Raw genomic sequence first — 48,245 nt, 5'->3', positions numbered from 1 at the left:
ACATCGAGATGTTCTACAACCCGAAGCGCAAGCACGCGAACAACGGCATGCTGTCGCCCGTTGATTTCGAGATCAGACAGCAGAAACCGAATCAGGCACGTGTCAAGGAAACCAGGGGCACCTCAGACAAAGGGATACGCCTCGGCATCCCCAGTCGAAAACAACGCAAGACGGCAGAAAAACACGACAAGCGCAGATAGCCGAATCGCCAAAACGACCTCTAGGGTGAGCATCCAGACCATCTGAATCTTCCGGACAGCGAATGTTGAAGTTCAAGACTACCCTCGCTCCACCGCGCATACCAATCGTATTAAGTGCGTCTGGGAATGCCGAATATCGCCAGCGTCTGCTTCACTGATGTATCGGCTGACGCGAGACAAAAGGGGCTACTCAATCAAACCGGCTTCAAACGCGAGGTAGGGAAAAGTTCATTGCGCTATGAGATCGCCAATGATGAAAACGGGCCAGGACCAAAAATCGACGAGACCTGAGCGACTTCAAAGCGAAGAGCACCGGACAGACCGTCACCGTTTCGCAAGGATGAAAGGTAAGTCCAAGAGCTGGTTTCAACGAATTCTTCGCGAAGCACACGATCTCCTTGAGCAACCCGAACAAGATATTGCTCTTTGTCTTCCCCAATTGGCACATCGACTAGATCCCAACTGTCACCATTGATACGCGTCCTTCGAATCCACTCGAAAACCAAGTCTCCGCTACCAGCCTCTTTGCACTCGATATGACATGGCGAGTAAGGCCGCAGGCCAACTCCATCGAAGGTTTCAACCAAGTGTTGGAACGAAGGATCGTCATAGCGACTCTGAGCCGGGCCAATTCTGTAGTGCCTTGCCCGACGACGTTGCACACTGTTCAAACCGATCTGTTGAGGTGCATCATCCAACAACACGAACCACGAGCCTTTGGGCCAGACATCTTTCATTGCAGCGTCAGTACCGAGCTGCCCTCTCAAGAGACTCCTCAAGAGATACGTGTCCTTCTCAATCAATTCTGCGGTCCTGAACTGGACCAGTTCCCAATTTTGCGAACTGCCGTCGCCGATGGCTGCAAGGTTGGCTCCGCTAAGAACAGAATCGGCTGATCGTGACTCCAACCCACCACTCAGAAGCTTGACCTGTACCCCAACGGACTCGTCCCAGAGTCCTGGCGTAGCTCTCGCAAGGATGGACTCTGTTTGCCCAACGACAGATCTCCGCGGAACGATTTCGCTCATACGATAGTTTTCATCCGCCTCCGATGCATAGACCGCGACAGCCCCAGGCCACGGTTGAGCCGTAATCGCCAAGTGAGGCGCGTGCGGCTTTTCATCCCCCGTCATCAGCGGCAAATCGAGAAAGAGTGGAAAAACAGGAGTGGGAGGTACAAAGGCTTTCACACTTGGCACGTCTGTTGCCATTTCAGAAGGCAGGTAAACCTCGCTCTCGATACGTACAGCTTCAGCGATCTGCAATTCCCCGAGTTCGATACGATCGACCCTGAAGAGTGCTTCGGGTTGGTTTTCACTATTCGAAAACCGCACGATATCACCCGCTCCAATCCCGATCTTCGATGGCGGCAGCGCAAAGCTTGCTGAATCGCGGGAGACACGCGATTCAGCAAGCCATCGTTCTGCGACCTGGCGGCCCTCGGCACGTGTCATCGACAAAGCGAGATCATTCGTCGTGACAGAATGAGTTGAAGTGTCCGGCAGAACCGCTTCCTCCGAGACAATATCGTGGTCACCTTCGGATTGCAGAAATCGAACTCTGACCCGTCCCGCCACCTCGGCGTTGGCATCTCGTTTGAACTGCACCAAGCCCTCGATGTCAGCGCATTCTGCCAATTCGTTGCTATCGATTGTCTGTACGTTCGTTCCGTCCCGAGAAACGAATTTAAGAACTCCATCCCGTTCGATCGCGTCGAAAGCAAACCTCAGCATCAAAGGCTGCAAAGCACTTCGTGCATCTGTGACCTGATCGACAGTGTATCCTCTCACCACACCGAATAGCCGTGAGGTGTCGATTTGCTTAAGATCTGACTTGAGGCAGATCTCCTCTACCACCGAAGCGAGACTGCGCGAACCGACTCGTCCATTGAGCCAATGACCACGCGCATAGTTTTTCCCATCTTCCCACAAACCAAGATTGTTTGGAAACCTTGGAAATGGACGCGTATCCCACGCCCATACATAGGCGTTCTGCATGTCGATCATTCGACCTTCATACAGATCAGAGGCTGGATTGTTGGCGTCGTCGCTCCAATAGCCGAGCATGGCCTGCAGGTAATGACGCTGGATCAGGTCATCCCGCAGTCCGTTGGAGAATTTGGGCAAGCTCGATTCAGACGATTTGGGATCAAGAAACTTGTTGGGTTGATTCGTTGCCTTGTCCAAGGCGGCACAGCCAAGTTCTGTGAACCAAATTGGTTTCGAATGCGGAACCCAACCAGTTGCAGTAGCCTGTCGGACTCCAGAAATCCGTTCATGGTGCTCGTTGCTCCACCAGTTACGGAGATCCTTGTATCGCCAGATCCACGGCTCATTGTGTTCCAGATCTTCAATAGGGACTCTGACCTGAGCCGAAGCCGCCTCCAGTGACTCGTAGAACCAGTCAAAACCTTCACCACCCTCAATGTTGGCGCGAAGATAGTCTGGCGAATAAACAGATTTCCATTCCGCATCCGCGTGCTTGTCCTCGTCGCGCCAATCCGAGAGCGGCATGTAGTTGTCAATACCGATGAAATCGATGTTCGCATCCGACCAAAGCGGATCAAGATGGAAGTATCGGTCGCCGGAACCATCCTGTGGCTGGTAGCCGAAGTACTCCGACCAGTCAGCCGCATACCCGATCTTGGTCTTCGGTCCGAGCAAGGCGCGAGCTTCGGCTGCAAGCTCCTTGAGTGCGTCCACAGCTGGAAAACCGGTCGCTCCCCGGATCTGCGTCAAACCTCTCATTTCGGACCCGATGCAGAACGAAGATACGCCGCCAGCCGCAGCACATAGAGCCGCGTAGTGCAGGATGAACCTCCGCATGCCCCACTCGGCTGGACCATCGTAGCGTACGGACCCATCAAGGATCTGAAAGTCCGATGCCTTGGCTTCACCAAAGAAACTCCGGACTTGATCGTCGGCCATTTCCGAACCATCTGCAGAATCCGCGCGCGGCGGGGCCGAGGAAAGGGTGATCCTGCCCCTCCAAGGCAACGCTGGCTGACTATCAGAACCGGTCCAGGGATCTTGTAAACGGTTGTCAGCAAGCTGATCCATCAGGATGAACGGATAGAACATGACTCGTTGACCAGATGCCCTCATGTGCCGGATGGCTTCAACGACGGCTGCATCGGCCGTGGTACCACCATATACAGGTTGGCCATTCTTTCGGGGGACGGTCTGCGCCGCGGATCGCGAAACGCCAGCGACGCTCCAAGGCATATTGCCCCCATCGAACTCGCTGCGCTCGACCTTCGGCTTGATCGTACAACGATCACATCTCAGGTCGCTTCCGAACCAGGAAACGACCAAGGATGCAGCAGAACAGTTCGGCAGTTCTTCCCGGAGCTGTGCCAAGGACGCCAGAAAATCTGTTCGGCCCATCGGGCTGTTCGTGTTGGCCGCCCAATTGCTTCCCGGTCCCTTCGAGTAGTGAACGGGAGTGGTGGCCAGTGCATACTCACCGGTACCAGGAACCAGGGCGACGCCCTTGATCAACTGCGGAAGGTCTTCCGAAAAAGTCGAGGAGTCGCGCTGCTCTGTCCTCACCACCTCGAACGAAAACTGCGGAACCCGGTTCCCGAAACGCTCCAGAGCCAGGTCTTCAAGGACGACATAGGCCGTTCCGCGATACGCCGGCACCTGACCACGCCCTTCGATCGCCTCGATGGTAGGATCGGGAAGCTGCTCTTGCGAACCAGTGTAGATTTGCATGTTCAAATCACGACGGGCAATTTCCTCGCCGTCAGCCCAGACTCTGCCGACCGTGGATATTTCGCCTTCACATATCGCAACAGCCAACGAAACACTGTAGCTATAGGTCGTGGTTGTGGGCGAACTGCTTCCACCTTTGCCACCGCCGCTGGTAGTGGATTCTTCACGAAAGTCCGAAGCCCAAATCACTTGACCACCCACTCGGGAGCGCCCGAAGACTTGGGCGATCGGATTGCCTTCGCCCGTTTGGGTCAGACGGAACCGATCGACTTTCCCGGTTTCAACAGCTTCAGCGCCTTGGCCCAACAGACGCTGATCGATCACCTGCCCAAATGTCGCTCCAACAGCGCGCCCAATCACCGCTGTAGATAGACCGGCCACTGTGCCACCGATCGAACCACCAAGTGCTGCACCTGCAGCAGAAAGAACAACAGTAGCCATCAGACCACCTCCAGTGGAAACTTGAATCGGGCAACAATTTTCTTCATCCACGAAGCGCTCAAAGCGCTTTCGACAACGCCGTGCTTCGAATACGCATGAATGAAGGCGGGCTTGTCGTCAGTTGCGGAGACGATTGCCAAGTGCTTGGCTACAGATTGATCACGCATGCGAAACAGGATCACGTCGCCCCGCTGAAGCGCGGCTTCGTGCATTGGAACTTCAACCAGGTGCCGGCGGGCCGACAACCACAGTTGTTCGTCGCCGGAAGGTTCGGACCAATCCATCGAATAGGCCGGAACCTCTTCGGGTTCGCATCCGAACAACTGCCTCCAAACACCACGCACCAGGCCTAGGCAGTCCGTCCCTGCGCCACGACAAGCTGCCTGATGACGATAAGGCGTTCCGATCCAGGTCTTTGCGATGCGAACGACTTCCTCACGATCCCCCATTTACCTAAGGCTCCCACCGGAATTCGTTCCATTTTGCCTAGGGACAGACATCACCCAATCCTCCGAAGGAATATCCGGAAAGCCTTGAAAATTGATCAGGTTATTGAATTTGAACCGACAGGTTTCAAATCTTTTATCGCATCCGGGTTCCAAGCGCACTCGATCACCCGGGCGAACCGTTTGACGAATGGCTTCCCAAACCTCGATCTTTCTCGTCGGCGCCTCGTAGGTGTCCCGCTTGATGGACGCCCACAAACCCTTCGCTTCTCCGGACAAGACAAGCAACCTTCCCCGAGCGAACCATCCTGGTTCGAACGTGTCAAAATCAGTCCAATGAAAGCGCCTAGACTCGTCGACAGTTTCGACTTCGAGTTCTTGTGAAAATCCCTGCTCACCTAGGTCCATACCACAAGCTCGATCGCCCAAGACTGCCGTGCAAGGCTTTTGAAAAATCCGGCCCAAAGGCCTGTTCAACGCCTCCGTCAGACCGCGCAGCTCAGCATGGAATGCACCGCTGCCCCTTCGGATTTCTCCGATCGAACCGCGAAACTGCAACCATCGAACAGAAACATCAGCCCAATTCACCATCCAAGCCTGAACTTCCGCACCGTCGAAACGACCGGCCTGGATATCATCTTCCCGGATCGATGCATCGCTCACCGCGCCGATCGCCTCCGTATTGTCCACCGACAATCCGGTACTCTGCTGCAATGCCAGCGCCGACAACCCAGTATCAGCTTTGAAAACCAACCCATCAAAAGCAAGATTTTCGTCGTGGTCGGTGAAACCGAAACGAGTTCCATCTGAGCGAGAGATCGACCAACACCGGCACAGAGTTGTCACACCGGTTTCGACATGTGCTGTAAATTCTGCATCAATACCCGCCATCAGATTCGCACCTCCACAACCGGCACATTCGGAACATCACCGGCCTGAAAACTGGCCACGCTCGTCTGAATTCGATCCGTGTCAAATCGAACCGGCACATCAAACTCGAAACCTGCCGTGATCCGCATGGTCTCGGCCGGAGGCGAGGAGAACCGCACGACTCCGGTGCTTATATCGAGATCAAAATCTACAGTTTCTCGCATCTCGTCCTGTTCGATACCGATCCGAACCGTTCCAGCTACGGGCTTGGCAATCGGACGCGCATAGGAAAAATCGCCGGATCGATAGGTCTTGATCAGAGGGAAATCGGTCACTTGACCGTCTCCGACACCAATGACCTGGTCGTCAAAAGAGATGTTCGCGGAAGCCCGCGAAGACTTGAAATCGGACCAATCTTTCCAGCGAAACCCGAACATCTGGCCGCGTCGCGCTTCGAAGAAGGAAATCAGGGTTTCGACGTCATCGAGAGACCGCATACCCAGACCAGCATCGTAGCGTCGGCGTGAGTGCGCCCAAGGGGTGTTGCGCTCTTCGAAACCGTTCGCAAGCGTCACCACGTCGGTTCGACGTTCCGGACCTCCAATCGATCCGAAGCTGAGCGATGCAGGAAACCGCACTTCATGAAAATTCATAGTCTTCTCCCCTTCGCGTCCGATTCAGCGGTTTCGATTTCCGCGCCCCAAGGCACGGCTCATCTGGGCGGCGATCTGACCTTGGCTCCGATTGAAACCCTGAACGTCTGGAGTGCTGATGTTCATAACGACGTTCACGGCTCGCCCGCCCGCACTCCGCACGCCCAGCTTCCCGTCTGCGCCTCGTGCAAGTGGCATGATGGCTTCCGGTCCGGCCTCTCCCATCAGCCCGATTCCACCCCGCATGGGAAACGTCACCGGACCAGAAACGACACCTCCATTGGCAAAAGGCGTAACCCGTCCCTGTGAAAAACTGGCGCCATCGGCAAAAGGCAGAATACCCTCCACCAGACCGTTGACACCCTTGGCCAACAACCCGCCGAAATGGTTCGCGACTGGTTTGATGGCCGCCGAGTATGTCGTCTGGATCATCGATTGCGCAACTGTCTCCAGCGCGTCGGACAACTTCATACCGTCGAACGCCACGCCGTCGAACGCCCGTCGAAGCCCTTTCGACAAGCCTCGCTCCAAGCTCGCTGCATCTTTGCCGGTCGTGGCAAAGGATTCGCGCATGCGCTTTAACTCCGAGTCAAAGCTCGCAGCCATCGTTGCGGCGGCACCGAGGCTGTCTTCCAACGCTTCAGCGCGTTCTTCAAGATCCGAGATTCCGTCATTCTCACTCATCATCGTCTCCTCGTTCTTTGTCTGGATACGCCGCGATCAGCGCATCGAGTCCGCTTCGAGACAGCGCGCCTTGCACTGCGCCGTGACCGAGCATCAAACGAAGTTCTGCTGGGGTCAGGCTCCAGAATTCGCTCGGTTTCAAACGCAACCCCTGCAGCCCCGCTTGCATGAGGGCCGGCCAGTCAAATCCGCTCATTTTTCCCCGGGTACCATGAACGCACGGGCCAATAGTTCGGCCGCTGCTCTTGCTGCAGCCATCGGCCCGCCATCGATTTCAGCCCGACCAACTTCGATCGCCGACATTTCATAGCCTCCGCCCATCAGACCCGCCGACACCAGAGCGAGAACATCGCGCGTCGAAAAAACTCCGCTTTCGAATCGTTCCACCAGCGCGACGAGAGACGGTGTTTCCAGCACCTGCTCCAATTCCGCCAACGCACCCAGTGTCAGCTTCAGCGTCCGGCGCTCGCCATCGAGCACCAGCACCACCTCTCCTGTCCATGGATTGGCCATCATTCAAAGAGCCATGAACGACAATGCGCCGGCGCTTGCCATCGACAGTTCATAGGTCGCTTCTCCGTTGTGGCTCCCAGCGTACTCGATCGAAGTCACCTGGAAGGGACCCTCCACGATCCCGAAGTCGGGAATGATCACTTGGAAATCAGGCGTTTCACCATCAAAGAATAGTTGCCGCGCCCGTTCATCCGTCCCGGCGTCTTTGAATACACCCGATCCGGAGATACCCGCCGACTTTACGCCCGCGCCAGATAACAGTTCGCGCCAGCCGCCCTGGCTTTCAAGGCTGGTCACATCCACGCTTTCGGCATTGAAGCTGATGCGCGTAGCCCGCAGGCCAGCGATCGTTTCGAATAGACCGCTTCCGGTCATGTCCACCTTGACCAACAGGTCCTTGCCATTCTGAGCACTCATGTCGCGTCTCCAAGTTTTCTTGATCAGTTGTCTTCAGTCTGTGCTCGAAAGCGCAGATCGATGCGGCGCAGACGGCCTGCCTGCCCGGCCCGTCGCGCATTGGCACGATCGAACCACAGCCCGACGAGACGTCCTCGCGAAAGCGCGATGTCAGCATCTTCAAGGGCTTCGCAGACAGCGCCCGCGACGCGCTTTGCCTTCCCGAACCCAGCTTCGTCGGTAACGACGGAAACTAGGAACCTGTGCTCCGCGCCTGCACCGCTCGAGTCGGATTTGTCCCGAACGGTTTCCGGTCCAAGAACAACGTAGATGTCAGGAACCTTGCCCTTGGGCAGTGCATCGTAGATTGCATCGCCGACGACTTCGGTGACGCTGGAGGCATTGGTAAGCTGCTGATATACGGCGGACTGGAGAGCTTCCGCAAAGACATAACTCATGCGGCGACCTCCTCGTCCACGAAGCAGGTCAGGTAGCGCCCGTTCGGATCAAGCTCGGCAACCGCGTTGATCACATAGACCCGTGCCCCGTCGCGAAACCGCTGTTGAGGCAAGGGCCTCGCAGCTGAGCCAATCGGCGATCCGCGAACGATTATGCGATAGCTGACCGTCGAAACCGGAAAATCGCCGCCATTACGCTCGCGGCCTGTTCGTGATCGAACGTCCGCCCAGAGTTCGCCGAGTTCCACCCAAGATTCCAAGAACCCGCCGGCACCGTCCGCGATTCGATCGGGTGCTTCCAGAATCAGACGGCGATTCAGACGATGATCATTCATAGCGACGCTCCAATACCGATCCGCATGGTGCGATACCGCTGCAGGAGGCTGGTCACGCCGAAGGGCATACAACCGTCGCTCAGCGCAGTTTCGTTGCGGTACTCGTAGTAATGAGCAGCAAGCAACAGTACCGCCTGGCCCAGATCGGCCGGCAAGCCGCCCCAATCAGCCGCAAAACCTGCCCGGAACAATATCCGCACCGACCCTCCGGTCGAGATCGTTGGCAAAAGGCTACCTGACGGACGCAGACGCGGGCGCTGGCTGTCGCGTTCGAGCCTGAACCGGTCATTCGGAAGATCCGTTTCGTCGTCCAGTGTATTGATCAACTTAACACCGATAATTTCACTCACGGGAGCCACCGGAAGGGTCTGCCCAGTCCTGTCTCGCCAACTGGTCAGCGACCAACTGAATTCGCGCGTGATCAGGACCTTGCCCGTGCGTGCCTCGATAGCTGCAATGGCCGCCCGCAAGAAACTCTTCAGGACACTGTCTTGCAGGTTGTCCTCGCCAAACCCGGTTCCCAGACGCAAATGCGCCTTGAATTCATCCACCGGCAGCGCCGCATCCGGGACGGTGGTTTCTTCGATCAACATCATCAACTCTCTCCGAAGGCTCGGACCCATCCGGGCCGGTTCATTTCGATGTGGTGGACACGCCCTGCCCCAGGTTGCTCGGACGGAGGGGAGCAGCTAGACAACATGAGGGATCTCGCCAGACACGTGCCCACCGCAGGGACGGTTGCCCGCCCCTGCACCCGGCTCCGCCTTAGGCGACGCCGAATTTCAGCAGCTTGATGGCAGCGAAATCGGAAACGTCCCCGCCAACGCGCTTGGTCGCATAGAACAGGACATGCGGCTTCGCGCTGAACGGATCGCGCAGAACGCGAAGATCGGGACGCTCGGCGATGGTGTATCCGGCCCGGAAATCACCAAACGCGATCGAGAAGGAGTCGCTTGCTGCATCGGGCATGTCTTCTGCGATCAGGACGGGATACCCCATCAGGCGAGCGGGCTCGCCGGCGGCCAGACCATCCGACCAAAGGAACCGGCCGTCTGCGTCCTTCAACTTGCGCACCAGACCCGCAGTCTTCGAGTTCATCACGAAAGTGGCATTTGCGCGATACTGGGCACCGAGGGCATAGACCAGGTCGACGATCGCGTCACCCGCACCGATATCACCGTCTGTTCCGGTCGGAATGTACCCAATATTGCCCCAGGTCCAGACGTCGTTGTCAATCTTGTTGTGGTTCAGAATACCACGGGGCTTGTCCAACCCGTCACCTTTCAGGAACGCGGCCGCTTCAGCGCGAGCGAACTTGTCTGCGATCCGACCGGCCAACCAACCCTCGATGTCGAATGCACTGTCATCCAGCAGCCGCTGGCTCGCCTTCGGCAGCGCGCTCAGCTCGTGCAGCGGAATGGTGATCCGATCGATCTGCGGCGTATCGGTCTCGGCCGGCCCACCGCTTTCGGTTGCCCATCCGGCACCGACGTCGGTATGATCGACCAAGACGTCAAAACTGGTAGCCTCGACGTTGACCACCGAAGAAATCGAACGGATCGATGCGGTCGAACGCAGGACCGACTGAACAGAGTCCGCGGTTTGCGGATCGACCAGATAGCCGCCGTCGCTGTTCACCGCGGTCGACATCGATTTGCCCGACAGATCGAGCCCTCGCAGGCCGTCGTCATCGCCCGACCGCAGGTAGTCGTTGAAGGCTTTCTGGTGCGGTGCGCCCTCGTCGGTTGCCGCGGACAGATGCGGACGTGCCGCGGTTTGAGATTTTCGATCCAGCATGGTCAGTCGCTCTTCTGCTTGTTTGAGTTTGGTTTGAATTTCTTCCTGGAAGCCCTTGAATTCGTTTACGAAGCCGGTCATCGCCTGCTTCACCTCCTGAACCAGGGGCACACCTTCGCCGGCCAGCGCCAGCCCGTCGGTCTTGCTCATCAGAACATCCTGTCTGTGGGTGATTGAAAGGCGCGGTTAACGGCGCGCCAGCTCCAGCCGCGCACAATGAAGTGTCGCCGCCAATTCACGCAGGGTCGCTTCGGTTGCCAGGCTGTCACCCTTCGCCGCAACCCGCGCACTGGGCAGCATTGGGAAGGTCACCAGCGACACCTCCCAAAGCTCCAGTTCCGTCAAGAGCCTTTGGCCCTTTTCCGTCTTGCTTGCCTTGAGGGTCCGGTATCCGATCGACAACCCGTCCAACGCCCCTGCTGCAATCAACGCCGCGGCCTCGCGTCCTTTCTGGGTGCTGTCCAGCAGCCGTCCTTTGACCCAGAGACCTTGATCGTCTTCGCGAACTTCGTCCCAGACGCCGATGGGCTGCGCAGGGTCATGCTGCCAAAGCATCTTGACCCGTTGGCCAACCTTTTGAAGCGCGACAAGCGAAGCTTCATAGGCGCCTTTTCGAACGACATCACCGCCTTGGTCGGTTTGCCCGAACAGACTGGCATAGCCCTCGATCATGGTGCCGTCACTGACACTCAACCCGTCTCCGAAGCGGGCGAACTTGTGTTCCAGTCCGTTGTCCGTTTCCACGGTTTTCTCCTTTTCAAACGTTTTTGCGGATGCGGTCACGGCGTTGCCACGATGAATGACTGCACGGCCTGCGAGAGGATCACGCCGACCACTCCGTAGACGGTCAGCCACAGCTTGCGTTCCAGCCGCTCCATCATCTCGTCCAGTCGGTCCAACCTCCGCACCAGGTTCTCGTGATGGATCTGACTGACCCGTTCGTGGGCCGCGAGCCGCAGCCCGGGCGCGCATTCGAAGGACTCCAACCTGAAGTTCCGGTCATCCATCATCTTCTCCGTAGGGCAACGCAGGCAGCCCCAACAGCGCACGCTTTTCCGCGTCGGTCAGAAAATCGGCCGACGCCACACGCGCCCATTGCGCGTCGCGCTCTGCGGATAGCGCAGGCACCTGATCCAAATCGGGTTTCAACTCCAAGGCCTCGCCACTGAATTGCGATATCCAGTCGCTCAGCACCGACGCGACGCGCGTGGCCAGCGGCAGAACCGTCAGTCTGTAGAAGGCGCGATTGGCTTCCTGATAGTTCGCATAGGTCGCATCCCCCTGGATGCCGATCAGCATCGGCGGCACACCAAAGGCCAAGGCGATCTCGCGCGCAGCCGATTCCTTGGTCTTCTGGAACTCCATGTCGCTGGGCGAAAACCCCATCGGTTTCCAGTCGAGACCACCCTCCAGAACCATCGGCCGCCCTGCATTGCGCGCACCCTGATAGTTTGCTTCGATTTCCTCGCTCAGGCGGCGGTACTGGTCGTCGCCCATGGCACCATGACCATCCGTGCCGCTGTAGACCAGCGCACCGCTCGGGCGCGCCGCATTGTCGAGCAGCGCCTTGGACCAGCGCGAAGCACTGTTGTGGACATCTACCGCCATCGCCGCCGCCTGCATCGGGGAAAACCCGTAATGGTCGTCTTGGGGATGAAAAGACTTGATGTGGCAGATGGGCGATTGCGTTCCGGTGGTGTCGAAGCGGTGCTTGCGCGCGCCGACCGTGTATTCATATCCGATGGGCCAGCCGTCATTGCCCGGAACGACCTTCATCCGGTCGGAGCGCAGCACATGCAGCTCCAGCGGAACGGCCGCCTCGCCGGCAACCGCTTCCACGTAAGCGTCGCCAGACAGCAACAACTGCCCGTAGAGCGCCTCCATCAGCTCGGCCCGACCTTGTGCCATGTTCGGACGCTGCACGAGGCTCAGGACAGGGTGAACGTCGTATCTCTGAATGCGGTCCTGCAGCACGAGCGGCAGCGCCGCCGCCGCTTCCGCGATCAGCTTGACCGATCGAAATCCAACCGGGTTTCCCGAGAATCCCGTGCGCGTGAGAGAAACCGTGTCCCGAGGGCTCCAGGCGACCCGTCCTGCTCCGTGATAGGCCACAACCGGTCCAGTTGCGCTTGCCTTGGACTCGGGAACGGTAGCTCCCGCATTCCGACGCAAGAAATCAAATACCATCGTTGACGCTCCTGTCTGTTCATCATCACCGCACGCGTCTTCCGTGCCGCCCGGTCCTGTGCGAACCGTTCTGAACTATCTTTGGAAATTTTCGTGAAACCGACCGTACGGTGGTCTCGCAACACCCATGTCGCGGGCTCTGGTCAGAGCACTCGCAGGCGGGGTTGACGATAGACCGCCGCCGGAGCGATCATCAGTTCGTGCAAGCCCCAGACCAGTGCATCCAGCCGGTCGGGCGACCCCTGACCCTCGTAGCCACGCGGCGTCATCAGGCACATCTGTTCTTCAAGGTCGACCAGCCCCCGCACGTGGCGCACCCGACCCTGCTCATAGAGCGCGGCTACGGGCTCGGCGCGCGCGGACTTGCCGCGCGCCGCATGCACGGCCTTGTATGGGACCAGCGGATCGACCTGCCTGATGACCTCCTCGACCAACTGCCCGCCTTGGTTGACCTCGGCCACCAGCCGCTCGGCGCCATGACGATCCATTGCCGCGATGGCCGCGCGTGCCCAACCTGTCGGTCCGACGCCTCTGACCGTGCAATCCTCCAGCACGAACGCCCGCCAATCCTGAGGCGGACCCTTTGTCTGAGCACCGACCACGACGATCCCGCATTCATCCGATCCGGCACCGGAACTCACCGCAGGGTCGAGCGCAACGATCACCCGGTCGAGCGACGGCACATGCGCGACTCGTGCAGCCTGCAGCATCTCCGTCGTCCACAAGGCCCCGTCGGCATCCGCCAGAAGAATTCCGTCCAGTTCCTGACGCCCCAACCGGGTGCCGGCATAGCGCGCTTTCACCTCCTCGAGAAAACTCGCCGCGAGGTTCGCCCGGTTGGCTTCGGTCGGCGCATGGCTCACGACAGTCGACGGCAGCTGAAGCAGTTCTTTCAGTAGCCCCACGTTGCGCGGGGTCGTCGTCGCGCAGACCTGGGGCAAGTCTCCAAGCCGTAACGCGAATTGCAGCATGTCCCATGTGTCCCGCGCCCGGTTCCACTTCGCAAGCTCATCCACCCAGGCCGCATCGAATTGTGGTCCTCGCAGCCCTTCCGGGTCTTGCGCCGAATAGGCTTTCGCTTCGGCTCCGTTTTCCCAGACAAGCTTGCGTTCGCTCGCCTTCCAGGTGGGGCGCCGATCCGGGGGCGAACAGGCAAGGATGCCGCTGTCGCCATGGACCATCACGTCTCTGACCTGATCATAGGTCTCGCCGATCAGGGCAACTCTGCTCTTGGGACCGGGATCCAGCGGTCGGGATCCTTCGACCTGCGCACGCACCCATTCTGCACCGGCCCGGGTCTTGCCCGCACCGCGCCCACCCATGATGACCCATGTCCGCCAGTCGCCTTCGGGCGGCAACTGATGGTCCATGGCCCAGAACTCGAAAAGAAAAGGGAGGGCGCAAAGCCCTCCCTCTCCGATGTCATCTAGAAATGTTTCCCTAGTCTCCGCATCTGCGGAGGCGAGCCAGACGGCACCCGACCTCATGTCGGGCGGCGTCGAGGTCGAGGGCGTATCCGCCCCTGACGATGCCAAGTTTTCTGTTTTGCTGCTCCGCAAGGATAATCTCCGCTCTCTGGCAGGACATGACCAGCCTGTCGACCGTCAAGACCCGCTTACTACCGTCCGCTAAATCCGCATCCTCCCCGGCTTCCAGTTGCTTCCGCAGGTCTTCCGCCTGCTCCCGCAATCTTGAAAGTGACTCGAGAAGCGACTTGTAAACATCAGCCGATCTCGAAACGCACTCGTCCGGGGTAATCAAAGTCATATTTGCTCATTGCCTCATGCGTGATCACTCTCCGCACGAAAGACATGAAAAAACGGCCTATGGGATACGATCCCACGGCCGTTCATTCACTTCTCCTAGCATGGCACAACCTATAGACGAGTGCGATCGCATTGTCAAGCGAATTCGCAACGGCCAGATCCGCTAACCGTACGGTATCATTAATGAAAAGTTAAGTCCTACGAACCTGAGCGCCGCACCGGAAGACTAGTTGTTCGCGCGCTCCGCCTCGATCTCGCGCCACTTTGCAACGTTTTGGTTGTGCTCTTCCAGCGTCCGCGCGAAAGCGTGGCCTCCAGAACCATCCGCCACGAAAAAGACGAAATCCGTGTTTTCGGGCGCAACCGCAGCCTGCAGGCTCGCGACTCCCGGGTTGGCGATTGGGGTCGGCGGCAGGCCATCGATGACATAGGTGTTCCAGGCTGTGCGCCCGCGCAGTTCGCTCTGCCGCAATCCGCGCCCCAGAACGCCCTGCCCCCGTGTGATTCCATAGATCACCGTCGGGTCGGTCTGCAAGCGCATGCCCTGGCGCAAGCGATTCACGAATACGCTCGCGACCTGACCCCGCTCCTCGGGCACGCCGGTCTCCTTCTCGATGATCGATGCCAGGATCAGCATTTCTTCAGGGCTGTCCAGCGGCAGCCCGTCCTGACGGCTCTCCCACGCGGCATTGATGCGCAGCTGCTGAACTTCTTGCATCCGGGCCAATACCGTTTCGCGCGCCACGCCCGGCACAACCTCATAGCTGTCGGGTGCCAGCATCCCCTCCGGAGGAACTTCCGCCACCTCGCCGGTCAGCATGTCCATCGCCTTCAACGCCTCGACCACCTGCCAGCTGGTCACACCTTCCGCCAAGGCGATGCGATAGCGCGTGTCCGGTTGCGCGCGTTTCTCGGCGAACACGTCAGGCGCGTCCTCAGCCGTGGGGTCAAAGGCGACCAACTCGACGAACTCGTTCGTTGACGGGTTCAGTTCACGGACCCGCGCCTCGGTCTGGGTGACCCCGACGCGATACACGATCTCCGTGCCACAGGTGCTTGCCCCCCCCCGTGTCACCTGGTCCACGATTTCTTCCATCGACGCGCCCGGCTGGATCAGAAAGCTGCCCGCCTTCAACTGCTGTGACTTTTCGGTGTAATCCGCGCCCAGACGAAAGATCAGACCGTCCCGAACTGCACCTTGCGCCTCGAGCTCGCGACTGACCGCCCCCATGTTCGACCCACGTTCGACCCGCAGACAGATCGCATCCTCAAGCGGTCCCTGCGCGGTGTATTGCGACTGCCCCCAAATGACGACGCCGACCAGAAGGAACAGCCCCACCACCAGAAAGGTCAGCATGTTCGAGGCGAGGCTGCGCCACATCACCCAAGTTTCCCGAACACGACGCTGGCATTGGTCCCGCCGAAGCCGAAGGAATTGGACAGGGCGACGTTGATCTCACGCTCGCGCTTGGCGTTCGGCGCCAGGTCGACGGACGTGTCCACAGCCGGGTTGTCGAGGTTGATCGTCGGCGGCGCGACCTGATCGCGGATCGCGAGGATCGAAAAGATCGCCTCGATCGCACCGGCCGCCCCCAGAAGGTGCCCGGTGGCAGATTTCGTCGAAGACATCGTGACCTTGCCGGCGGCCTCGCCCATCATCCGCTCGACCGCGCCCAACTCGATCGTATCCGCCATGGTGCTGGTGCCATGCGCATTGATGTAATCCACGTCCTTGGGCTCGAGCCCCGCATGTCCGAGTGCGGCGCGCATCGACCGCTCACCGCCCTCGCCATCCTCGGACGGCGCCGTGATGTGATAGGCATCTCCCGACAAACCATATCCAAGTACTTCGGCATAGATCCGCGCGCCACGCGCCTTGGCATGCTCGTATTCCTCAAGGACGACCACACCGGCTCCCTCGCCCATCACGAAACCATCACGGTCCCTGTCATAGGGGCGGCTCGCCGCCTGCGGATTGTCTCCAAATTTCGTGCTCAGCGCCTTGCAAGCGTTGAAACCGGCAATCCCGATCTCGCATATGGCCGCCTCGGCACCACCGGCGATCATCACATCCGCATCTCCGAACTTGATCAGGCGCGAGGCATCCCCGATCGCATGAGCTCCGGTCGAGCAGGCCGTGACGACCGAATGGTTCGGCCCCTTGAATCCGAAGCGGATACTGACCTGACCCGAAATCAGGTTGATCAATGCACCGGGGATGAAGAAGGGAGACACGCGGCGCGGACCGCGCTCCTTGATCATCACGGCCGTGTCCGCGATCGAATTCAAACCGCCGATGCCCGACCCGATCATCACGCCAGTGCGCAGTCGATCCGCCTCGTCGTCCGGCGTCCATCCCGCATCCCTGACGGCCATTTCGGCCGCCGCGATCCCATACAGGATGAAATCGTCAATCTTGCGTTGTTCCTTGGGCTCCAGCCAGTCGTTGGCGTTGAAGGTGCCATCGCTGCCGTCACCCTTGGGCACTTCGCAGGCATAGGTCGTGGTGACGCCGCTCGCCGCCGCATCAAACAGCGTGATCGGTCCGGCACCCGACTGACCATCCAGAATGCGGCTCCAGCTTTCTTCGACACCGCTTGCCAGGGGAGTGACCAGCCCCAGCCCTGTAACGACCACTCTGCGCATGACCTGCCCTCTTGCCCGTGTCCTGTTGGACCACGCTCTTACCCTGCACCGGGGGATGGGGGCAAGGGCGCAGCTTGTCCCCAACCGGCGCGTTTTTGCCCGCTAAAGGTTCTTATCCCAGCGCCGGCGCGTGCTTGTTCCCTACTGAAATTCGGCCACTTCCTCACGCCCCGGCCGCGCGACCGAAAGGGCCTCCGACAGCGCAAAGGTCTTTTCGAACAGCGGTCTGCCGACCAACGCGCCCCAGATGTTCTGGACATAGGTCAAACGGGCGATGTCATCGACACAGTGCACGACTCCGTTGGCGATCACCGGGATGCGCGCCTGCGCCGCCAGTCCCGAGATCAGGCCAAGTTGCGCATCCAAATCTTCGATCTCGCTGTCTATGTCGGTGATGATCAGCCCCGCAAACGGCGTGTCACCAAAGGCCGCGATAAAACCATCAGGTGTGAAAGCGCTGGGAGTCCGCCAGCCTTCTGTCATGACCTGTCCCCGCCAGACATCCACCGCCAGCACGATCTGATCCGGGTAGTACTTGGCCAACTCACGGACCAGGTCCGGATCGCGGGCGGCCAGGGTGCCGATCACGATGCGTCCCGCGCCGCGTTCGATCCAGCGTTCGACCGACTCGCGACTGCGGAATCCGCCACCCAACTGCACCGGGATACCGGCCGCGCGAATGATCTCGCCGATCAACTCGCTGTTGTCATCGCGGCCCTCGACCGCGTCGAAATCGGTTACATGCATCCATTCCGCTCCCGCAGTGGCGAAGCCGCGTGCGGTTTCGACGGGATCGACATGCCAGATCGTCGCCTGGTCCAGCCGCCCCTTCTCTAGCGAGACGCACCGTCCGCGCTGTAATTCGATCGTCGGAAAGACCAACATGGCCGCACTCCCTGCTGCCGGTTTCGGAACGCGGACAGGATAGCACAGTGGAGACATGCCAAATCGCGTAATCCGGCGCAGACTGACCCGTTTGCGGCGTCAGAGCGCGGCGGGAGGGCCGGTCCGCCGCAGCAGAACGACCGAATCGTCGCCATGCGTGATTTCCTGCATTTCCTCATAGCCCAACTTTGCTGCCAGCCGCAGCGAGCCGATGTCCTCAGCATGCACGGACGTCACAAGCTTGCCGGGCATGATCCGGTCGAACCAGTCATGCGCGGCAGAGGTCGCCTCGACGCCATACCCCTTGCTCTGCGCCTCGGGCGCAAGTACCCAGCCCGCCGCGGGGAACGGATCGAAGTCCGCCCCATAGCCCTGCGCGGAAAAGCAGAACCCGGTGTGCCCGACCATCCGCCGCGTTCGCTGCTCAGCGATGGCCCATTGGCCGAATCCCGTCATCTGCCAATGCCCCGCGTTGCGCAGGAACGCATTCCACGCCTCGCCACGCGACAACGGACGACCACCGGAAAAGCGGACGACTTCGGGCTGTGCCCAGATCTCTGCATAGCGGTCGAAATCCTCTGGCCGCATCGCGCGCAGGGTCAGACGGGCTGTGTTGATGTTGGGTGTCGCGCGGTTCATGTCTCTACCGCAGGGATTGCCTGTCTCATTGGCCCAATGACTGGCAGCAGCGCCCGCCTGGATGCAAGTCACAAGTCGTTCGGACAAAAAAAATCGGCGTTCCCCCGCCGGGGACCGCCGATCAAATTCTCCGGTCCGTTGCGTCAGGACGCTTCGGAGATGAATTTCACTGCATCGCCGAACGTCTGGATGGTCTCGGCCGCATCATCGGGAATTTCGATCCCGAACTCTTCTTCGAACGCCATCACCAGTTCGACGGTGTCCAGGCTGTCGGCGCCCAGATCGTCGATGAAAGAGGCACCTTCGACCACTTTGTCTTCTTCAACACCAAGGTGCTCCACAACGATTTTCTTAACGCGGTCTGCGACGTCGCTCATGATTAGTCCTCATTCCATAACGGGCATTTTGCCCAAGTCTGCCCTTGCCCGCTTCGGGGTAGGTTGGTTTTGCCCTTGTCAGGCGGCTAGATCCCGGTTGCCCGGGTAAGTCAGGCGCGGCCGACGGCCCCCTGCTGAAATATGCGCCGCCTATAGCATAGAGTTACGCCTAGGCAAACGGTTTACGATTACGGGCCGGAGGTCCAAACCCGAGCGGCAGATAGGGGCTTTCGCGAAACGAAACAAGCCTCAGATCATGCTGCATCTGCAAAGCAGGTCCGTGTATTGCACGACGCGCAACTTCGGCGCCGCCTTAAAGCATCGCCATCCCTCCGTTCACATGCAGGGTCGCACCTGTGACATACCCGGCTTCCGGGCTGGCGAGATAGAGCACTGCCGCAGCGATCTCATCCGCCTCGCCCATCCGACCTGCCGGCACCTGGTTCAAGATTCCTGACTTCTGGTCATCCGTCAGCTTGTCGGTCATGGCGGTTGCGATGAACCCGGGTGCCACCGCATTCACCGTGATGCCGCGGCTGGCGACTTCATAGGCGAGGCTTTTGGACATGCCGATCATGCCGGCCTTGGACGCGGCGTAGTTCGCCTGCCCCGGATTGCCGGTGGCGCCGACGACCGAGCTGATATTCACGATCCGTCCCCAGCGGGCCTTCATCATCCCGCGCATGACTCCCTTGCACAGCTTGAAGGTCGAGGTGAGGTTCACCTGCAGCACGCTGTTCCACTCATCATCCGACATCCGCATGAACAGGTTGTCGCGCGTGATGCCCGCGTTGTTCACCAATATGTCGACACCGCCCATCGCCTCGGCGGCCTGTTTCGGCAGCGCATCCACCGAGTCGAGGTCGCTGAGGTTGCAGGGCAATACATGCGCACGCTCGCCCAGATCGGCGGCCAGGGCCTCAAGCGGCTCGACTCGCGTGCCTGACAACCCGACCGTGGCACCGGCACAGTGCAGCGCGCGCGCGATCGCCGCGCCGATACCGCCCGAGGCACCGGTGACGAGCGCGGTTTTTCCCGTAAGATCAAACATATCCTGTTCCTTTCCTGCACCGTTGCGCGGTGCCGATAATCATGTGATCGCAGTCAGGCCGCCGAGTCCGCAGCGGCTTTCACCTCCTCGGGCGTGCCGACTGCACGGCAAACGATCGACCGGTCGATCCGCCGCACCATGCCCGACAATGCCTTCCCGGCGCCGATCTCCCAGATCTCGGTCACACCTGCCTGTGCCATCGCCATAACGCTCTCGCGCCACCGCACGGCGCCTGTGACCTGCTGCACCAGCAGGTCGCGGATACGGTCCGGGTCACTGACCGGCTCGGCCGTCACATTGGCGACCAGCGGCACGCTGGGCGCGGCGATCGTTACATCTGCAAGCGCCTTGGCCATCACATCGGCCGCTGGCGCCATCAGGGCGCAATGGAACGGCGCGCTGACCGGCAGCATGACAGCGCGTTTTGCGCCGCGCTCCTTCGCCATTTCGACCGCGCGCTCCACCGCCGCCTTGTTGCCCGACACCACAACCTGCGCCGGGTCGTTGTCGTTGGCGGCTTCGCAGACCTGCCCCTGCGCCGCCTCGGAGGCTACCTCGCGTACCGCAGCGAGTTCCAACCCCAACAGGGCCGCCATCGCGCCAACCCCGACCGGAACCGCTTCCTGCATGGCCAGACCCCGCGTGCGCAGCAGTTTCGCGGTGTCACTCACGCTCAGCGCGCCAGCTGCCGCCAACGCCGAATATTCGCCGAGCGAATGCCCTGCGACGAACTGCGCCTGCGACAGGGTGATGCCTTCCTCCTCGAGCGCCCGCAGCGCCGCAAGCGATGTCGCCATGAGGGCCGGCTGCGCGTTTTGCGTCATGGTCAGGGTCTCGATGTCGCCCGACCAGATCAAGTCGCTCAGTTTTTCGCCCAGCGCATCGTCGACCTCGTCAAAAACGGCCCGCGCAGCGGCATAGTTTTCGGCCAATGCCTGGCCCATGCCGATGGTCTGCGCGCCTTGTCCGGGAAAAACAAATGCTTTGCTCATATCCTGCCTCCGCTGTCCGACCTTGGCATAGCCCGCAGGCGGTAAAGAGGCAACGCCGCTTGCAAACAGCTTGCTCCTTCGGTCGACGCGCGCGTTGTCCAAAGCCGATTTTACCCTATTCTGAATTCATATCACGGAGCACCGAATGCGCCTTGCCAACACCGCCGCCGGATATGGCGTCATTACCAAGTCATTTCACTGGTTGACCGCGCTGCTGATCCTGACGGTGATTCCGCTCGGAATAATTGCCAAGGACATGGCCGAAGCACTCATTTTGCCCGAGGGCGGCGCCGATCCGGATACGATTGCGCGCGCGGCACTCCTGTTCTCGCTGCACAAGACGGTTGGGGTCGCGATCTTCTGCACGGCCCTCGCCCGCATCGCCTGGGCGCTGAGCCAACCCAAGCCCGGCCCCGTTTCGGCCGAGCAGCGCGTCCAGGTGTTTCTAGCCCGGACGGTGCACTGGTTGCTCTACGGCTCTCTGCTGCTGGTTCCCTTGACCGGCTGGGCCGCCCACTCGGCAGCTCCAGGGTTCGCCCCAATCCTCTGGCCCTTTGGTCAGGCCCTGCCGTTCATTCCCGCGTCTCCTCGCCTTGCCGATCTATTCTCGGGATTGCACGTCACGTTCGAGCGGGTTCTGGTGATCTCCATCCTCCTGCACGTGGCCGGCGCACTGAAACATCACCTGATCGATCGCGACACGACCTTGCAGCGCATGTGGTTCGGCCGGCACAACGGCACGCAGGTAACGCCTGCCCCCAAGGCCATCGCCCCCATTCTGGCCGCACTCGCGGTCTGGAGCGTCGCGCTCGGCATCGGTTTTGCAACCGGCCTCTACGATGACCAGCGCGGCGGCAGCCTCACCGATTCACCGCGTGCGACTTCCGGGTCGGACTGGCAGGTAACGGACGGCACACTCGGGCTCACGATCACCCAACTGGGAAGCACGGTCACCGGCAGTTTCAGCACCTGGTCGGCGGATATCACCTTCGATGAAACGGTCGAGAGCGGACGCGCGGGGATCGTCTCGGTGACCATCGCTGTCGACTCTCTCACTCTCGGGCTGGTCACAGAACAGGCGATGGGTCCGGAATACCTTGATACGGAGCGGCATCCGACCGCGCGCTTCGAGGGCGACATCCTGGTGACTGAAACAGGGCTGATCGCCGAAGGACCCCTGACGCTGAAAGGCGCCTCGGTGCCGGTTCGCCTGCCTTTCACGCTCGACCTCGCCAACGGCAGGGCCGACATCTCGGGCACAACACAACTCAATCGCCTCGACTACGATATCGGCTCAACCGTGACGGACGAGGGCATGCTGGGCTTTGACGTCGAAGTGTCCGTCACCCTGACCGCGACACGAGCGACGCCGGAGCAGTAACCGCCGTCGTACCTAGTCCTGCGCTCTCAACTCGGAATTGATCTCGATCCGGATCTCATCCGATCCGATCGGGACAAAGGCGCCCATGCCCCAATCCGACCGCTTGATCTCGGTGACCGCCGTCACACCCAGCCACTTGCCTTGAAACGGCTCGAAAAAGCGTCCCACGGGATGGTCGCCCACGTTGCGCACAGTGACATCGAACACCACCTCCCTTGTGACATCCTTGATGGTCAGATCGCCGGTGACCTTCACCGCACGCTGGCCAACTTGTTGAAATCCGGTCGATTGGAAGGTGATGTTGGGATAGCGCTCGACGTCAAAGAAAGTCGGCCCGCGCAGATCCCGGTCCAGTTGCGCGACTCCCGTCACCATGCTTTCCACCGGAATCGCGAAGAAGGCGTTGGATTGCGGAACATCATCCAGCGAGAATTGCAGCGATCCGTCAAACCGCGTGAATTCCAGCGATTGTTCCGAGAACCCCGCATGGTCCCAGTAGGCGCGCACCTCGGTGTGATCCGGGTTCGCCAGCCAGGTTTCTGCCTGAGCGGCCAGCGCGAACAGCAGAAAGGGCACCACGAACCTCAGGTGTCTCATGATCGGTTTCCTCGTTCTCGGGCCTTCAACCTGCTAAATCACGGTGGATCAGGCAAGCCCAAGAATCACGCGGCGCGCTCACTCGACGGCGAAGGCTTCGACGGAAATGCGCAACTCGACCTCGTCGCTGATAAAGGGGGCGAACTGGCCCATGTCGAAATCGGACCGGTTCAGTGTCGTGGTGGCGTCGAACCCGGCCCAGTCGCGAGCCTCCATGGGATGCGGAGCGGCCTGGTTCAGGCGCGCATCGAGAACGACCGTCCGCGTAACCCCGTTCAGGGTCAGATCGCCGGAGATCAGCGCGGTGGTCTCGCCAGTCACCTCGATCGCTGTCGAGGTGAAAGTGATCATGTCATGGGCTGCCGCATCGAGGAAATCGGGAGACGTGAAGGCATCGAACCGCGCCTGCCACCCAGTGAACATCGATACCGTCGGGATTGAGACGGACACGCTTGATCCCGCGGGATTGTTCCGGTCGAACAGGATGTCGCCGTCGAAGCCCGAGAACATGCCCCAGGTGGTCGAATAGCCAAGATGGTTGTAGCTGAACAGGACTTGGCTGTGACTGGGGTCCAGCCTGTAGGTTCGCGGTTCGGCAGACGCCATGCCGGCCCAAACGACAAGTCCCGCTGCCATCCATCCTGATCTCATCATTGCCCTCTCGCGCCCGCGAAATCTCTTGGTATTCTATCTGTCCTGCTCGGGGCGCATGGCAAGCGCGATCAAGCTTGCTCCCGAACACAAAGCGTGTATACGGAGCGCTCCTTTCGCAACCACTTGAACCGCGCAGTCTCTCGTGGCGGGGCCGCGGAAGGATCAGGCCCCACCTTTGAAATGCGCCTTGAAACAAAACAGGAGTCCACATGCCCCTCTATGAGCATGTCATGATTGCGCGTCAGGATCTGTCCAACACGCAAGCAGAAGGCCTTATCGAACACTTCGGCACCGTTCTGACCGACAATGGCGGCAGCCTCGTCGATCACGAATACTGGGGTGTCAAGACGATGGCCTACAAGATCAACAAGAACCGCAAGGGCCACTATGCCTTCCTGCGCACCGACGCCCCTGCGCCGGCCGTTCAGGAAATGGAGCGCCTGATGCGCCTGCACGACGACGTGATGCGCGTTCTGACCATCAAGGTCGACGAGCACAAGGAACTGCCCTCGGTGCAGATGCAGAAGCGTGACGACCGCGACAACCGTCGCGAGCGCCGTTGATCAAACGCTTGAGAAAAGGATTGTAAACCATGGCAGCCAAACCGTTTTTCCGCCGTCGTAAAGTGTGCCCCTTCTCGGGCGACAACGCACCGGCCATCGACTACAAGGACACCCGTCTTCTGCAGCGCTACATCAGCGAGCGCGGCAAGATCGTCCCCAGCCGCATCACCGCCGTCTCGGCCAAGAAGCAGCGTGAACTGGCCCGCGCGATCAAGCGCGCCCGCTTCCTCGCCCTGCTCCCCTACGCCGTGAAATAAAGGAGAATTTGACATGCAAGTGATCCTTCTGGAACGCGTGGCCAAGCTTGGCCAGATGGGCGACGTGGTCGACGTCAAGTCGGGCTATGCCCGCAACTATCTCCTGCCTCAGGGCAAGGCGCTGTCGGCCTCCGACGCCAACATCGCGAATTTCGAAGCGCAGAAAGCACAGCTCGAAGCGCGCAACCTGGAAACCCGCAAGGAAGCCGAAGCCCTCGCTGCCAAGCTCGACGGTCAGCAGTTCGTCGTGATTCGCTCCGCATCCGACGCGGGCTCGCTCTACGGGTCGGTGACCACGCGTGACGCGGCCGACGTCGCCACCGAGGAAGGCTTCTCGATCGACCGCAAGCAGGTCGTGATCGAACGCCCGATCAAGGAACTCGGCCTGCACAAGGTGTTGGTGACGCTTCACCCCGAGGTGACCGCGACGATCGAACTGAACGTCGCCCGCTCCCCGGACGAGGCTGAACTGCAAGCCTCCGGCAAATCGATCCAGGAACTGGCCGCCGAAGAAGAAGCGGCCGCCGAATTCGAGATCGCCGAACTCTTCGACGACATCGGCAGCGCGGCCTCCGACGATGATGACCTCGCCGAAGCCGCAGGCGTCGAGACGCCCGAGGACTCTGCCGAGACGGAAGACGACACCAAGGTCTGATCGTCGCCGCACCATCGCATTTCGAAACGCCCGGGACACATCGTCTCGGGCGTTCTTCTTTGGAGCGTGCAGAAGGTGATCAGGCTGACCGCGCCGCCTGCCCGCCCGACCGGCGCAGCACGCGGATCGCGTGAGCGGCCACAAGGGCGATGCCGCCGAACTCAAGCGCCACGTTGATCCCATACTTGTAGAGCAAATCGTTCAGATCGAAACTGAAGGCGTGGATCTCGGCTGCGCGCAGCAGCACGAAGCCTGCAAGGCAGGCCACCCCCAGAAACCCCGGCCAGACCCGCGCCATGCGCGGCATGAGGGCGAAAAATGCAAGGAACACTGCCGCAAGCAGTCCCGTCCCGAAAATCGCGACGAACCACAACTTGACCACGCCGCGCATCTCGTACCAGCCCTGCGCATGCGCCAGGCAACGCGCAACCTCCGTCAGACCGGTTTGCAGGTCCAGTTGCTTGTTGATCATCAAGGGGAACAGGACCAGCGCCAGCAACGCGCAAAAGACGCGCTGTTCCCGCTCGCCGGACCGCAGTGCCGCAAGGATGCACAGCAGGATGGTGACGCCATAGACAGCGACCGTAAGCCATCCAAGTACGCCGGGGTCGCCGATCCGGGGCGACCAGGCGCTCGTGATGCACGGCAGTGGCAGCCAGCCTCCAAACATACGCGTCGCTCAGTCGCCCCCGAAACCCGCCCCGAGAGAGAGCGGTTCCATGCGGATCAGCCGCGAATCCTGTACCGCCGCCTGCCTGTGCGCCATGGCAACGCGATAGTCGGGATCCTTCAGCATGGCGAGAAACGCACCCGGTTCCGGGTACTCGGCGATGAAACACAGATCCCATGTCTGGTCTCGGGGCCCGATGACCATTTGTTCCATCCGTCCACGCCAGACGATCCGCCCGCCGACCCGTTCCAGAACCGGCGCGCTGAGCCGGCCATAGGCCGCATAGGCCGCCTGCCCCGTCGATCTTGTGCCATCTTCATAGTTCGCCGTCTCTCGCAGCCGAACCAGGTTCAGCATGTGGACCGGCCCCGGCCGGTCATTCGCCTTGAACGCTTCGTACTCGTCTTTGCCAAACCCGGTATAGTCCATGATCGCCCTTCTTTCGCGTATTTGCGGCCAGACTGCGCGCTGTATCCGGCGGCGACAAGCCCCGGGCATTGGCAATCCTCCGCCCATGCGCGAACGGCCCTCTTGTCGAAGTCGGCTCAGCCGGTAGGAGTTCATAGGTGAGCAACTGCCAACCGGACCCCTCATGCCCGCATACACACGCCGCCGTGCCCTCGCCCTGCTGATGATCGGGGCCGCCACCTCCGCCTGCGCCACCCGCGACATTGCCGACGCGCCGCTCGAACCGCCGCTCTATCCCAACGAAACTCCCGAATTGCGGCGCCTCATCAACAACTACGCCGATCTCTACGAGATCCCCCGGCCCCTGGTGCACCGTCTCGCCATCCGTGAAAGCACCCATCGGCCCCATGCGGTCAACCGCCCCTACTACGGTCTTCTGCAGATTCTTCCCGCCACGGCCCGCTCGATGGGCTTCCGGGGCAAGCCCAACGATCTTCTCGATCCCGAAACCAACCTGAAATATGCCGGCCGGTATCTGCGTGGCGCGTGGCTGCTGGCGGACGGTAGTCACGATACCGCCGTGAAGCACTACTCCCGCGGCTACTATTACGAGGCCAAACGGCGCGGCATGCTAGTCGAGACCGGCCTCGTGAAACAGACCGTCATCGAGTGAAATGGCGCCGACAGGCGCTTTTTCCCTTCAAGTCCGATCCGATCTCCGTCTCTTGCCGATGTTTTCGCAAGCTGGTCGCGGGCGCAGCCTCGCGACCCACGACGGTTGGAATGGTACTGCCGGGCCAGATGAGGCTGCGACGCGATTGGCTGACGGTCATGGATGAATTGACGCGGGCAGAACGGCATTTGACACGCTATCCCCTTGCGCCGCGTCTCGGCGGCAAATAGAAGGCCACAAATTTGCACGCTGCGCGCCATGCGCGGGCCAGAACCTATGGGGAATCACGATGCAGGTCACCGAGACGCTGAACGAAGGTCTGAAACGCGGCTACGCGATCAAGGTCACAGCGACCGAACTGGAAGAAAAGGTCAACGAGAAGCTGGCCGAAGCACAGCCCGAGATCGAGATGAAAGGCTTTCGCAAGGGCAAGGTTCCGATGCCGCTCTTGAAGAAGCAGTTCGGTCAGCGCCTGATGGGCGAAGCCATGCAAGAGACCATCGACGGCGCGATGTCCAAGCATTTCGAGGACAGCGGTGACCGGCCCGCGATGCAGCCCGAGGTCAAGATGACCAACGAGGACTGGAAGGAAGGCGACGATGTCGAGGTCGCGCTCTCCTACGAAGCGCTGCCCGAAATTCCTGACGTCGACCTGAAGTCCGTCACCCTCGAGAAGCTGGTGGTCAAGGCATCCGAGAGCGATATCGAAGAGGCACTCGGCAACCTGGCGGAAACCGCGCAGGAATTCGAGCCGCGCAAGAAGGGCAGCAAGGCCAAGGACGGCGATCAGGTCGTGATGGACTTCGTCGGCAAGGTCGATGGCGAGGCGTTCGAGGGGGGGGCCGCCGAGGATTACCCGCTGGTCCTGGGCTCCGACAGCTTCATTCCCGGCTTCGAGGAACAGCTGGTCGGTGTGAAGGCCGGCGAGGAAAAGGCCGTGACCGTCAACTTCCCCGAGAACTACCAGGCCTCGCACCTGGCGGGCAAGGAAGCTGTCTTCGACTGCACGATCAAGGAGGTCAAGCAGCCCGTCGCCGCCAAGATCGACGACGAACTCGCCAAGAAGTTCGGTGCCGATGATCTCGCTGCGCTGAAGAGTCAGATCGGCGAGCGCCTCGAAGCGGAATACGCCGGCGCGTCGCGTGCGATCATGAAGCGCGCCCTGCTGGATGCGTTGGACGACATGGTGAGCTTCGACCTGCCGCCTAGCCTGATCGAGGCGGAAGCCGGCCAGATCGCCCACCAGCTTTGGCATGACGAGAATCCCGACGTGCAGGGGCATGACCACCCCGAGATCGAGCCGACCGAAGAACATGTGAAGCTGGCCGAGCGCCGTGTGCGCCTTGGTCTGCTGCTGGCCGAACTGGGCCAGAAGGCCGAAGTCGAGGTCAGCGATGCCGAAATGACCCAGGCGATCATGAACCAGGCGCGCCAGTACCCCGGACAGGAGCGCCAGTTCTTCGAGTTCGTTCAGCAGAACCCGCAGATGCAGCAGCAACTGCGCGCGCCGCTGTTCGAAGACAAGGTCGTCGACTACGCGTTCGAACTGGCGACGATCAGCGACAAGGAGGTTTCCAAGGAAGACCTCCAGAAAGCTGTCGAAGCGATGGAAAACGAATAAGTCCGAATAAGTTTCGGATGAAAAGGCCGCCCCGATCGGGCGGCCTTTCTTATTGGAGATCCGGGAACCCGTTTGACGTAACCCGGCATGCCGCCAATCCATGAAATTCACGTGGCTACACCTGGGTCTTTATCGATCCCAACAGCGCTGGCCACACCTCCGGACCGCAGCTAGTTTGCGCGTTCTTCGATCTGGCAGTCGAATAGAATGTCGGAGCCCAATGAGAATGCCTGCATGCTCGGACGAGGGGCATCCGCCAATCGCGAAGCCGGATTGGTCAGCGTCAAACCCTGCGGACCGCCTCCGATCAGCAGCGGCGAGATCGCGACATGGAGGCGATCCAGCAAACCCGCTTCGAGGAATTTGGAGATCGTGATGCTGCCGCCCTCGACGAGCAGGTTGGACAGTCCTTCCGCCCGCAACGCGCTGCTTATCTCGCTCGGGTCCAGCATTCCGTTTTCCGGGACAAGGCGGATCACGGTTATGCCTTGACTGCGCGGCCGGTCGACCGCTTGAATAACGATCCGCCGAACACCATCGTCTTGCAGCAGCGGCGCGCTGTCCGGCAGGCGACCGCCCGGATCGACCACGATACGGGCTGGATTCTGGCCGGGGCACAGCCGCACCGTCAGGCGGGGCGTATCATGCAGGGCGGTACGCACACCGATCACGACACCATCGACCAGGGCACGCATGCGGTGCAGATGCGCCAGCCCATCCGGCCCCGATACATCGCGTGCATCGCCCGTCACGGTGGCAATGCGCCCGTCCAGAGATTGCCCGATCTGCGCTACGGTCGCGGGTCCATTGCCCCTGTGCGCAAGTGGACCATAAAGGCTGAGTGCCAGATCTTCGCCAACGCTCCACAGATCTCCGCAGGCGCATGGCGTGGCATTTTTCAGGTGCAGGATATGCTCCCAGACGCGCGGAGTGACATCAACCTGTTGCATGGGCGGTTTCTGATCGTCTGTTCATAGGGATTGCCAAGACGTCACGGTGACCGACAATGCAGGTGGAACGCGCGGCATCGGCACGGCGGGCGTCTCCCCAAGCCTTTGCCTCGGTTGCACCGGCTTCTTCGGCGGCCCGGGCAATACCGTCCGTGAGCTGCCTTTGCAGCATGCTCATCTCGGGTGCCAGATGCCAGGGGCTCGCAACAGATGTCACATCGAACCCGGCCTGCTCAAAAATCTCCTGCGCCCGCGACGCGGCATTTGGGCCCAACGCCGGGCCAAAGCCCTTGTCGGTCAGCTGATGGGCATTGAAGGCTGCGGTCATGGCCGCGTCGTTAGGATGTTCCGGCTCCCATTTCATTTCGCCATCATAGATCAGCGTCGCATAGATCGGCGCGTTCAAACGTTCGGCCAGGTCGAGCAGCCAGGTTTCGGAAACTAGATCGAGCAGCGCCGATGCGGTGACAAGCGTCACGCCCTCCATCGGCAGGCTATCCAGGCAGGTCAGATCCGCCTGAACCGTTTCAACATTGCCACCGGCAGAGACCGCGCGTTGCAGGAGCTCTTCGTCGTTGTCCACGAGACGCCACTGAGCGCGTTCGTCCAGAGAGGGTGCGAAGGCGCGCATCGTGGCCCCGGTGCCGCAGCCCAGATCGAGGATGACAGGATCAGGACCGGCCGAGGCGACCGCGCTGCGCAACAGCGGCACATTCCGCGCCGCCAGGTCGGCCGGTTCGCGCAAGGCAAGCCAGGATGCGGAAAATCCCAAGGTCAGATGTCCCCTTCGAACCACGCACGGGCGACATGGCTTTCCTGCAGCGTAATGCGCAGGCGGCGGACGCGCCCATTATCGGACAGCGCCCCATTGCGGACCCGACCCGCCATCTGATCGAAGATGTGCTTGCACAGAAATTCGGTGGTCGTGAACTTGCCGGAAAACGCCGGGACCTCGTCGAGGTTCTTGTACCGCAACGGCGCCAGCGTGTCCGCCAAAGCCTCGGTGGCCAGACCGATATCGACCACAAGCCCATGCGCATCGATGTCTTCGGTGAAAAAACACGCATCGACGGTGAATGTCGCCCCGTGCATGCCTTGTGCCGGGCCGAAAACCTCGGCGGGCAGACTGTGGGCGATCATGATGTGGTCACGGACTTCTATGGCAAACATCTCGGCTCTTCTTTCTGATGGACATTTTGCGGGGCTCAATCGTAGCGGATGCGATGGCAGAGCGTCGCCGGGTCGGACAGAATGGCACCGTATCGCGCCGGCAGGTCCGAAAAGCTGGTCTCGCCGCTGATCAGATCATCGAGGCGGTCGTCCGACAAAAGCTCGAGTGCCTTGCCCAGCCGCCTGGCATGCGACCAGCGCGAACGGCGCGCTGCGGGCAATTGCCCGACCTGGGAGCTGACGAGGCGCAGGCGCCGACTGTGAAACGCGCCTCCAAAGGCGACCGGCGTCTCGCCCGCGCCGTACCAGCTGGCCTCCACGACGGTGGCCTCGCATGCGGCGCAGTCGATGGCAGTGGCAAGCCCTTCGGACGTCGCCGAAAAGTGCAAGACCACGTCCTGATCCGTTGCTGCCATATCTGGCAGGGCAAAGGCGCAGCCCATCTGGCGGGCGAGTTCGGCCCGATCAGGGTTGGTGTCGATCAGCGTGACCTCGGCCCCCGGCAACCGGGCGGCCAGATATCCGGTCAGCAGGCCGACCACGCCTGCCCCCACGACAGTGATCCGGTCACCCGCACCCGCGCCGCTGTCCCACAGAACATTCAGGGCGGTTTCCATGTTCGCCGCCAGCACCGCGCGCCCTGCCGGGACAGAGGCCGGCACGGGAGCCAACATGGTGTCCGGCACGCGAAACCGCGCCTGATGCGGGTGGAGCGCGAAAACGACCTTGCCGGCCTGCGCCCCGTCGGCGATGCGGCCGACGGCGCAATAGCCGTACTTCACGGGAAACGGGAAATCACCTTCCTGATTTGGCCCGCGCATCCGAGTATGCTCGGAGTCGGGTACCCTGCCCTCAAAGACAAGCCGTTCTGTGCCTCGGCTGATGCCCGAGAACAGCATGTCGATCAAGACGCCCTGCCCCTGTGCACCCGGGCGCAATTCCGCCTCGCACGGCCCGACACTCCAGAGTGCCAGTGACGTCATGCCAATCCCCGATCCGGGGCCTTCGGCATCGCGAGGATGCGCTGTATTGATGAAACGCGGGGAAATCGCATTCTGGCCGAACTGTTTGTTACATGTCTTTATGGTAGCGCGCCAATGTCGATTGCAAGCGCCTGTTAGGGGTGGCGGCGCAGCCTCTCGTCACGAGGCCGAACTGCAGGAAGGACATGCTCAATGGGGCCCTGGCTCGGCTTGCTCAGATCACTTGTGATCTATCACAACCCCGCAACGCTGCGTGCGTGGCGCAGGTTCTATCGTGGCATCCTGCAACCCGGAGACATCTGCATCGATGTGGGCGCACATGTGGGCACGCGGGCGCGCGCGATGCGGGCTGTCGGAGGTCAAGTCGTGGCGGTCGAGCCGCAAGCGCTCTTCGCCAGCTACCTCAGGCTGACCTTGCCGCGTGATATCGTTCTGGTCGAAGCGGCGCTGGGCGCGGACCAGGCGATGGCGGATATGGCAGTGTCCTCGCTCCACCCCACCGTGTCGTCGTTGCAGACGGCGTTCGTGGACCAGGCCGGGGACGCACCGGGTTTTGCACATGTCCGCTGGGATCGTCAACAGCGGGTGAGTGTGACCACACTCGATCAGCTGATTTCCACACACGGAACACCCCGCTACATCAAGATCGACGTGGAGGGCTATGAGCTCGAGGTGCTCTCGGGCCTGTCCCGGCCGGTCGAAATGATCTCGGTCGAGTACCTGCCCGAATTCCGCGGCCTGAGCCACGCCGTCATTGATCGGCTCGAGGCATTGGGACCCTACCAGTTCAACCCGGTCGCAGGCGAACGCGCGGGGTTCACATGGCCCGACTGGCGCAATGGCGCAAGCGCGCGGGAGTGGTTGGACGGATTGCCCGCAGACGCCCCGTCGGGAGATCTATTCGCGCGGCTCGCGTCTTCCTGACGCGCCGTCGTCGGCGCGCAGACAGGCGGCGAAGGCGGGAAACAGACCAGGCGTTGCCGTAACGACCGTGCCGCTGTCCTCCGGCCGTTCTGACGCGGTCCAGCCTTCGACCTGCGCGCCCGCTTCGCGCGCAAGGACCAGCCCCGCCGCGATATCCCAGGGCTGCAAGACACGCTCCCAGAAGCCATCCAGCCGCCCGGCGGCGACATAGGCCAGATCCAGCGCAGCGGACCCCATGCGGCGCAATCCGGCACAGTTGGGCATCAGACGCGCGATATCGCCTGCGTGCTCGTCGATGTGGTTCATGCCCCCGAACGGAACGCCAGTGCCGAACAGGGCCGACGACATCATAGATGTCGGCGCGACCGAGATCTTCTGCCCGTTCAAGGTGGCCCCTTTGCCTTGCATTGCGGCAAAGGTTTCCCGGCGCAGCGGGTCATACACCACGCCGAGCCGCAATTGTCCCGCGTCCTCGAGAGCGATGGACACACACCAATGGCCGATCCCGCGCAGGAAATTCGTCGTCCCGTCCAGCGGATCGACGATCCAGCGGCGCGCGTCCCCGGATGCTGGTCCGGTTTCTTCGCCCAACCATCCATCGCCGGGGCGCAATCGGGCCAAGGCCTGGCGCACGTGATCCTCGGCGGCCCGATCTGCCTGAGACACGAAATCGCCGGCGCGCTTTGTGGATACGATCAGGCATTCTCGCTGTTTCCAGTGGGACAGAAGGATGTCACCGGCTTGTGTCGACAGCTGTATCGCGAGGGCGAGATCTTCGTCGGACATACGGTTACTCCCGCGTCAGCGTGCCGGATGCCACACGGCTCAGCACATCGTCCACAGTTCGCGCCGTTGCTTGCCAGCTCGGCAAGCGGCTGCCGGCCCGAGCCGAGGCCACCGCCATGTGGGCGCGCGCCTCGTGATCGTCCAGCACGGCTGCCAGCGCATCGGCGAATGCCTGTGGATCGTCGGGCGGTACAAGTCGACCAGCGTCACGGGCAACCGTGCCCGACACGGCGCCCGCATCGCAGGAGATGATCGGCAGGCCGTGAATCATCGCCTCATCGAATACCAGCCCGTGCCCCTCGTGCCGGGTGGCAAGGGCAAAGACGAAGGCCTGGTTGTATATTTCCTGAAGGGTCTGATCCGGGATGCGACCGGTCAGGCGAACCCGATCCTCCAGCTTCAAATCCTGAACAAGTGCAGACAGATCCGCCGCACAGGCTGCGTCCTGCGCCGTGCCGACGATCACCGCTTGCCATTCCCGGTCTGTCAGCCGGGCCAGTGCACGCAGCAGGATGTCGTGCCCCTTGCGCGGCACCTGTATTCCCACCGACAAGATCAGCGGAGGATCGACTGGCACTGCATGCCCCATGCGCGGATCGACCCCGGGTCGCGCGACCGTGATCCGATCTGGTCTCATCCCGTACTCCGCGCAGAGCACCGACGCGGTGTGTGGGCTGGGCACGATGACATGGGTGGCAAGTGCAAGGTTGGCACGCTCCAACCTGGACAAGTGATCCCGCCGTGCGGGCGACAGCCCGGTTTCAAGCGCAAGCGGATGGTGAACCAATGCGACGACAGGAGCCCTCACCCGCCCGAGCGCGCCGTGATCCATCGCGCCAAAAGCCAGCCCGTCAAAAAGGATCGGTTGATCCGCGGGAACAGCAGCCAGTTTCTGCGCGGCATCCTCGGTATCGGCGGGACTCGGGTTAGGAAATCCCGCACTCAGCGGCATGTGGTGCATGTAGCGTCCCAGAAGGCGCAATTCCTCCATCAAGCGGCGGTCGTAAATATAGCCGCCCGTCATGCTGGCCAGATCGCCGGGAATGGCGAAAACCGCGCTTCGAGCAGTCATTTGCCGGATCCTCTTTGGGAGACTGGCCTTGCGCGCGACACGGTCAGATCCTTGTGGGATCAGTGGCGAACGAACCGCGCAGCGCAAGCAGGCCCGGCACGGTCGCGATCAACATCGCACAGCCGAACGCCACGCTTGCGGCCAGCGCTTCCGACTGCGTTGCACCGGCAAGCGGAAGAATGACGATCGCTGCTCCCTCGCGCAAACCCCAGCCACCGAAGGTCAGCGGGATCAGCATGCTGAGCAGGATCAGTGGCACAAGAACCAGCGCTGCAACGGGTGTGAGACCCGTCCCGACTGCCTGCGCGCAAAAGGCAAACGCTGCGATATTGCAGAGCGCGGTGCCGACGCTCATGCTCACTTGTCGCACGCGGACGTCCGGAGACGCCAGGGCGTGGAGGAACGCAGCCCGAAACCTGCGCGCAGAGGCGTTCGGCCAAAGCTCGATCCGCCAAAGACCGACCAAAGCCGCGCCTCCGAGAAGAAGAAACAATGCGACTGGCGCTTCCAACCACGCGGGCAGGTCCAACCCACCGGGTCGCAACAGGATCGGGATCACGGCCACCGAGAAAACCACGAACAGCGCGATCTGCCCCGCCACCCTCTCGAACAGCACCGCCTGGGCCGAGGTCAACACCCCCGCCGCAGCCCGTGCGCGGACTGCCCGGCCCGCATCGCCCAGTACACCGCCCGGCAGTGCCTGGTTGAAGACTTGCGCAAGGTAGTATTCCCGCAGCGCCGTGACACGATCCAGCCCAATGCCCATTTGCCCAGCCGTCAACCGCCAGCGCAAAGCCGACAGCACAGTCTGCAACGTCAACGCTGCAGTCGCAGCCGCCAGCCAACCAACGTGCAGGCCGATCAGCAAGTCGATCGCGTTCGCCCCGTCCGCCACACGCCAGAGCAAAGCCAGAAGGGCCACCGCCAACGCCACCTGCAATGACCGCAGAACAACAAGCGGCATGCGGAGAGTCATTTCGCAGCCTGGCGGCGTGGGCTGACCGAAGAAAACGCGCTGAGAAACAGATCGCGCATTCGGTCCATCGCGATGACCGGCGCGTCCTTTGGCGGTATCAATCCCGGCGACAGGCCCCACGCCATGGTGCGATCCACCAAATGTGCGGGACCAATCACGTGGATCGGCACATCGGGGCGGTCGTCCTGCGCCACGAATCCTGCCGCCTGGTGGTCCCCCATCACGACCAGCAGCGGCGGCTCATCGCCGTGCTTCTCGGCATAGGACAGGATCGCCTGCAACGCGTAGTCCACGGCGAGCCGGTATTGAGCCCGCACCCGGTCGCGGTCTCGCCACACGGCTTGGGGCGTATCGCCAGCGGTAGCCATGTCGTTGAAGATGGCGCCATCTTCAATTCGGTCCCACGGCACCAGCGTCGGCACCGGCACCCAAGGCGCATGCGACGACCCGGTCGCCACTTGGATGAATGCCTTCTTGGACCGCCCCTGCTGGCGCAAGATGCGATCGAGGGCGGCATAGGTGAACTGATCGGGCATCGTGACCCAGTTGAAATTCAGCCCCTCGTATCCCAGGTCGTCGGCCGCAAGAACCGTGCGGAACCCCATCCGGCTGCTTTCCGGCCAATCCAGCGTGATCTGCGGCATGACTGCCGCGGTCTCAAAGCCCGCGTTTGCAGCCAGGTGAAACAGTGTTTGCCGCTCCGATGCCAGCGCGGCGCGATAGCGGGTGTCGCTGTTGACCCACACGCCATTGGCAAAACTTGCATGCGCGAGCCAGCTTTGGCCGCCGCGCGTGGGCGAAGACAGGATGCCGGACGCCGTGGAGAGTCCAAGAGCCTCAAGCCTGACTTGCCCCTCGGCCAGCGTCGGGCGATGCAGATCGGCGTATAGCGGATTGTCGAGGCTGGTCCGGCCATAGCTTTCAAGGAAAACGACGATCACATCGCGGTCGATCAGATCCAGAAGACCCGGCGTGCCGGCGAACGGATCAGAGGCCGCGGCAGCCTCGAAGGCTTGCAGGTCACGCAGCGTGGCCCGAGCGGTCTGCAGCTTGTCTATCGCCATGACAGTGGATCGGGCGGCACCTGGGGTATTGTAGGGCAGATCCCACCGCTCAATCCGGTCGCCGACATCCGCAACGGCGAGGCCGCCTGCAAGGCAGGCCGCACCGCCGACCGCCGCTTGCCACCTTGGGGATGCCGGCGCGGCGTTTGCCCAGATGCCCGTGGCCCACCAGACGGCCAGGCCCAAGCAGCCGAGCGCGATGATCGCACCAAGCAATGCAAGGACGGCGAGGACAGGTCCGATCGCGCCGATCAGCAGGCGATATCCGGCCTCGGCCAAGGCCAGATCGGCCAATGGATTGAAGGCCCGTGCAAGCGCCGAGAACATCGCCAGATCAGCCAGTTTGAACACCGTCAGACCCAGCAGTGCCGCCGTTACGGCAACCCGCAGCGGTAATGTGGCCCAGCTGCGACCCAGCGCCAGCAAAAGCAAGAGAAGTACTGGCAATTCCAGCGGAAACCTGGCCAAGGTGCTCCCCGCCAAGCCCCCCGGGTGGTGCGGCAGGATCAGGACCAGGTGCAGGATGACGGCCGCAAGAACAACCCGCATGACCTGGCGGCCTCCGGGGGATAGTCTCACGATGCCAGAAGAAGATGGCCGTCGCCCAGCCCCTTGCTCATGCGAGGAAGCCTGCCGCAACAACCACATCGTATCGACCGCGAACGACCAGAGAAGGAGCGCCGTCGCACCAAGGGTTATCGCCGGTATCGCTGCGTTCGGAGTCAGTGGACAAACCAGCAGGATCAACGCTGCGATCTGCACCACGCATATCGCCTTGCGCCGCCAGGACGGGAGCAGGCTGCCTTTCAACGCGGGCAGTACATACGAGACCAGAACGAACGCGTAACGCGTGAAGCCGAGCACCAGGATTTCAGCGCCCGTGGTGTCGCTCACCAGCAGCCAAAGCGACAACACGGCAGCCAGCGCCGCGTCGGTTTCCATGTCAAATCGCGCGCCAACAACCGAGACCAGACCCGCGCGGCGCGCCAGCCAGCCATCGATCCCATCAAGCGAAAAAGCGACCGTGGCAATTGCGAATACGAGCCAGCCTGACACGCCCGGGGCGAACAGCATGCCAAAAAGAAAACAGACCAGAGCGGCCCGGAAGAAGGTCACGACATTGCACAGACCAAGTCGAGGGTGCGGGTAATGCGCAGTCAGGGCGCGCGCGAACACCGCCATCACCCCTGCCAAGACGGCAAGAAAAACAAACGTGGCGAGCCCGCCTTGCAAAAACATGGCAGAGGCAAGGTAGAGCGGCAACGCGAGACCAAGACCCACGAGCATCAGAGACGCGCCAGGCGATGTCACCGCGCGCGCATGGAAAATTTCCCGTGTTCGGCCCTCGATCATGGACGTCCTGAGTTCCCTTGCAACATAGCTAGAACGCTTGGTTGAAATCTCGACACCCGGCATCTCCGGAACGATGTGAGATGGTTAACGCAATCGATTTGCAAGCCAAGCGCAAATCGTACATTCGCGTGGCACCACGGCAGAACGCAATGGTTTCAGGTCTTCAATCGCACTGCCGCCAAAAAGCACACGTTGGCAACATCATGCGCTCAGGCAGCCCGAGGAACCTTGGGTTTGTGCCTGACATCGATGATCTGAAGACGCGGACGCCGATGACAGCCGGACGGCGGTGTGTTCCATGTCACGGACCCGCGCATCGCGTACGGGCGATCGATTGTTGCCGCCGTTTGTAGAAAACGCCCTATATCACACCCTGTCACCGTTCAACATGCGAACGCGGCGTGGCGGTCATGAACCGACCTACGTGCCGTCTTCGCCCCACAAGAAAGGACAGATCATGCGTATCGTGATGACCGCTGCGGCTCTTGCCTGCATTGCCGCCCCCGCCGTTGCCGAGATGGGAGAATACCAGCTCGATCCGGAACATACGGTCGTGTATTTCACGGTCGAACACATCGGTTACGCAAAGACGCTGGGCATTTTCCGCGGTATCGAGGGCCGGTTCCAATACGATCCCGCAACGCAGGATTTGGGAGATGTCACCGTTACCATCAACGCTAAAAGCGTTGACACGTTCAACGAGGCGCGGGATGCACATGTCCGCAAGCCTGACTTCCTGCATGTCACCCAACATCCTGAAATCACATTCGCTGCGAACGGGGGCAACGCCGAAACCGCCACCAGCGGGACAGTGACGGGCGACCTCACCATTCTGGGCGAGACCCGACCGGTGACATTGGACGTCACGCTGAACAAGATGGCCCCCTATCCGTTCGGGCATCAGCGCGAAACCCTCGGACTGTCTTTGGAAACTTCGATCAAGCGCAGCGATTTCGGTATGACCTACGGAGTCGCCAACGGGCTCGTCGGGGATACGGTCGACATTTTCATCGAAACCGAAGCGATGCGGATGGAGTAGCAAGCGGGCCGGTTCGGACTGGTGACCGTCAGACAGAGTGGAGTCGGTTTCCGGGCGCTGCGTGAAGCGACCCATGGCGCCGCTTTCAGCCGTTGTCGTATCGCAAGCACGGCGTTGCGGTCGCGCGCACCTGCCACATGACTGGCAAACGCGCGCCCTCAACTGAGACTAGTCACCGAAAACCGTTGTCCAGTCCTTCGACATATCGACCACCGTCCAGCCATGCGCCGCCGCGGCGTCCAGCCCCTTGTCGAGTTTTCCGAAACTTGCGTTGCGATCATAGGCGTATTCGCGTCGCGCGTCGGTGTGATGGACATAGAGACAGAAGCCCGGGCCATCCGAAAGGCAGGTGTATTGCAGCATTTGCAGGTCACCGTCGGAGTTGCCGAAAGCGGCAATCGGGCGGATGCCGATATGGGAGTTTATCCCGACCGGTTTTCCGGGACCATCGTCGATGAAATCGATCTTATCGGTCCGCATCAGGACCGGCTTGCCATCCACCATCTTGAACTCGGTCGCGATCGACGAGCCGACGACCTGCTGGGGCGGAATGTCATAGATCTGTTCGGTCCAAGGGCGCATGAACTCGACACCGCCGCCGGATACGATGAAGGTCTTGAAGTCGTTGTCCTGAAGATAGTCGATGAGCTCCAGCATCGGCTGATAGACCAGCTCTGTGTAGGGTTTGCCGAACTTCGGGTGGCGCGCGGTCGCCAGCCAGTCCTGGGTCAGCTGTTCGAACTCGACGGTGCTCATCCCGGAATGCGTGGCGGCGACGATCTGAAGAAGCCCTTTCTCGCCCGCCGCGGCAAGCGCCTTGGTATCGTCTCCAAGAACCGCCTGGAACGGCTGGGTGGTTTTCCACTCGGGGTGGTCGTCCGCCATCGCTTTCACTCTGTCGAATGCGAAGGCAAGCTGGGTGTACATCGGCTGTTCGATCCAGAGTGTGCCGTCATTGTCAAAGGTTGCGATGCGGTGGTCCTCATCGACGAAAGTCGCACTGCCCTCGGTGGTCACGCCCTCCACGAAAGCGATGATCGAGGTCTTGGTATCGCCATCGTTCCAGGATGGCAGCGGATCGTCCTGCGCAAGGACGGGCGTGGTGAAGGCGAGGCCGAAGACAAGGCCGGAAAGAAGCGGTTTCATGCAGAGGTCAACTTTCGGAACGGTCTGGGTTTTGAAAAAAACGGGGCGGACCGTCATTGGCCCGCCCCGCAATATCATGTCGTCAGTTGCCGGTCGGCAGGCCGATGCTGACTCCGTTCTTCTCGAGCTCGTCACGCACATGCTGGAAGCGCTGGTACCCGCTCAGCGTGATCGGACCGGTGTAGGTCTCGCTCTGCAGCTTGCGTGGCGGATACTGGACGTATGTCTTCATGATCTCCTGCATCGCCTCGTTGGCCGGGACCATAGCCCAGGTGCTCTCGGTGAAGGTGGTCATGAAGATGTCATACCGCTCCTGCGGATCGTCCAGCAGGTTGAACACCTGCGGCACCGTGGCGACGTATTTCTCGGCGCCTTTCCAGCCGAGATTGGTGTCGACTGCAAGGCCGCCGGTGGCCGCGCCGTCGTCGCCGCGCAGGTTGAACACGTATTTGAAGTTGCCCACGCGAACGGCGCCCGGCGTCAGTTCGTTCTCGGTGAAGTAGAACCACTCGTTGCGATCCGACTTGCCCTTGCCGGTCCAGACCGGGGTCATGTCGTAGCTGTCGAAGACGATCGGCTCGCCCTTGCGGTCGTTCTCGGGCAGATCCTGCCCCGCCAGGGACGCGAAGGTTGCCATCAGGTCGAGACCGCCAAGAATGTCGTCGCTCTTGGAGCCCGCCGGAACCTGGTTGGGCCAGCGAACGACGGCCGGAACCCGGCTGCCGCCCTCGCGGTCGGTGCCCTTGGTGCTGCGGAACGGCGTGTAGCCGCTGTCCGGGTAGACGTCTTGCCAGGCGCCATTGTCGACCGTGTAGAACACGACAGTGCTGTCCTTGAGACCAAGATCGTCGAGTTTCTTCAGCACGTTGCCGACGCGGGCGTCAAGCTCGACCACCGAATCGGCGTAGGGCGACTTCGAGATCGATTTGCCTTCGAAATCCGGGTGCGGCAGGTTCGGCTGGTGGTTCTTCATGAAGTTGACGTTGATGAAGAACGGCGTGTCCGGGTCCTTGGCGGCATCTTCCAGGAACTCATAGGCGGCCTTCTCGACATAGGCATCGAGATATTTGATCCCGACCTTGCCGTCGTTGGGCGTGTCGGCATCGCCGATCACCTTGAAGTCCTCGGTCGCCTTTTCGCCGGCATTACCCGAGAGCGATCCGGTGGTGATCTTGGCGAACTCGGCCCGGAGGTCGTCGCTCATATTCTTGTGCCAGCTCGGATCGGGATAGGTATAGGCGTTCAGGTGATAGAGGAACGCGTTTTTCATAACATCGTAGCCCTGCGCATTGGGCAACGCGTAGTCGGACTCGCCCAGATGCCACTTGCCGGTGAAATAGGTCTTGTACCCGGCCTCCTTCAGCACCGAGGCCAGGGTCCATTCAGCCTCGGGAAGGCCGCCGCCCTGGCCCTGGAAGGCCACGGTGGTCATGCCAGAGCGGTTGGGGTTACGCCCCGTCTGGATCGCGGCCCGTCCCGGTGTGCAGGACGGTTGACCATAGAAATTCGTGAAGAACATGCCCTCCTTGGCCAATTGATCGAAATTCGGCGTCGGCATCCCGCGCGCTTCACCGCCGAGATACGGTCCCAGATCGCCCCAGCCAGTGTCGTCCGAGACGATCAGAAGGATGTTCGGCTTTGCCGCAGCAGATTGGTCCTGTGCAAATGCGGCCGTCACCACAAAGCTTGCCGCAACGATCGAGAGGCCGAGCCTCAGGGCATGGCCCATTCGCCTCTCGGCTCTTGGGGGCTGAATTTCGGTCTGTGTCATGGGTTGGTCTCCGTATGGTTTGAGAAATGGCGTGGCGGCGAACCTTTACGATTCGCCCCCGCAACCGGTTGATGTCATGAGGCGCGAAAGCGCCAGGTCTGCTTCGATCTCCGCCTCCAGCTCGCGCACGATCTGCTTGTAGTCGGTGATCCTTTGCGTTTCGGGCGGATCTTTCAGGCGCCAGTGCTGCAACGCAGACCGCGCGACCTCGTAATCGCACACGATCTCGCAGAACCGCTCGTCGTCCTTCATGCGTCGACGGATCGAAAAGGCTTGGTCGGGCCAACGGTTCATCGTGAAGTGCCAGCGGTCCATGCAATGTCCTCCGATGGAACGACGCCGGAGAAGGGTTTCACTAAATCGAGTAGCGCCTTCGACCCGCTCAAGGGAGTAGCGAACGGGTTCGTACCCCCCCTGTGACACCCCCCTGATGTTGTGATGTTAACATGAAATCTGTGTGACGTAGGCGAAGGCGGCTGCTAAAGACACGAGATACAAGCGATTTTTTCGCGATACGGAGAATCGATGGCGCACACGGTCCAACAGGCAGTCGAATGCGAGAGGGACACCCCGTCGACAGCCGACATTCAGGCGGCTTTGGAACGTGTGCTGGCCAGTCCGGATTTTTCGGCCAGCGATCAGCGTCGGAAATTCCTTCGCTTCGTCGTCGAAGAAGCGGTTGCGGGTCGCGCCCAGGGTCTGAAGGGCGTCGTTATCGCGCACGAGGTGTTTCGGCGCGACACCGATTTCAACAGCAAGTCAGATCCGGTCGTCCGGCTGGAAGCGCGCCGCCTTCGCCGCGATCTCGACAGCTACTATGTCGGGCCTGGACGTGATGATCCCGTACGGATCTCGATTCCGAAGGGTGGATACGCGCCGGAGTTCGAGACACTGCACCACGCGCCTGAGCCCCCCGACCCGCAGCCGCCGGAGGTCGATCCCACACCGCCCCGGACGCACCAACGCAGCTCCCGGGCAACACTCGCGATCGCGATCCTTCTGGTCCTGCTGACCGGGGTGGGCGTCGGCCTTCTCCTCCAAAAAGGGTCAGACGATACCACCACGGCAACCGCCGGCGAGGTCGATCTGCCCCGTGTCGCCATTCTGCCCTTTCAGGCGCTCGATCCGTCAGAGACCACGCATGCGCTCGCAGCTGGCCTCGGCTCGGAACTCCTGCACTATCTGAGCCAGTTCCGCGGCCTCCGGCTTTTTGCGCCGTCGGTCGAGAACCTTGAAGCACAGACATTGGCAGAGCTCGGCAAGGCCCCCCTCCCCAGCTACGTCGTGCGCGGAGAAGTTCTGATCGAGGGGAATCGCGTCTCCGTCGTGGTCAACCTCTTGAATGCCGGCACTGGCGAAATGGTCTGGAGCGACATTTACGACCTGCAACTCTCACCGGGATCGCTCATCGATTTGCGCGACTCCGTGTCGGCCGAGATCGCGAGCGCCCTTGGGCAGCCATACGGGGCTCTGTCCGAGGACATCCGGTCGAACGCCGACAGCCCCCCGCCGGCGAGCCTGGAAAGCTACCTTTGCGTTCAACAGGGGTATTCCTATCGCCGGACCCTTGAGCGGGCCGAATTCGAGCAGATGCTCGAGTGCCTCGATGCGGCGGTGGCACGAAATCCGGACTACAGTGACGCCTGGGCGATGCTGGGATGGGTCCGCCTCGACGCGTCCCGGTACCGGTTCCTGCCGCCCGAACAAATTAACGCCAACTACATTGCGGCCTTGGCCGCGGCCGAGCGCGCCTATAGCCTGGATCCCAACAACGTGCTGACCCTGAAGGCTCTGTCGGCTATCCATCACCACATGGGCAACTACCAGGAAGGCGAGCGGTTCGGATGGCGGGCGCTCGAGCTCAACCCGAACGACCCCGATACGCTCGCCCAGGTCGGCTGGCGGCTTGCCGCTCGGGGCAAGTTCGACGAGGGTGTTCCGCTCATGGAACGGTCTCTTGAGCGAACCGTCGATCCGCCGGCATGGTACTATCACCTGCTCTCGATGTATCATCTGTTGGAAGGCGACGCAGCCGTTGCGCTCGACATCGCCGAACACTCGGCAAACAAGGGTTCCGGCTTCGGGAATTTCCTCGTCGCGATTGCAGCGGGGGCGCTCGGCGATGGCGAAAGAGCCAGATCGGCGTTGGAGGGCATCAATGCCTCTCCGTCCCTCGCTTCAGACCCGGCCGCTTTCATGCGCAGCCACGGAGCGACGGAAGAAATCATTGGAAAAATGATCTCGGGATATACAGAGGCCAAACGGCTGGCCTCTAGCTTGTGAAAGAACGAGTGGACTTCTGATCTGCGAACGCGATGTGCGCTGAAGCCCTCTCTACGCCCAAGTTTCGCACCACATCAAAGGCGGCTCATTTCTGTCGTTTGCGGCCAGTGTCATCGCAGACTGACCGGACATGCAGCCCCTTTGCGGGAGTAGCTGCGGATGATGAGTCACAGGCGGTGGTTCAACTTGTTGACCCGGGGAATTTCGCGCGTGTCCGGTTGGCTATGCTCACCAGGCTCAGCATGACCGGCACCTCGACCAGCACACCCACGACGGTGGCGAGCGCCGCGCCGGAGTTCAGCCCGAACAACCCGATGGCCACCGCGACTGCGAGTTCGAAGAAATTGGACGTTCCGATCAGCGCGCAGGGTGCTGCGACCTTGTGCGGTACGCGCCACAGATATGCCCATCCGTAGCCGAGCGCGAAGATCCCGTAGGACTGGATGATGATCGGCACCGCGATCATTGCGATCAGCAACGGTTGCGCAAGGATCACCGGCCCCTGAAAGCCGAACAGCAGGACCACGGTCAGCAAAAGCCCCACCACCGAGGCCGGCTTGAGCCGCGCCGTGAACGCCGCCACCGCCGTGTCGCCACCTCTTGCGATCAGCGCCTGTCGAGTGAACATCCCCGCGATCAAGGGAATGACGATGTAGAGGACGACTGACAGGACCAGCGTTTCCCACGGCACGCTGATGTCGGTCACGCCAAGCAGGAACGCCACGATCGGCGCATAGGCGACCACCATGATCAGGTCGTTCACCGAGACCTGCACCAGCGTGTAGTTCGGGTCGCCTTTTGTCAGTTGCGACCAGACGAACACCATCGCGGTACAGGGCGCGGCGCCAAGCAGGATCAGGCCCGCGATGTATTCCTGTGCGCGCTCGGGGTCGATCAGCCCGGCAAAGACATGCTCAAAGAAAAGCACCGCCAGCGCCGCCATGGTGAATGGCTTGATCAGCCAGTTGACCACCAGCGTGATGACCAGGCCCTTCGGCCGTTGGCCCACCGTCTTGAGCGAGCCGAAATCTACCGCGATCATCATCGGATAGACCATCGCCCAGATCAGGACGGCGACGACAAAGTTGACCGAGGCGACTTCCAGCGCGGCCAGCGCACCAAAGAGGCCTGGCGCAAGGTTGCCGAGCAAAAGTCCGGCAAGTATGCACAGGGCGACCCAAAGGGTCAGCCATCGTTCAAAAAGACTCATGAAGTTTTCTTTTCATCTGGCATGCAGCAGTCTGCGGAAGCGGGCGGGGTCAGGGCCTGAATGAAATCGACAAGCGGCGCGAGGGCGGCGGGGTTCAGCGCGTAGCAGGTGCGCGGCCCTGAGATTTCGCCAGTGATGACACCGACGGCCTTCAGAATGCGCAGATGCTCGGAAACCGTGGACTGAGCCAGGCCGACAGCGTCCACGATGTCGCCGCCAATGCATCCGGGCGTGGCGCGCAGCAACCGCAGTATGCGCAACCGCGCGGGATGGGCGAGTGCCTTTGCCAATTCTGCGATGGGAGTGTTGGGGTGGAGCACGTGAGTTCCTACATTTCGTTAATCGTCGATACACGATAGCCAAAGCGACTGCAACGACGCTGCGTTCGTCGCGGCGTTGTTGCAGAACTCTGACGTCTGAGGATTCACTTTGCGAATCCATGGCGTGAGACGCACCGTATGAACAAGCCATCTCTCGCCCGCTATCGCACAACGAACTGGTCCAGCTACAACGCGTCGCTTCGTAAACGGGGGCCTTACTGATCTGGGTCGACAAGGACATGTCCTGGCGCGCGCCGCATGAAGGGCGACCTGGACGGCCAGCGGTGTTTTCCGATGCGGCCATACGATTCTGCCTGTCGATCAAGATCCTGCTCAAGCTGCCTTTGCGCCAGACCGCAGGCATGGTGGCAAGCCTGCGGAAACCAGCGGGGCTGGACTGGTCGGTACCGGACTTCTCCACCCTGTGCCGCCGGCAGAAGACCTTGTCCGTGCAGATCCCCTATCGCCGTTCCGACGGGCCGCTCAACCTGCTCGTGCCCTCTCGGGACATCACTTGGTGATGCCCTGCCGGGTGACAGACAGCACTGGTATCAAGTTCCTAGGTGATGACGAATGGCAGGCGCACAAGCATGGGGTGCAGGGCCGACGCCAATGGCGCAAGGTCCATCTGGCCATGGACCCGGCCACATCCGACATTCGCGCCGTGGAGTTCACCCCAGCCGCGACGGCGACAGCCCCGTGCTGGACGACCTGCTCGGCCAGATACCGGCGGACGAGCCGATCAGCACGGTCACCGCCGACGGCGCCTACGACACACGCCGCTGCCACAAAGCCATCATCGAGCGCGACGCCATTCCGATCATCCCGATCCGAAAGACCGGACGGCTATGGAAGAATGACTGCCCGGCGGCCCGCGCCCGAAACGAAACCCTGCGCGCGACGCGATATTTCGGCAGGGCGTTCTGGAAACGGTGGACCGGATACCACGCCCGCAGCCGGATCGAGGCGAAGATGCGCTGCCTAAAGGCCTTCGGCGAGCGCATCATGGCGAGAGACCCGGACCGCCAGACCGCCGAAATCCACATCCGCATCGCCCTCATGAACCGCTTCAACGCACTCGGCACCGCCGAGATCGCCCGCTTGGATTGACGTCAGCCGGGTAAGGGGCAGTCGCGCCTCAGGCCGGGGTAATGCAACAACGCCGGTTTTTGCCCTGATGAACTCGCGGGGCGATTTCCATTTCAGGCCGCTGTGTGAGTGGTTTTCATTTTAGTCCTCGACCCAGCCTCCTATCAATTTCAGAACGGTTTTGGCGTCGGGCAGCGTATTGACGCGGACATAAAGGCGTCAAGCCGCAACAGTGCAACAGCGAGTCCAGAAGTGGAGGTTGTTCAGCGATAGCGGCTCATCCTGCGTCGCCGCCGATCTGGCCGAGTATCTCGGTGACAAGTGCATGGATCATGTGCGTGGTGCGCCGCATCACGCGGTCGGCAAAATTCTTTCTATTGGCAGATCGGCCGCTTCGCACGGAGTCGTTCACGTTGACGGTTTTTTCCAAACACCGAGGGATTTCGCACCGATAACGGCCACCGTTACAATACTGCGCGTATAAGATGAATGAATGAGCATTGAAGCGCTACTTTCGCCTTGTTTCTCGGGCTGCGCACCTCTAAACGGGACGGCGGAGACGTGGCCGAGTGGTCGAAGGCGCTCCCCTGCTAAGGGAGTAGGCCCGGAAGGGTCTCGAGGGTTCGAATCCCTTCGTCTCCGCCACTTGCCCCCTCGAAAGCGTTCTCCCGATCCGGCTGCGGCCGGATTTTTCCGTTTTTTTCGAGGGTTATGCGAGTGTGGCTTAGCACTGGCCGCTGCGCCAAGAGGCCCGGAAGCGGTCTCTCCGTGGCGATATTCTCCGGACCTGATGACTGCGCCGTTTTGGTGCTCAGGCTGTAAGGTTATGATAAAAAACAGTTTTCCAGAAAAGTAGCTGAGCACTTCGAAGCTGGTCGCGTTCGGTCGAACGGAACTGAGATCGAAACGTCTCAGCGTCCCAGCATTTGCGTCGTTCAACTTGGAAGCTTCATTGCGGCGAGGCCCAACAAGTGCGCAAAATTGGTAACCACTATGGCGAGGGCGAATGACCAGCCGGAGACATCTGGGAGGTCTCACGGGCTCGGCAAAGGCTGGGGAGCTCAGCGCCCGGAGATTATTCTGGTGAATTCGTTTTGCCTTGCGGCTAGTATCGGCCTTTGAAAACGGGTAGCTCGTTTCCTGCCAGTAATGAAGGACAAGTGATGACCGATGCCGCGCCAATCAAACCCGAAGAAACGGTACGACAACAGGTTATTAGGGACTTATTGCGACTGGGATGGAAGGAGACACAACTTCGGTGGAAGCCAGAATGGCAGGTGCCCGACACGCCACATGACCTAACCAAACGTGAGCGCGGACAGAAGTATGCAACTTGTGGTTCAGCGGATTTGGTTGCCTTCGCCGATGACAGCGGCGAGTGGTATGCGCTGCAGGTTATCTTCGAATTCAAGGCCCCGGACATTGAGGCAGGGCGATCTCAGCTCCTACGCTATTTAGGCTCCAGACTCATTGATTTACAGCCAGAACAAGACAGTAGCCGCGAGCGCGATTGCCGAGAGGAATACCGTCGGGGATCTGTCGTAGCGGGTGGCAACGCGACGCCAATCCTTCAGTCGC

The 48,245-nt window shown here is 61.1% G+C and carries 50 protein-coding genes, 1 tRNA gene and 3 pseudogenes; 12 read left to right on the top strand and 42 right to left on the bottom strand.

The annotated features are described in order from the left end of the window. On the top strand, window positions 1-200 hold a 200-nt coding region (locus JF290_RS19650), incomplete at its 5' end, for a hypothetical protein (RefSeq protein ID WP_233155595.1). A gap of 236 nt (window positions 201-436) precedes the next feature. Here the strand turns inward: JF290_RS19650 and JF290_RS19055 are convergent. The 23 genes from JF290_RS19055 to fabD form a co-directional block, all read right to left on the bottom strand. After that, window positions 437-4,357, bottom strand: coding sequence for a baseplate multidomain protein megatron (locus tag JF290_RS19055; protein WP_199026487.1), 3,921 nt, complete (start codon window positions 4,355-4,357; stop codon window positions 437-439). Beyond that, window positions 4,357-4,806, bottom strand: a complete 450-nt coding sequence (locus JF290_RS19050) for an NlpC/P60 family protein (RefSeq protein ID WP_199026486.1) — start codon at window positions 4,804-4,806, stop codon at window positions 4,357-4,359. The genes JF290_RS19055 and JF290_RS19050 overlap by 1 nt, the downstream gene beginning before the upstream one ends. After that, on the bottom strand, window positions 4,807-5,694 hold the full coding sequence (locus tag JF290_RS19045; protein ID WP_199026485.1) for a DUF2163 domain-containing protein: 888 nt from the start codon (window positions 5,692-5,694) through the stop codon (window positions 4,807-4,809). Further along, window positions 5,694-6,326: a DUF2460 domain-containing protein gene (locus JF290_RS19040; RefSeq protein WP_199026484.1), complete on the bottom strand. Its 633-nt coding sequence runs from the start codon at window positions 6,324-6,326 to the stop codon at window positions 5,694-5,696. Before JF290_RS19040 ends, JF290_RS19045 begins: the two co-directional genes overlap by 1 nt. 24 nt (window positions 6,327-6,350) lie before the next feature. Then, on the bottom strand, window positions 6,351-7,010 hold the full coding sequence (locus tag JF290_RS19035; RefSeq protein ID WP_199026483.1) for a phage tail tape measure protein: 660 nt from the start codon (window positions 7,008-7,010) through the stop codon (window positions 6,351-6,353). Beyond that, window positions 7,003-7,206, bottom strand: coding sequence for a rcc01693 family protein (locus tag JF290_RS19030; protein WP_199026482.1), 204 nt, complete (start codon window positions 7,204-7,206; stop codon window positions 7,003-7,005). The genes JF290_RS19035 and JF290_RS19030 overlap by 8 nt, the downstream gene beginning before the upstream one ends. Further along, window positions 7,203-7,523, bottom strand: coding sequence for a gene transfer agent family protein (locus tag JF290_RS19025; RefSeq protein WP_199026492.1), 321 nt, complete (start codon window positions 7,521-7,523; stop codon window positions 7,203-7,205). The genes JF290_RS19030 and JF290_RS19025 overlap by 4 nt, the downstream gene beginning before the upstream one ends. Window positions 7,524-7,526: 3 nt before the next feature. Next, on the bottom strand, window positions 7,527-7,940 hold the full coding sequence (locus JF290_RS19020; protein WP_199026481.1) for a phage major tail protein, TP901-1 family: 414 nt from the start codon (window positions 7,938-7,940) through the stop codon (window positions 7,527-7,529). Window positions 7,941-7,963: 23 nt separating this feature from the next. Continuing rightward, window positions 7,964-8,377 carry a DUF3168 domain-containing protein gene (locus JF290_RS19015; protein WP_199026480.1) on the bottom strand — a complete coding sequence of 138 codons (414 nt, stop codon included), beginning with the start codon at window positions 8,375-8,377 and terminating at the stop codon, window positions 7,964-7,966. Further along, window positions 8,374-8,712 carry a head-tail adaptor protein gene (locus tag JF290_RS19010; protein WP_199026479.1) on the bottom strand — a complete coding sequence of 113 codons (339 nt, stop codon included), beginning with the start codon at window positions 8,710-8,712 and terminating at the stop codon, window positions 8,374-8,376. Before JF290_RS19010 ends, JF290_RS19015 begins: the two co-directional genes overlap by 4 nt. Beyond that, on the bottom strand, window positions 8,709-9,308 hold the full coding sequence (locus JF290_RS19005) for a head-tail connector protein (protein WP_199026478.1): 600 nt from the start codon (window positions 9,306-9,308) through the stop codon (window positions 8,709-8,711). Before JF290_RS19005 ends, JF290_RS19010 begins: the two co-directional genes overlap by 4 nt. Before the next feature lie 169 nt (window positions 9,309-9,477). Beyond that, on the bottom strand, window positions 9,478-10,659 hold the full coding sequence (locus JF290_RS19000; protein ID WP_199026477.1) for a phage major capsid protein: 1,182 nt from the start codon (window positions 10,657-10,659) through the stop codon (window positions 9,478-9,480). Between the two features lie 36 nt (window positions 10,660-10,695). After that, window positions 10,696-11,253, bottom strand: coding sequence for an HK97 family phage prohead protease (locus JF290_RS18995; protein ID WP_199026476.1), 558 nt, complete (start codon window positions 11,251-11,253; stop codon window positions 10,696-10,698). 35 nt (window positions 11,254-11,288) lie between these two features. Continuing rightward, window positions 11,289-11,516: a GTA head formation protein, RCAP_rcc01685 family gene (locus tag JF290_RS18990; RefSeq protein WP_425503972.1), complete on the bottom strand. Its 228-nt coding sequence runs from the start codon at window positions 11,514-11,516 to the stop codon at window positions 11,289-11,291. Next, window positions 11,509-12,696 (bottom strand): phage portal protein, encoded by a 1,188-nt coding sequence (locus JF290_RS18985; protein ID WP_199026474.1) that lies wholly within the window; start codon window positions 12,694-12,696, stop codon window positions 11,509-11,511. The genes JF290_RS18990 and JF290_RS18985 overlap by 8 nt, the downstream gene beginning before the upstream one ends. A 143-nt stretch (window positions 12,697-12,839) precedes the next feature. Then, window positions 12,840-14,183 carry a DNA-packaging protein gene (locus tag JF290_RS18980; RefSeq protein WP_199026473.1) on the bottom strand — a complete coding sequence of 448 codons (1,344 nt, stop codon included), beginning with the start codon at window positions 14,181-14,183 and terminating at the stop codon, window positions 12,840-12,842. Window positions 14,184-14,688: 505 nt separating this feature from the next. Further along, window positions 14,689-15,843, bottom strand: coding sequence for an endolytic transglycosylase MltG (gene mltG / locus JF290_RS18975; RefSeq protein WP_199026491.1), 1,155 nt, complete (start codon window positions 15,841-15,843; stop codon window positions 14,689-14,691). Then, window positions 15,843-17,108 (bottom strand): beta-ketoacyl-ACP synthase II, encoded by a 1,266-nt coding sequence (gene fabF, locus JF290_RS18970; RefSeq protein WP_199026472.1) that lies wholly within the window; start codon window positions 17,106-17,108, stop codon window positions 15,843-15,845. The genes mltG and fabF overlap by 1 nt, the downstream gene beginning before the upstream one ends. A gap of 141 nt (window positions 17,109-17,249) precedes the next feature. Continuing rightward, the gene (locus tag JF290_RS18965) at window positions 17,250-17,993 is read right to left on the bottom strand and encodes a 1-(5-phosphoribosyl)-5-[(5-phosphoribosylamino)methylideneamino]imidazole-4-carboxamide isomerase (RefSeq protein ID WP_199026471.1); all 744 of its coding nucleotides are present in this window, start codon (window positions 17,991-17,993) and stop codon (window positions 17,250-17,252) included. 99 nt (window positions 17,994-18,092) lie between these two features. Then, window positions 18,093-18,632, bottom strand: coding sequence for a GNAT family N-acetyltransferase (locus tag JF290_RS18960; protein ID WP_199026470.1), 540 nt, complete (start codon window positions 18,630-18,632; stop codon window positions 18,093-18,095). A gap of 143 nt (window positions 18,633-18,775) precedes the next feature. Then, on the bottom strand, window positions 18,776-19,009 hold the full coding sequence (locus JF290_RS18955; protein ID WP_199026469.1) for an acyl carrier protein: 234 nt from the start codon (window positions 19,007-19,009) through the stop codon (window positions 18,776-18,778). A 313-nt stretch (window positions 19,010-19,322) separates the two neighbouring features. Beyond that, window positions 19,323-20,060, bottom strand: coding sequence for a 3-oxoacyl-ACP reductase FabG (gene fabG / locus JF290_RS18950; RefSeq protein ID WP_199026468.1), 738 nt, complete (start codon window positions 20,058-20,060; stop codon window positions 19,323-19,325). Between the two features lie 53 nt (window positions 20,061-20,113). Then, window positions 20,114-21,052, bottom strand: a complete 939-nt coding sequence (gene fabD / locus JF290_RS18945) for an ACP S-malonyltransferase (protein WP_199026467.1) — start codon at window positions 21,050-21,052, stop codon at window positions 20,114-20,116. Window positions 21,053-21,197: 145 nt separating this feature from the next. Here fabD and JF290_RS18940 point away from each other — a divergent pair, with 145 nt between their 5' ends. Further along, window positions 21,198-22,433: a cytochrome b/b6 domain-containing protein gene (locus tag JF290_RS18940; protein ID WP_199026466.1), complete on the top strand. Its 1,236-nt coding sequence runs from the start codon at window positions 21,198-21,200 to the stop codon at window positions 22,431-22,433. Window positions 22,434-22,445: 12 nt separating this feature from the next. Here JF290_RS18940 and JF290_RS18935 read toward each other — a convergent pair whose 3' ends face one another. Continuing rightward, the gene (locus tag JF290_RS18935) at window positions 22,446-23,030 is read right to left on the bottom strand and encodes a YceI family protein (RefSeq protein WP_199026465.1); all 585 of its coding nucleotides are present in this window, start codon (window positions 23,028-23,030) and stop codon (window positions 22,446-22,448) included. A gap of 78 nt (window positions 23,031-23,108) precedes the next feature. After that, window positions 23,109-23,681: a YceI family protein gene (locus JF290_RS18930; RefSeq protein WP_199026490.1), complete on the bottom strand. Its 573-nt coding sequence runs from the start codon at window positions 23,679-23,681 to the stop codon at window positions 23,109-23,111. 212 nt (window positions 23,682-23,893) lie between these two features. On the opposite strand from JF290_RS18930, the gene rpsF reads away from it, so the two are divergent. The 3 genes from rpsF to rplI are packed head-to-tail and all read left to right on the top strand — an operon-like array spanning window position 23,894 to window position 25,159. Next, a complete protein-coding gene (gene rpsF, locus JF290_RS18925; RefSeq protein ID WP_199026464.1) occupies window positions 23,894-24,247 on the top strand; it encodes a 30S ribosomal protein S6 in 354 nt (117 codons plus the stop codon). 29 nt (window positions 24,248-24,276) lie between these two features. Beyond that, window positions 24,277-24,504: a 30S ribosomal protein S18 gene (gene rpsR, locus JF290_RS18920; protein ID WP_005852865.1), complete on the top strand. Its 228-nt coding sequence runs from the start codon at window positions 24,277-24,279 to the stop codon at window positions 24,502-24,504. Window positions 24,505-24,517: 13 nt separating this feature from the next. Next, entirely contained in the window at window positions 24,518-25,159 is a 642-nt protein-coding gene (gene rplI, locus JF290_RS18915) for a 50S ribosomal protein L9 (RefSeq protein ID WP_199026463.1), read from the top strand. Between the two features lie 79 nt (window positions 25,160-25,238). On the opposite strand, the gene JF290_RS18910 is transcribed toward rplI, so the two are convergent. Then, window positions 25,239-25,829, bottom strand: coding sequence for a hypothetical protein (locus JF290_RS18910; RefSeq protein WP_199026462.1), 591 nt, complete (start codon window positions 25,827-25,829; stop codon window positions 25,239-25,241). A gap of 9 nt (window positions 25,830-25,838) precedes the next feature. Then, window positions 25,839-26,258 carry a DUF1330 domain-containing protein gene (locus JF290_RS18905; protein WP_199026461.1) on the bottom strand — a complete coding sequence of 140 codons (420 nt, stop codon included), beginning with the start codon at window positions 26,256-26,258 and terminating at the stop codon, window positions 25,839-25,841. 202 nt (window positions 26,259-26,460) lie between these two features. On the opposite strand from JF290_RS18905, the gene JF290_RS18900 reads away from it, so the two are divergent. Both JF290_RS18900 and tig read left to right on the top strand, forming a co-directional pair. Next, window positions 26,461-26,910, top strand: coding sequence for a transglycosylase SLT domain-containing protein (locus JF290_RS18900; RefSeq protein WP_233155593.1), 450 nt, complete (start codon window positions 26,461-26,463; stop codon window positions 26,908-26,910). 289 nt (window positions 26,911-27,199) lie between these two features. Continuing rightward, the gene (gene tig / locus JF290_RS18895) at window positions 27,200-28,531 is read left to right on the top strand and encodes a trigger factor (RefSeq protein ID WP_199026459.1); all 1,332 of its coding nucleotides are present in this window, start codon (window positions 27,200-27,202) and stop codon (window positions 28,529-28,531) included. Window positions 28,532-28,701: 170 nt separating this feature from the next. Here tig and JF290_RS18890 read toward each other — a convergent pair whose 3' ends face one another. The 4 genes from JF290_RS18890 to JF290_RS18875 all read right to left on the bottom strand — a co-directional run bounded on the left by JF290_RS18890 (window position 28,702) and on the right by JF290_RS18875 (window position 31,634). Beyond that, complete coding sequence (locus tag JF290_RS18890) at window positions 28,702-29,481, bottom strand: RibD family protein (protein WP_199026458.1); 780 nt, start codon at window positions 29,479-29,481, stop codon at window positions 28,702-28,704. Further along, window positions 29,468-30,193, bottom strand: a complete 726-nt coding sequence (locus JF290_RS18885; protein ID WP_328701302.1) for a class I SAM-dependent methyltransferase — start codon at window positions 30,191-30,193, stop codon at window positions 29,468-29,470. Before JF290_RS18885 ends, JF290_RS18890 begins: the two co-directional genes overlap by 14 nt. Before the next feature lie 62 nt (window positions 30,194-30,255). After that, window positions 30,256-30,651, bottom strand: a complete 396-nt coding sequence (locus JF290_RS18880) for a 6-pyruvoyl trahydropterin synthase family protein (RefSeq protein ID WP_199026456.1) — start codon at window positions 30,649-30,651, stop codon at window positions 30,256-30,258. Between the two features lie 35 nt (window positions 30,652-30,686). After that, entirely contained in the window at window positions 30,687-31,634 is a 948-nt protein-coding gene (locus JF290_RS18875) for a zinc-dependent alcohol dehydrogenase (protein WP_199026455.1), read from the bottom strand. A 192-nt stretch (window positions 31,635-31,826) separates the two neighbouring features. Here JF290_RS18875 and JF290_RS18870 point away from each other — a divergent pair, with 192 nt between their 5' ends. Then, window positions 31,827-32,558: an FkbM family methyltransferase gene (locus tag JF290_RS18870; protein ID WP_199026454.1), complete on the top strand. Its 732-nt coding sequence runs from the start codon at window positions 31,827-31,829 to the stop codon at window positions 32,556-32,558. Here the strand turns inward: JF290_RS18870 and JF290_RS18865 are convergent. The 4 genes from JF290_RS18865 to JF290_RS18850 are packed head-to-tail and all read right to left on the bottom strand — an operon-like array spanning window position 32,532 to window position 37,872. After that, complete coding sequence (locus JF290_RS18865) at window positions 32,532-33,344, bottom strand: inositol monophosphatase family protein (protein WP_199026453.1); 813 nt, start codon at window positions 33,342-33,344, stop codon at window positions 32,532-32,534. The genes JF290_RS18870 and JF290_RS18865 overlap by 27 nt on opposite strands. A gap of 4 nt (window positions 33,345-33,348) precedes the next feature. Beyond that, window positions 33,349-34,416: a glycosyltransferase family 4 protein gene (locus JF290_RS18860; RefSeq protein WP_199026452.1), complete on the bottom strand. Its 1,068-nt coding sequence runs from the start codon at window positions 34,414-34,416 to the stop codon at window positions 33,349-33,351. Between the two features lie 43 nt (window positions 34,417-34,459). Continuing rightward, entirely contained in the window at window positions 34,460-35,380 is a 921-nt protein-coding gene (locus JF290_RS18855) for a lysylphosphatidylglycerol synthase transmembrane domain-containing protein (RefSeq protein ID WP_233155587.1), read from the bottom strand. An 8-nt stretch (window positions 35,381-35,388) separates the two neighbouring features. Next, window positions 35,389-37,872, bottom strand: coding sequence for a CDP-alcohol phosphatidyltransferase family protein (locus tag JF290_RS18850; RefSeq protein WP_233155585.1), 2,484 nt, complete (start codon window positions 37,870-37,872; stop codon window positions 35,389-35,391). A gap of 394 nt (window positions 37,873-38,266) precedes the next feature. Here JF290_RS18850 and JF290_RS18840 point away from each other — a divergent pair, with 394 nt between their 5' ends. Beyond that, entirely contained in the window at window positions 38,267-38,848 is a 582-nt protein-coding gene (locus tag JF290_RS18840; RefSeq protein ID WP_199026450.1) for a YceI family protein, read from the top strand. Window positions 38,849-39,016: 168 nt separating this feature from the next. On the opposite strand, the gene JF290_RS18835 is transcribed toward JF290_RS18840, so the two are convergent. The 3 genes from JF290_RS18835 to JF290_RS18825 form a co-directional block, all read right to left on the bottom strand. Then, window positions 39,017-39,994 carry an HAD family hydrolase gene (locus JF290_RS18835; RefSeq protein ID WP_199026449.1) on the bottom strand — a complete coding sequence of 326 codons (978 nt, stop codon included), beginning with the start codon at window positions 39,992-39,994 and terminating at the stop codon, window positions 39,017-39,019. A gap of 82 nt (window positions 39,995-40,076) precedes the next feature. Continuing rightward, window positions 40,077-41,765 carry an arylsulfatase gene (locus JF290_RS18830; protein WP_227364163.1) on the bottom strand — a complete coding sequence of 563 codons (1,689 nt, stop codon included), beginning with the start codon at window positions 41,763-41,765 and terminating at the stop codon, window positions 40,077-40,079. A 45-nt stretch (window positions 41,766-41,810) separates the two neighbouring features. After that, window positions 41,811-42,080 (bottom strand): hypothetical protein, encoded by a 270-nt coding sequence (locus tag JF290_RS18825; RefSeq protein WP_199026448.1) that lies wholly within the window; start codon window positions 42,078-42,080, stop codon window positions 41,811-41,813. A gap of 210 nt (window positions 42,081-42,290) precedes the next feature. On the opposite strand from JF290_RS18825, the gene JF290_RS18820 reads away from it, so the two are divergent. Then, window positions 42,291-44,048 carry a tetratricopeptide repeat protein gene (locus JF290_RS18820; protein ID WP_199026447.1) on the top strand — a complete coding sequence of 586 codons (1,758 nt, stop codon included), beginning with the start codon at window positions 42,291-42,293 and terminating at the stop codon, window positions 44,046-44,048. A gap of 181 nt (window positions 44,049-44,229) precedes the next feature. On the opposite strand, the gene arsB is transcribed toward JF290_RS18820, so the two are convergent. Together arsB and JF290_RS18810 are read right to left on the bottom strand one after the other, a co-directional pair. Continuing rightward, window positions 44,230-45,258 carry an ACR3 family arsenite efflux transporter gene (gene arsB / locus JF290_RS18815; RefSeq protein ID WP_199026446.1) on the bottom strand — a complete coding sequence of 343 codons (1,029 nt, stop codon included), beginning with the start codon at window positions 45,256-45,258 and terminating at the stop codon, window positions 44,230-44,232. Continuing rightward, on the bottom strand, window positions 45,255-45,578 hold the full coding sequence (locus JF290_RS18810; RefSeq protein WP_199026445.1) for an ArsR/SmtB family transcription factor: 324 nt from the start codon (window positions 45,576-45,578) through the stop codon (window positions 45,255-45,257). The genes arsB and JF290_RS18810 overlap by 4 nt, the downstream gene beginning before the upstream one ends. 138 nt (window positions 45,579-45,716) lie before the next feature. Here JF290_RS18810 and JF290_RS18805 point away from each other — a divergent pair. Further along, window positions 45,717-46,688, top strand: a pseudogene (locus JF290_RS18805) (IS5 family transposase). 54 nt (window positions 46,689-46,742) lie between these two features. Here JF290_RS18805 and JF290_RS19645 read toward each other — a convergent pair. Continuing rightward, window positions 46,743-46,886, bottom strand: a pseudogene (locus JF290_RS19645) (IS3 family transposase); the annotation flags it as partial. A 336-nt stretch (window positions 46,887-47,222) separates the two neighbouring features. Between JF290_RS19645 and JF290_RS18800 the strand changes: the two are divergent. Next, window positions 47,223-47,312: transfer RNA gene (locus JF290_RS18800), tRNA-Ser, on the top strand. Window positions 47,313-48,142: 830 nt separating this feature from the next. On the opposite strand, the pseudogene JF290_RS18795 reads toward JF290_RS18800, so the two are convergent. Next, window positions 48,143-48,245, bottom strand: a pseudogene (locus JF290_RS18795) (IS5/IS1182 family transposase); the annotation flags it as partial.

Origin of the sequence: Sedimentitalea arenosa (genome assembly GCF_016428585.1) — a bacterium.
GTDB lineage: Bacteria > Pseudomonadota > Alphaproteobacteria > Rhodobacterales > Rhodobacteraceae > Sedimentitalea > Sedimentitalea arenosa.
This window is presented reverse-complemented; position numbering and strand designations above follow the sequence as displayed.

What these genes read in the sequence shown, in the direction of transcription:
- JF290_RS18890 (WP_199026458.1), bottom strand. Translation starts at nt 29,481, where the DNA reads ATGCAACAGGTTGATGTCACTCCGCGCGTCTGGGAGCATATCCTGCAC.
- JF290_RS18880 (WP_199026456.1), bottom strand. Translation starts at nt 30,651, where the DNA reads ATGTTTGCCATAGAAGTCCGTGACCACATCATGATCGCCCACAGTCTG.
- JF290_RS19050 (WP_199026486.1), bottom strand. Translation starts at nt 4,806, where the DNA reads ATGGGGGATCGTGAGGAAGTCGTTCGCATCGCAAAGACCTGGATCGGA.
- JF290_RS19045 (WP_199026485.1), bottom strand. Translation starts at nt 5,694, where the DNA reads ATGGCGGGTATTGATGCAGAATTTACAGCACATGTCGAAACCGGTGTG.
- fabF (WP_199026472.1), bottom strand. Translation starts at nt 17,108, where the DNA reads ATGCGCAGAGTGGTCGTTACAGGGCTGGGGCTGGTCACTCCCCTGGCA.
- JF290_RS18840 (WP_199026450.1), top strand. Translation starts at nt 38,267, where the DNA reads ATGCGTATCGTGATGACCGCTGCGGCTCTTGCCTGCATTGCCGCCCCC.
- JF290_RS19025 (WP_199026492.1), bottom strand. Translation starts at nt 7,523, where the DNA reads ATGGCCAATCCATGGACAGGAGAGGTGGTGCTGGTGCTCGATGGCGAG.
- fabD (WP_199026467.1), bottom strand. Translation starts at nt 21,052, where the DNA reads ATGAGCAAAGCATTTGTTTTTCCCGGACAAGGCGCGCAGACCATCGGC.
- JF290_RS18835 (WP_199026449.1), bottom strand. Translation starts at nt 39,994, where the DNA reads ATGAAACCGCTTCTTTCCGGCCTTGTCTTCGGCCTCGCCTTCACCACG.
- JF290_RS19005 (WP_199026478.1), bottom strand. Translation starts at nt 9,308, where the DNA reads ATGATGTTGATCGAAGAAACCACCGTCCCGGATGCGGCGCTGCCGGTG.
- JF290_RS18965 (WP_199026471.1), bottom strand. Translation starts at nt 17,993, where the DNA reads ATGTTGGTCTTTCCGACGATCGAATTACAGCGCGGACGGTGCGTCTCG.
- JF290_RS18930 (WP_199026490.1), bottom strand. Translation starts at nt 23,681, where the DNA reads ATGAGATCAGGATGGATGGCAGCGGGACTTGTCGTTTGGGCCGGCATG.
- tig (WP_199026459.1), top strand. Translation starts at nt 27,200, where the DNA reads ATGCAGGTCACCGAGACGCTGAACGAAGGTCTGAAACGCGGCTACGCG.
- JF290_RS19030 (WP_199026482.1), bottom strand. Translation starts at nt 7,206, where the DNA reads ATGAGCGGATTTGACTGGCCGGCCCTCATGCAAGCGGGGCTGCAGGGG.
- JF290_RS18855 (WP_233155587.1), bottom strand. Translation starts at nt 35,380, where the DNA reads ATGCCGCTTGTTGTTCTGCGGTCATTGCAGGTGGCGTTGGCGGTGGCC.
- JF290_RS18985 (WP_199026474.1), bottom strand. Translation starts at nt 12,696, where the DNA reads ATGGTATTTGATTTCTTGCGTCGGAATGCGGGAGCTACCGTTCCCGAG.
- JF290_RS18830 (WP_227364163.1), bottom strand. Translation starts at nt 41,765, where the DNA reads ATGACACAGACCGAAATTCAGCCCCCAAGAGCCGAGAGGCGAATGGGC.
- JF290_RS18870 (WP_199026454.1), top strand. Translation starts at nt 31,827, where the DNA reads ATGGGGCCCTGGCTCGGCTTGCTCAGATCACTTGTGATCTATCACAAC.
- rplI (WP_199026463.1), top strand. Translation starts at nt 24,518, where the DNA reads ATGCAAGTGATCCTTCTGGAACGCGTGGCCAAGCTTGGCCAGATGGGC.
- JF290_RS18940 (WP_199026466.1), top strand. Translation starts at nt 21,198, where the DNA reads ATGCGCCTTGCCAACACCGCCGCCGGATATGGCGTCATTACCAAGTCA.
- rpsR (WP_005852865.1), top strand. Translation starts at nt 24,277, where the DNA reads ATGGCAGCCAAACCGTTTTTCCGCCGTCGTAAAGTGTGCCCCTTCTCG.
- JF290_RS18865 (WP_199026453.1), bottom strand. Translation starts at nt 33,344, where the DNA reads ATGTCCGACGAAGATCTCGCCCTCGCGATACAGCTGTCGACACAAGCC.
- JF290_RS18935 (WP_199026465.1), bottom strand. Translation starts at nt 23,030, where the DNA reads ATGAGACACCTGAGGTTCGTGGTGCCCTTTCTGCTGTTCGCGCTGGCC.
- JF290_RS19020 (WP_199026481.1), bottom strand. Translation starts at nt 7,940, where the DNA reads ATGAGTGCTCAGAATGGCAAGGACCTGTTGGTCAAGGTGGACATGACC.
- JF290_RS18875 (WP_199026455.1), bottom strand. Translation starts at nt 31,634, where the DNA reads ATGACGTCACTGGCACTCTGGAGTGTCGGGCCGTGCGAGGCGGAATTG.
- rpsF (WP_199026464.1), top strand. Translation starts at nt 23,894, where the DNA reads ATGCCCCTCTATGAGCATGTCATGATTGCGCGTCAGGATCTGTCCAAC.
- JF290_RS18910 (WP_199026462.1), bottom strand. Translation starts at nt 25,829, where the DNA reads ATGTTTGGAGGCTGGCTGCCACTGCCGTGCATCACGAGCGCCTGGTCG.
- JF290_RS18825 (WP_199026448.1), bottom strand. Translation starts at nt 42,080, where the DNA reads ATGGACCGCTGGCACTTCACGATGAACCGTTGGCCCGACCAAGCCTTT.
- JF290_RS19015 (WP_199026480.1), bottom strand. Translation starts at nt 8,377, where the DNA reads ATGAGTTATGTCTTTGCGGAAGCTCTCCAGTCCGCCGTATATCAGCAG.
- JF290_RS18850 (WP_233155585.1), bottom strand. Translation starts at nt 37,872, where the DNA reads ATGCCGGGTGTCGAGATTTCAACCAAGCGTTCTAGCTATGTTGCAAGG.
- arsB (WP_199026446.1), bottom strand. Translation starts at nt 45,258, where the DNA reads ATGAGTCTTTTTGAACGATGGCTGACCCTTTGGGTCGCCCTGTGCATA.
- fabG (WP_199026468.1), bottom strand. Translation starts at nt 20,060, where the DNA reads ATGTTTGATCTTACGGGAAAAACCGCGCTCGTCACCGGTGCCTCGGGC.
- JF290_RS19000 (WP_199026477.1), bottom strand. Translation starts at nt 10,659, where the DNA reads ATGAGCAAGACCGACGGGCTGGCGCTGGCCGGCGAAGGTGTGCCCCTG.
- JF290_RS18955 (WP_199026469.1), bottom strand. Translation starts at nt 19,009, where the DNA reads ATGAGCGACGTCGCAGACCGCGTTAAGAAAATCGTTGTGGAGCACCTT.
- JF290_RS18860 (WP_199026452.1), bottom strand. Translation starts at nt 34,416, where the DNA reads ATGACTGCTCGAAGCGCGGTTTTCGCCATTCCCGGCGATCTGGCCAGC.
- JF290_RS18990 (WP_425503972.1), bottom strand. Translation starts at nt 11,516, where the DNA reads ATGGATGACCGGAACTTCAGGTTGGAGTCCTTCGAATGCGCGCCCGGG.
- JF290_RS18820 (WP_199026447.1), top strand. Translation starts at nt 42,291, where the DNA reads ATGGCGCACACGGTCCAACAGGCAGTCGAATGCGAGAGGGACACCCCG.
- JF290_RS19010 (WP_199026479.1), bottom strand. Translation starts at nt 8,712, where the DNA reads ATGAATGATCATCGTCTGAATCGCCGTCTGATTCTGGAAGCACCCGAT.
- JF290_RS19055 (WP_199026487.1), bottom strand. Translation starts at nt 4,357, where the DNA reads ATGGCTACTGTTGTTCTTTCTGCTGCAGGTGCAGCACTTGGTGGTTCG.
- JF290_RS18905 (WP_199026461.1), bottom strand. Translation starts at nt 26,258, where the DNA reads ATGGACTATACCGGGTTTGGCAAAGACGAGTACGAAGCGTTCAAGGCG.
- JF290_RS18960 (WP_199026470.1), bottom strand. Translation starts at nt 18,632, where the DNA reads ATGAACCGCGCGACACCCAACATCAACACAGCCCGTCTGACCCTGCGC.
- JF290_RS18980 (WP_199026473.1), bottom strand. Translation starts at nt 14,183, where the DNA reads ATGAGGTCGGGTGCCGTCTGGCTCGCCTCCGCAGATGCGGAGACTAGG.
- JF290_RS19040 (WP_199026484.1), bottom strand. Translation starts at nt 6,326, where the DNA reads ATGAATTTTCATGAAGTGCGGTTTCCTGCATCGCTCAGCTTCGGATCG.
- mltG (WP_199026491.1), bottom strand. Translation starts at nt 15,843, where the DNA reads ATGTGGCGCAGCCTCGCCTCGAACATGCTGACCTTTCTGGTGGTGGGG.
- JF290_RS18900 (WP_233155593.1), top strand. Translation starts at nt 26,461, where the DNA reads ATGATCGGGGCCGCCACCTCCGCCTGCGCCACCCGCGACATTGCCGAC.
- JF290_RS19035 (WP_199026483.1), bottom strand. Translation starts at nt 7,010, where the DNA reads ATGAGTGAGAATGACGGAATCTCGGATCTTGAAGAACGCGCTGAAGCG.